Here is a 52,483-nt window from a genome sequence, read left to right on the forward strand (position 1 = left end):
ATTTATTTATGAGTTTTAATTCGTCATCTTCAGAAATTCTGGAATTACCCCATACAGCGGTGTTTTTCCGTCCCATTTATCAATAAACTGTTTATATAGAATTTCTTTAGTTAACCCTTTCGATGTGATAAGAGCCTGTTCGGTTTTTAATCTTTCCAGTTCGTTTTGCTTTTTCTGCTCTTCGATTTTCTGATCAATAACGGAAATATTAGTGTTAACCTCGTTTCTATTATCAATCTTTTCCCGGACTCGATCACTAAATTCTAATTGGGCTGAAAATGACTTCAGGTCCAATCCTCTATCTTTAAATTCCGCCCTAACAATATCCTCCAGCTTCTTCTCAAAAGCTAAAGAACCCCCATCAGCCATAAGTGTATCTGTTTTATATTTCCGGCTTTCTTCTTTAATAAGGTCGTAAATACGTGGTTCCAGAATATTATCTTCCAAAGATCTCATAAATCCATCTCCGTTTCCGATATGTTTATTATCAAAAACAACGTCAATTGCCTTGTCTTTGATAACTCTATATGAGTATAACGGAGTAGCATTGAACTCTGTATTGTCAGCAGCTTTTAGGGTAACTGATTTCTGAAATCCTCCACGCTGTTCAAACAATGGCACCTGAAACAACTCTGTTCCCCATTCCCATGTGGAAACTTTTCCGGATACAATCTTAAAATCTTCTTTACCTTCCTTACCATAATTCTCCATAAGGACACCGGCATAGTTAGGAGCAACACGCTCACAAGATGAAAAAATCACTGTTGCCATAAGAGCAACCAACATAAACTTAATCTTCGTTTTCATGTTTTTTGATAATTAATTTAATGATGTTAATAACTGGATAGCAAACCCCAAAACATATAGCAATTCCCAACCAAGCGTCAACATGATTGAATACTCTATTGCCTATGAATAAGACCGCTATCATAAAAAAGAATTGTTCTATATACTTTTTCATCGCATATTAAGTTTGGTATATTTCAAAGAACTCTTGTTGACTTATGTCATTGTGCCGCAAACAGGAGTCGAACCTGCACCGTCCTTTCGGACGAATGGATTTTAAGTCCATCGTGTCTACCAATTCCACCATTGCGGCATCATCTTATCAAGACTTAAAGAACAAAGAAAAAATCCGGATAAAGAATGAGTTTCGGGTTTTCATCTTCTCCAACTCTTTATTGTCTTTTCTCAATTTCTTAATGTCTGCCTTATTGGAAGACACGTGTGTTTTAGCTCTCATATTCAACTCCACTAAGGACTGAACCAATTGTCTCAAATTGGCAATAATATTTGCCCTTTCAGATATGATTTGCTCTTTCATATTATAATTAATTTAATTAGGAGATTCTACTGTTTGTAAGTTCAAAATACATAACTTTGTATTTGCAATGGTAACTAAAAGCAAGGAGCACTGCCTTGTGAATATTGAAGCAAAGAGAACTAAGACAAACATTAAATCCAATCAAGTTGAGGTAAAACACACCGAAACTTACTTTAATGTCAGATTGCTCAATTTATCCTGCATCCTAAAAGGAATAGAGCGTTTAATGTCTTTGTTTAACTTGTAATCAACAGCAGTGTCCTATACTTTCAATTGATTATTTTGCATCTAACTCTGTGTCGTGGTTGGCGGCACAGTTTTTCTTTGTCGTAAAATAACGCACCCAACAAGCTAAGATTGATAAGAAATCAGCCATGCTTGATAAGATAGTGCAAAAACTCAATAACAGCCCCATTAATATTAGTACACAAGTTATCTCACTTCCACTAACATATATACTCAAAGTTGTCCAAGTATAATCAATACCACAGCTTTGATATACTTCCGTAATGGCCATTACGAAGAAATATATACAAAAGAGAAATTGGAATAAGAGCCATAAAGTTTTAACTTTCTTATTACCAATGCGAAATTTAATCTTCATATTGTATTTATTTTCATTTGTTTCCAAAATCAGCAGGGGTCTCACCCCATTCTTTGTTGTTCCAGTGTCGGACTTCAATCGTATCAACATCCCATGCAAGAGTTTTAAGAAATATCTCGGCTTTCTGAAGTTCTTTGCATTTCTTCTTGGATGCTGTTTTTTTGTTTTGAAACCAAGCTATAGCTGTTATACTATCTGTATAGATAATTCTGGGAGAATAATCATTTTCTATGATATATTTTGCTGCTTCAACAACACCTAAGAACTCACCAATATTCACCGTTTTATTACCCAGGTTTTGATAAAAGATCCGCTTACCGGTCCGTAAATCTATCCCCTGAAACTCTGTTATTTTATTTTTCGTGGAATGAGCTGCGTCTGTAGCTATTCCCTCTACTGGAATTTCTATCATATTCTACCAATATTGAGCGGGTGTGGGAATAAGAGCCACAGCACCATTTATCATTACCGGTTTTATTTCTACTGTCGAATTAACCCAAAATTTACAAGGCCACTCTCCTTCTACTTTAGCAAGATTAACAGTGCTATAATACGAAGCACGTCCTTGTGCTTTTATACAAGCCTTTTTTCTTTTTCTCGGAAGCTTAGGTTTTCTACTTTTTGAGAACTTTTTTTGCTGCGACATAATGACCATCGTTCTGGAATGCGGTTAATACAATGTTTGCTGACTTACAGAAATCATCAATTACCAGCAATAGATTTTTGATGTCTTTACGTTTTGACAGTTCCTCTACAACCCCATCAATAGTACGAACAGAATCTTTGACCCCATCCAGCGGATCGTATTTGATTGTCTTGTTTCCGAACTTTACTTCCACTAAATACACAGCGTTCTTTACAACTGTAGAAGTAATCTTTGCATCAAAAGCATGTGGTTCCGCTGCTACAACGATGTATCCAGCCTTTTCATTTTTCATAGGAACCATTTGTACATCATAAAGCACATTCGGCTCAATAATTGGCTCTAGCTCATGTGTTACAATACATACTTTTTTAGGACCCTTTGCGTCTTCTCTAACGCCCTTAATGTAACCGGTTTTAGTATTGATAGAAACAAATCCTACCCATGACTCTGTACGGTCTGACTTAATAAATTTCAATTTTGTTTTTATCTTATCCATATTCCTATGATTTTTGTTTACATATAAAAGCCTCACCAACTATTTTGTTAAGATGGTGAGGCAAAGGTACGACTTTGTTTTAAATTATGACATCAATTTATTAATTATTTTATATTTAATCAGCTGTCACACAATAAATTAGCTATATATAAAACCAAATATAATACTTAATATAATTGACTATATTACAGATATTTACAAAAATCACTATTAGTATATCGAAAATGTCAATAATCAGCTTCAATATCATCCAAAATTTGTTTCACTTTTGGTATTGCGAATACCCCATTTTCATCTCGATATTCTATAGTCTTAACCGAGATACCAATCTGTACAAGGAACAACAAGGTGTTTTCAAGTTCATAATCCGGGAAACTACAGAATTTCACGCCCTCTTGCAGATGTACTGGGAGATTCAGCACTGCCCCCAGTTGAATAGCATCATCTTCATAAGCCTCAAAACGAGATTGAATATGAAATAATACTAAACCATGTGCGTACTCACTCTTATAGAACTTATACGCTTCAATGTACAGATTGTCCATAATTTATAATTTTATTTGTTTAGAAATACACTTATCACATATACCATCGTTACGCATGTATTTGACTTTCGATAACTGGAGCCCACATTGCCTACAATAATATACGCGCTTGGGTTTAACTTTTATCGCATATAAAATTTTACGTTTATTGACATCATATATACCAGAAAGTTTTTCAAGTATCTGGTTATGTGTGAATTTGTTTGTTTTCATCAATTTCCAATAATCATGTCGGATTAACTTATCTCTTGCTTCTTTCTGATTCAACAAACCATTGTCTCTCAATGCAATAATATAAGGATATGGAATATTGGTTATATCCGAAATCTTTTGAGCATACAAGTCATAAATCTGTGCATCACTCATTTCTTTATCACTATTTTAGTTTGAAGGATTATAGATTTGGAGTCTTCAATATCACGTATAAGATTAAATGAATCTTCCAATAAGGCCAACATAACACGATTACTTTCTTCATGTGTCATATTTTCCCAGTCAATTTCTAATTGTTTAGCTATTTCTTTCGCTAACTCATAAAACTTATTTGTCTTTGGAATATCCGTGACATCATATATTTCGTTTTGCTTTTGACCGAACAATAAACGGCTTAACTCATAATAACGAAAAAACGCCTCCAAAGTCTTCTTCTTATCTGGAGGCGCAATAGATAATTTGTTTTTTGTCATATTTATAAATGATTATATACGATTATCAACGATTTGTGTAATTTTGTAACCAACATGGTAAGATTAGTCATGTTGGTTGCCCTTTTAGTAGCAAACCTCACCGATGCGCCTGGAATATCATGGATCAATTATGCTATTCTGGTTTATGATATTATTTCAGCCGCCATCGCAAGGTTTGCAGGACTAACCAAAAGGAGTCAGAAAGACTCTGCAAATTGATGAATTTTATCTGTATGGCTGGAGAATATATCTCCGGCCTTTTTTAAGTAATAGTTGAAACTGGATAGGATTAGTTTAGAAAACCAAGTACATTATTGGAAAATTAATTGGCTACAATTGTATTCAATTATCAATAAATAGCAGTATCTTTGCTGAAACGATTAATAAATATTTATCATTATGAATATAGAAATTGGAGACAGCGTAAAAATTGTCAATGCCATTGATCCCATAAAGATGGTTGTTATAGATAAAATAGACAATGATCATTTAACCGCAGTGTACTGGAGTCATACCCAAGGAGCATATCTTACAATAACAGGAAATATAAATGCTTTCGTAAAAATTGACTAACAAGCCCATTGCTTTTTATAATAAAATATAGGAACACAAAAAAAACGTATCTCAACAACAATATACGAAGAATCGGTGTCCCTATATTTTTTTGCTTCAATAATAGCTTTCATATAACAAAATTTTAGTTTATAACAATATCATATTAAATAGAGACGATACCAGATACCAAAGTGCTGATATTGACAACTACAGGTTTATACATGTCTGAATGAAAAAATTCTATGAGAATATCGTCAATAGTTTCTCTTATTGTAGATTTGAGAGATTCTCTTACTTTGTCATCTTCTATTCCATTCCCTTTAATAACAATCGTTTCTGCTAATTTCTCTATATTGAGAATAAGCATTTGAGACGAATCGTTTTCATCTTTTATTATTGCTACACTTTGATATTCCATATTCTTAAAATCATTTTCTATAGAATAGGAAAGATGAAAAAAGAATGGTTGTTATTTTTAGTTATACACCAGAATGACAAAATGAAAATCTTTCTTAGTATATTACACAAAGGACTTTGGAAGAATTGCCCATTTTAGAGGTATAACTTGGCAACCATGCCATTTATAATGTTTTACTATGAATTTCGTTCAAGTAACTCCTGAAAGGGAAAAGTAAAATAATTTTCTAATCAACGATATTTATTATCGAAGTTGTTGACAGTTCGTTGAGAAACATGCAAGATTCTTGAATTTATGGTAGATAATTAAGAGTATAAGCCTCATATCTAACATAAGTTATATGAGGCTTTACATACACCATTCCTTATTGTATTTAAATATCGTCTAAATCATTTTGGATTTTGGCTTCTACATTTTGAGAATCACGATAGCGAATCACTACCATACCTTCATAAACACCGGAAGACTTTTCAATTGAAAGTTGTATATCTCCACCTGTTACTTCCCATGTGCTACCATAGACAACCGTTCCCTGGTGCACTTCCGCCATTAGAGCTGTGTTGGAATCTGAAAGAGCTGGATTGTTTTCTTTTGAAAATGTCGGTTCCCCATATTTGCGAGTATATAAATCCTTATAATAGTCATAGGTATTAACAAGAGTATTCCATTCACTACTTGCATCAAATAAAACGATTACAGCAAAAACATTTTTTCCATCGTCTGTCGCAGTTACACCTACCGTTGCTTTGCGCCCCGTAAAGTCTCCAGAGAATAGAGTTAAATTCTTTTCACGACCAACTGAAGTAAATCCTTTAGCTTTTAGTTTCTGACAGAACTCTGTCATGCTTCCTTCTATTGGGATACCTTTGAATGAAAGATGATCCTGTGCCATAACGTTAATGGTAGCAAATAACACTGTTAAAGTCAAAATAATCTTTTTCATACTTGTTATATTTTAATTGGTTATATCGTGGTCAACAACTCAAAATCTTCAATAGATATTTTGTCTATTGAGACAAGCCATTCAAGATAAGAAATATCATCTTTAATGTCACGAAACTTTTGTCCTTTATATTTTCCAAAATCAATTACCTTGTCTGCAATAGATACATCTTCCTGTTTTTCGACATCTGGATATAATTGTTTAAGCTCCTCAAAATCAACTTTGAAAAACCTGTCTATTTTTTCTAGCCAATGAAGATATTGATAATCTATCTTATAAATGTCGCCATAAGTTTTACCCTTATATTTACCAAACATAAGTATCTCATCCGCTTTATGAATGGGAAATATTTCATCAAGCGATACACCAGGAACATCAATCAAAACCCATTCTCCACATCCAGCGCAAGGGATTTCTTCGTCTTTGATATTTGGATAACATTCTTGCCTATATGTATCATCAGGCTTACCATTTACAAAACACTTGCCATAAGCCTTACCATATTTGCCACGCGGCTTTACAGTTTCGACTAAGAAGGTTCTATCTTGATTTGGGTCAATACGTCTTTCCTCGCTGGATGAACGTGCTAATCCTAACTCACATCGTTTAACCAAGAATGGAGTTCGTTTCCCTATATTGTAATAAATACTAAAAATATTATCGTGTGGATACATAGCTTATTTTATTATGAATACTAAAATGACAAGTTACAATTCAGAGTAATTTTTTATTTGTTATGGCTCGCACAAATTCTGCGACATCTTCTTTTATTAATTTATTTATATACTCATGCCCTAAATCTGTGAACTCATAATATTTTTCTCTTCCATAAAAGCCATCTCCAATATATCCTCCATCTCTATATGCTTCTTTTACATATTGGGGATGACTATTTTTATAATAGTCTGCATTATAAATTTCCTTACTATCCAATGTATATTCATAGTCTTTAACAGCAATATTTTTCCATTCAGTAAAATTCTGACTTTCACCTATCGTATGGTAAAGAAAAGCAATTAACGCTGCGATTTCTGCTAATGACTTACGTATTGCCAAACGTTTATCCGGATCAAACACAACCCACTGACTATCATCTATTGTAAACATCAGAAATTTTACTTTCCGCGTTTGATAGAATATATTCTTAGATATATTGTACGATAATCTTAAATGAGAAATCGCATCTAATATTTTTGCATTATAATTTAATCCACCTTGAAGTGACCTAATACATTGTTTGGCAGATTCAAAAGACGATTTCGATATATTGTCATATATCCCATACATTGTAAGATATATTGCTTCTATTTGATTTTGCAGTTCTATTTTATTAATCAATGAGCTGCAATACTTCATAAAAACACTAGTAAATACACTGACTGACATAATTAACTGGATTGTTCGATATACAAAATCATTTTCAATTTGTCTGGTAAAGGTAATAATTTATTTTTTAGTTACAAATTTGTTGCAGCATTTATCTTAAACATTCCAATAAAATTAGTTTATAATGGTATGAAATAGATATATTTTAATTATTATCTACTATACTCATTTCTTGTTTTCATAAATAATGATTATTTTTGTATTAAATAATCGTTATTATGAGAAACTCAAAATCAAAAAATAAAAAAGGGCAAAATAGTAAACAGAAACACTATTCAAATTATACTACTATACAACGCGAAATGTTGGAATTAGCTGATTGTTTTGAAAGATCTCGTATTGCAAGGGAAAAGGCTGCTCTTAAACAACCCAAAGATCCAAAAATAATTTTACGTCATAAAAATATAAAAGAAATCCGTTTATTAATCCATGCAAAAAGAGGATTTCGCACAAATGACCAATTTATATGCTCTATATGTGACAAGGTACATAAAAATGGATGGATATATAACTTAGATGAGCGTTATATATACCTCTGCAACTCCTGCAAAGAACAAGCAAAACCTCGCAAAATTATTAATAAATTAGTTCTTTACAGTGCGTTTGAAAGTGGGAAAAAACGGTAATATCATAACCATGTCAGAAAAAGAAACTATTTTGTTCTACGTTTTGCGAAAGCTATACCAAAAGCATAAATAACGACACCAATTACCCCAATAGCTAAGAAAAACTTATATAGCAATTCATAATGTTCGTCATACATATACAAAAGAAAAAAAGTAAATACAGACACTAATAACATACATGTACTATATCTTTTCCACGAAATACGTTGACTTTTTTCTTTTTTTAAAGGCAACCCACATATAACAGCAATGCAAGGCGTTACTATAATCCAAATAATAACACAAATAAACGCAACCATAGCAATTATTGTTTTTCGATATTAATTGTATATCCCAAGACATCTACTGTTTTAAGTAATGTGTCTATACTAATAGTAGTTGTTTTTCTTTCAATATTCGCAATTGTAAGGTGAGAATACCCTGCTTTTTCGGCCAAAGCTCTCTGTGAAATCGCTTTTTCTTTACGAATTAATGCTAATATACTTCCTAATTCTTGTGCATCATTTGTACGATATGAATGTTGGCCGTTCTCAATTACAAGAATATGCTGTAGTGCTTTAATATACGACATCATATTCCCCATTTCAAAATTGCTACTTCCTTTTTCTAAACGATATATAGCAGTAGGCATAACCCCCATTTGAAAACAAATATCTTTCATTTTAATGGTAGATTGCTTTCGTATATCTACAATTATTTGGCAAAATTCTTGTCTATTCATATTCTTATAATTAATACCACAACAAAAATAAGCAATGCATTTGATATACACAAATAATACTTATTTTTTTCTTATTATTTTCTCTTCCACAAACCCAACGACCTCATCTATCTTGTTTATACAGTCCTCCATCAAGCCGATATAGTCCTGCATCTTTTCTCCTCTGGAAGACATTTGTAAGCCATCTGGGAGAGAATCGTAAGAGTCTTGTTCTTCATTTAAGATGTCCTCCAGTTCTCCCTTCGCTTCTTCCAGGGAACTAATAACATCGTTGAATCTACCTTTCCTTTCTTTGTTCATTTATTTAAATACGATTATATTCGATTATACACATTATTATTAAATTTGTAGCCAACTATGATAATGAATATCATGTTGGCTACTATTATTTGAAATAAATATTTTTATCATGTACAAAACACCTAATAAATATTACGAAGACAACCACAAAGAAAACAGTAAACTGTCTTTTAAAGCTTTTCAGAAAAGATCAGAATTTTGGCAGGGTGTACTCGTAACCAGCGCAAGCCTATACGGGATATTAGTTTCCCTCCATGATAATTTTCAAGAACCGCTATGTACCCGCGTGGTATTTCTTTGTCTGATAGTCGTGTTGACCATTGGTGTGAGTACAGCTGGCGTAACTCTATACAACTACGCAATTCTTCTTGAACGTCATAGGCAAGAGGTCGAGAAGGAATTATTATCTGCATTGAATAAAGATGCTCTGGTGTCGGAGGTACATACCGGTTTATCAAAGAAGGAGGAGTTCGTAGAATGGTTGGCTCTGTTTGCATTGCTAAGTACACCTTTTCTATTACTCGCATACACCATCCTAAAAATGTACGTGAATTAACCTTGTCCCTGTCTTTCCATAAAGGCATCCTCCAGTAATATTCTTCCGGGAACTTGCAGAATGGATGATAGCATGGATCATCCATAAGAGTAAACGGCATTCTTCTCATAGCAAATATTCTTTGCTAAAATACCCCTTTGAGATAAGCCACTTAATCATAGACACACAACTATCAAAAGGGCTGTTCTCGATAGGAGTACCAGCAAAACAATCTACGGTATATCTACATACGGAGAAGTTATATCCAGCCTCATACTTAATCAGTTCTGGATGGTGAAGAACATTTGGTCGGTCGCAAGGAATCTCATAAGGAAGCAGTTCAAGTAACCGGACCAAGCTCCATGCTGGAATGTCATTGTTGTCTATGTCTTCCAGTGATGGCGGACATAATTGTAGTTTCCATTCCAACGAATCAGTTTTTGATTTTGTACGGCGATATACCAAATCTGCTGTTTCAGGTTTTACACCTAACTCTATTAATTGTTGCGACTGCTCTATGCTTGTTGCAACTTGTGTTATAAACTGTGCCATATCGTTATTATTTTTTCATTAGTTCTTCTTCAAATTCGGCAATGATACAGTCTGCATCACCACCATGTACCCAATTCTCTAAAACAGAAGCCAGAATTTCTATAGCTCTTTTCTTGGCATCTTCTTCACCTTGTTTGTAGGCATCCATACCTATTCGATCTATGTCTCCTAAAAAATCATAACTCATACTTTCTCCTTCTTTACTAATTCAACTTCTGTCGACTCTTCATCTTCCCATTTTACTTCGGGAAATCGGGAAGGATCAAGCTTTATCCAATTACGGAAATAATCTTCCGATAGCCAAGTATTCAATCCATCATCCTTTACGGGTCGTGTTAGAAAAAGGTACAAATCACCGTCTTTGTCTCTTGCTACATACATAATCAGTAGATTTTAGTTGTTCTTTCAATTCTTCAATCATCCGTTCAAGGCGATTGTATTCATCTCTCCCAGCTTTATAAGACTGGTCAATACAATCACGACAGAATTCCAGACGTTTAATTTGTTGTTCCAATGTTTCGTTCATATCTCTTATTATTATATTTTATACTAGAGGACAATCACTGGGAATATCAACTTCATCACTTTCGTAGGGTCGAAGCGCAGCGGCTACTGTCCTTTTTAATTTTTCACAAAAGAGTTTTACGTCATCGTCACAAAACCAATCATACGGATCTGGGTCCGGAAGAATTATACAATGCGGACATTGTACACACTTCTTTATTTCATTAATTTTTGTTTTACCCATATTGTATATCAACTTTAATTAAACCAATGTTTTCAATATTCCAATCGCTTTTGCTATACTCAAAACTTCCTTCTTTGTTTTTACAGAAGCTGGAATAATTGTCCCATTTGCAGATTTAGAATAGGTCTTGCCACGACATAATTCATAATCGTAACCCATTACTTGCTTCTTACGAGAGAAACCTATACATCCATATTGCAGCGTCCATTCAGAACCACCTCCAAACGGCATATAGTTACCTTTATCATCATACCACGAATTTTGATGACGTCTTGCATGAAAATAACGAGTACCAGGTTGATTATACAACAACACCTCGTATGCACTATTGATTGAACGATTATGTAAATTCAATCGTTCGCAATTCAATCGTTGTTGGGTTTCAATCGGTAAATCACAGAACTTCATAATCATGTGTATTACGCATAGCTTTCGCTTTGCCAGTTCATGTTTTTGTTATTCGTCAATAGCCTCTCTCAGCCTTCTCGTCAATGAGCTTTCAGTAGTTACTTTTACCCCATCCAATCCAGTAGAATTACTAAGGGTATTATAACACTCTCTAAGCAATCCTTTGGAATACAGTTTCCCACACGTATAGCCCTCTGCTCTTGCAAGCTCCAGCAATTTATCCAAGTCTTCCATTTCCCAATCCTCGTTATCAAGGATTTTTTCATATAGCTTTTCTATCTCGTCCATAATTTAGTTTATATTTATCATATATTAATTGTTAAGAATTTATCAATTCACTATTCTCATACACATTTCCTAGAACTTTGATCTCTTTTTTAAGTCCTATAAATGGAACTGTTGCAGAATTATCTTTAACTTCAAGTGGTTTCAATCCAAACATTGCTTCTGTTTCGTCATAAACAACAACACATTTGATAATTTTTCCGGAAGCACCCCCTGTAAACATAGGGAAATCTAAAGCGATTAAATCCCCTTCCCAAATCTCTTTATCATCACAGTCCGTTTTTCCTGTAAAAACCATTGGTATATACCGTTCAGGACGAGGTGTAGTATCTATATCTGAAAACCCAGGCATTTGAGGGACATTTAAATAATGTCCAAATGCAGAAACACAAGACACTTTTGTATATAACATAAGTTGTTGTTCGGTACTCCAAAAACGAATTTTTCTTAAGTTCATATATATTTTTTTTATTAGTTAATTTTCACCCAAATATGAGAACCGGGTAAATCTGACTTAGCTGACATAACATGAAATGCTAATACTTTTTTCACATCTACGCGGTTCCCTTTGATTGTTCTTTTAACTTTTTCAGCACTCACAAAATAAGTGTATTCACGTTCACCATTTAGATGTTTTTTAAGAGCTTCTTTTGCGTCAGATTCTTCTTTAAAAACATCATAAGAATATGCGTTATAGGTCCGTTCTCCATCCAATTTAAATTGTAGCTGATAAAAGACTTCATTTGTCTCTTCATCAAAAGATTTTCCTATTCTTATCTTCATTTCTATCTTGTTATACGCCAAATCACTTTGATATTAACTTGTTGTATTCAACATTGGTTATCTCCTCGCAATCTTTAGGTAATTTACATTTCCAATCACTTTCCACAATGAAAACATAAATATCAGGAATAGTAAAATCAAATCCAGCATGATTAAAAACACCTTCGTTCCCTATAATTGAGTCCAATTCGTCACGTCTTATTGTATTCTTATTTATGTCGGTGAAGTCCTGCAATATCTCCTTATTTTTGCAACGAGCACGCGGATAATAGCCATTATGCACATCTTTCATCCTTTTCCAATTAGCCATGTCCGGTTCTTCTGTAAATTCAACGATATCCAAACTTCTGTAATAAAATGAAGAAGTCCATGTCTTACCAAATCCGTATTTTTCACGGAGAACTGCTACCTGCTTGTCAAACTCATCAGCCTTATCTAATAAAGCCTTAATCTTTAATCCTGTTTTAGAGTCTCTAATTGTTTTATAATATCTTTCCATAATGTTTCTTTCTTTGTTATTAGTCAATCAATTCATTAAATACCTTCACATAGTGCTCTAAATCTCTTGAAACACCAATGTCTTCATATTTCGACTTTTGTATAATTACTAAAGTCACAATAAAGATACTTCCACCAATCGCCATAACGATATTTATCATTCAAATACCTACAACGAGTATTCCAAGTGTTTTTCTGCCAGACTTCATACAACACACCCTTATGGATGAAAGCATCACCTTCTTTCAGAGTTGAAATCTTGACCGTTTTCTTCATTCCTGTTCTTATTTGAGTGTTGGTTTTTCGATTGTAATATTAGGCGGAAGAGAGTTGACCTTATTAGCAATTCTACAATTCCATTCTTGTTCTACATTTGATATAGCTTCCATTATCTTACCGAAAAGGCGAACTGGAATATCATCGCAACAAGGGTCTATAAAAGACACACACCCTTTTTCGTCTATTTTATACCGTATTAAAAGCTGCTTACGGTCATCTACTTTTTTCTTCTTACTCATAACTATATGTTTATAAGTTATTTAAAAATTCCGAACAACCACTTTTTTAGATCTTTTCCTTTTTCTCTTTTCTCTGTAAATGGAGCTTGACCTTTTCTGGATCAAACTCATAGTTTTCGCATTGACGGCAATTTCTCATAACGAGAAGTAGCGGGAATAATAACCCGTGCTTACAACCCCTTCCGTATTCGTCTGATGCAGATTTACAAGTATCACATCTGTAGATGTCTTGTACGCAAGTTACCTTCATATTAAGATAAGAACATATAACCCTTTTTGATAGCAAAAGCTTCTTCTTTACTATCAAACATTAAAGTTGTTTCACACTCACTTCCATAGCATAAAGCTCTCACTTTCAGCCACCAATGATAATTTCCACTACCATAATCATCATAATATGGCTCACCGATAATCTCGGTTACATAATGTTCAAGTACATTCATTTATCCTCCTTGTTTTTTGTTTTGACTTCCTCTAATTTGCAACAATTATGTTTATCATCTTGCTTCCAACATGGAAGCCCTGAACCTGAATATAAGTCGCAATAGTCACAACCGTCCCAATTTGGGCGTGCTCTACATACATTGATAATATTTTCCCTTTGTTTGTGAGAAAGAAAATAGCTTCTTAATCTTTCCACATTATTAACATTAGTTGCCATGTTCTCAAAATTTATCATTTATAGACTCTCTTATCTTCTTGTCGGTGCCGGTTTAGTTTTAAACATATACAAATCTTTACCATCATTATCAAGAAGATAATAATCCGGTTTTACTAATATAATCCAGTAATCTATAGGCAGCAAACGTTCGTCTCCAAAAGAAGGAGATGCGTATTGACAAGTTGGAACATAATGAGCTTGAAACAAAACCTTATCATTGTTATATGTTGACACGATTCTTGTTATATCTGTGTCTGAAAAGTGTTCCAAGACCCCATGTGTTACCACTACTGTAGATGATTCAAAAAACTTAGGTTCACAAATATTCTCTTTAACATAAAACAATGGGACTTTTCCTAAGTAATTATCCGTAGATATTGAGAGTGTGTTCTTGTAACATAGCTCCAACATAGGAATATTGATGTCCGAGAAGATAACTTTTGAAATTTTCTTTGTATCAGAAACACCTGTCAATCCAAAAGAATTAAACAACCTCTCTCCTATTTGCGAAATAGCAAGGCTTACAGTACCTATTCCACATCCTTCCTCTTTTAAGATAAGGGGAGCTTTCAGGTCGTAGGATATTTGTTGTATATTGATAATTATTTCTTCTATAAAACGGTTGTATTTTTTACAAAACACATTCACATAACTGTCGTTACAGACACGACTTTGATAGAAATTATCCCAGGTATTCACAGATTCTGTAATATTATCTTTGCTCATATCTCCTTTTGATTTTCAAATTACTTCTCATCAACATACACCTCTTTCTTGTTGTCAGGCCAAGATTTACGAATCAGGGAAGTGATCTTCTTTCTTTGAAGTCTCTCGATAGCTTTTCTTTTGGCTTCGGCTTTATTATTAGCCGAAACCACTATTTCAAAAGCATCCAGGTCAATCGTCACTCGGTATTTTTTCATATCATTTTTTCTATACTTTTTCCAGATCACTGCTTGCTGCAATTCCCTTTAAAACAGCTCCTCCAACTTCAACGCGATAAAAGTAAGAAGGCTGAATATTGTTATCTGAATCTTCAGAAAATGACGGATACACTTTCTTTATTCGACCAATTTTACCAACCATTGCCGGTTGCAAATCATTAGAGACAATTTTCACATTATCCCCAACATTAAATTTTAAATTTTCCATATTATTGTTGTTAAATTACGCAACCTTACGTTGCGTTGTTACTAATATTTTACATAATGCCTCACAAAGAACTCGTGCCATATTAACTTCTACGGCGTTTCCTATATACTTTTTCTGTTCTGCTTTTGTTCCTATTAGCATATAATCTTCTGGGAATCCCATAATACGTTTCAACTCTGGAATCGTTAGCATTCTCATTTTTATGTCGGAAATTCCATACATGGCCATGAATTCCTTTATTTTCTTCATTACATCACTATCTGTGTCATATATCTCATATACCAATCCTTCTGGAAACATCTTAATAAAGCCAGGTAGCTCTCCCTCTCCAGATGCTTCAATCAAATATGGCGGCATCTTATCCATTCTAGCGATTAACGTAAAACAAGGTTTATCTACAGATCCGCCAGCAGAATTAAATTGAGGATTCATCAAGTAATGCCATTTACGGTTTGCGGTAATTACTGGTGCCGGTTGATTTATACTTGTGCCAACATTCTTAAAATTTGTATCTAAAATCCAAGGTTTACAGCTTACAAGGCTATATTTGGGATTAACAGTAATACAGCCTAGTGGTTTATCCAGTGAAGAAGGCTTACTGTTTCCGTATTGTTGGTCAATAAACACAGAAGAAATTAATGAAAATCGGTCTTTTGTTGTTACGGTTGGTGCTGGTTCATCTACAGATTTACAAAATCCATTTCCATAATGAACAGAAATAAATGCTTTTCCGGTTAGAATATTTAAACGGTTTATGCAAGCAACACCAAGTCGATTTTGAGTAGATATTACTGGACATGGATCCTCAACTCCCGGAGCATTGTACTTTCCAGCTTTACTCATTGAGTTATACTTAACCATGAAGGCATCTTTTCCACCTGCTACAAACTTAATAAGTCCTGCATAAATTCTTAATAAAGAAGAATCTACTAAAGGTGTTTTCCGACCAAAAATACTTTTTCCTTCATCATCAAAGTCTAACACTTCTCGTACTGCCTTCCAGTTCTTTAATTTTGGGTCTGGCTTTTTAGAATGGGTTTGCTCCGGAAAAACAATAGGTAAACTCCCTTTCGCAAATATTCCGAAAAATCTCTTTCTAGAAGTGTAAGCTCCATAGTCTGCTGAATTTAATATTTTATGTTCAAATTTGTAGCCATAAGACCTTACGTTATCCAGCCATCTCAAATAAGATTTACCTTTATCACGACTAATGGGTTTACCGTACTCATCCAAATCTCCCCATGACATAAACTCTTCTACATTCTCAATTTGAATATAGTCTGGGTTAATAGCCTCAATATACCGAAACAAGTGCTCTGCAAGTGTTCTACTATCTGCATCTCGTGGTTGACCACCTTTAGCTTTCGAGAAATTAGTACATTCCAACGAAGCCCATAAAACTATCAATGCTTCAGGGTATTCAGCTCTGCATTTTTGTAGATGGGAAACTAAAGGAGATAAATTTAGTGTACGAATATCTTCTGTAAAATGAAGAGCGTCCGGATGATTAGCAGCATGACTTGCAATCGCATTTTTATCATGATTTACACATGCTATTACCTTAGCACATTGTTCATTCTCTAAACGGGCTTTTTCTACCCCTGTGCTGGTTCCACCGGCACCACAAAATAAATCTATATAAAGTAATTTCATTGTTTTTCCAAGTATTCTACAATATCTTCATCAGGCATATTAAAGGTATCTTCATCCAGATAGAAATAAATCTGTTCATCTACAAATTCTGCTTCTCGTGTACTCCAATTACCCATATCATCTAATAATTGTCGCGCTAACCGTTCTACAGATACAGTCACCTTTTCTTCATCAGGAGTATTTTCAAAGATTACTACCGTTTTTATTGGATAATCAGCACCATTCCAATCAATATAATCTGGATTTTGGCAAAACATCCCACGAATAATCGACCATATTTTTTCTGACTGAAAATCAGAATTTTGTATATGCCAGTAACATTCCCAGTATGTAAATCCGGCACTGCGTAGCATTTCCTGAATAACCATATCAGAGGCACCATTACTTATTGCATCTTGAAGTGCGCACCAGTACCCTTGATTGAAGTCAGTCAATTTTGGAGTTAATTCGTCGGCCTTTACTTTTACACTCCCTTTTTTATCAGAAAAAATTAGAGAAACTAATGTGTCATTTTCAACAGGATAAGAAACCGAGGTGCATATTTGCATAACTTTCTGCTCGTCACTATTTTCAGGGTGCCATATTACTTCAGCACCAATATTTATAAAATAGTATTTATTCATGTTCAATTTTATATATTAGGACATATTTAGCGAATCTAACAATTGTTTTAAAGGTTGTTTGTCATCTTCACTCTTAGCTGTTAATAGTTTCACTTCTCCGTCAGCTAATTGATAAAATTCATCTTTTTCAGCATAGTTCATAGCTTTTATATACAATTCAAAAGCATCTTCAATAGACATGCCATCTGCCGAAATATTAGCTAACAATTCTCCCATACACACTTCGCTTTGTGCATATTGTCTTATAATCTTTTTAAATGTTTCCATGTGTCAAAAATATTCTGCCACCCATACCATATCAAATATGGGTGGCGATAATATTAAATAGTCAAGGTCTTAGTCAATTCGCCTTTATAACCACGTTCACGTAACATGTTTATAAGAGCTTCGTCACTATGCAGACAATCGTTACTTTTTGCCTCGCCTGTCAACAGGCTCGGCGAAGGCTGAAATGCTGCAACCGCTCTCACCATGTTACTGCTGTACTTGTTGTAGGTGCCGAAGCCGCCATTACTAAAGACCACGTACCAGCTGTTGCCCTGACTGTTCTCACTGCTACTCCAAACCCAGGTTTCATCAGAATCTTCTGTAGGAAGTAAACATTCATCGGGACATCCAATTTCTTTCATTGCTTTGTTTATCTCATCATGATATGCGCAAAGCACTCCTAGCTCCATCAAACAAGGCAAATACCACTGGAGGCCACCTTTTTGATAGTTCCAGCAGCGTTTGGCGGCAGTCATTCCATCAATATCAGTTTGTGCTTCTACAATACGTTTGGTTAGATCAAATCCGGAGAAAGTTTGCATAGCAACGGATTCATTCTGCTCTTCCGTTAAGATCCTATCAGTATTTCCCCATTGTTCTTGCCAAGTGTCAAACGCCAAAATACGGCTCATAAATTCTGTTGTTACGATAATGCCAATAGCATTAGTATAATTCATACCTCTTGCTCTGAAATCTGCGATTTCATACTGTTTCTTGTCGGCTCCTAAAACCGAAATAGAATACTTTTCCATACTTGTAAATTATTATTAATATTGATTTTAGAACCACACCAATAGCCTTGGAGTCTTCCAATAAAAATTGAATACTGGGAATATCTCTTTAAGTGTGGTGGTTATTTTTCCTGTAATATTTTTCACATGTCTAATTCGCAAATGATTAGCTGTTACGATATAGTCTATTCCTGGGTGTAAACCTATTTGCGAAAGAAGCGATTTCAAGAATATTTTTATATGTTGCTTTGCATCAGTAATTGAACGATAGCCAAAATCAATGTTAGCTACATACTTGATACGCTTGCGTTTCATTTATTTTTCAACTTGTTATTAAACTTGATCTTTCCATTTTTATATAAATCAATTTTCTTTTTTCGATACTTCCGTTTTAACTCTGTCCAATATTCTGTTGGATATTGTTTAGAGTGCTTGCGAACAGGAGGAGATAGTATAGATTGTATAAGCCGCTTACTAACATTGAACATAGCGGCCAGTCTTCTTTGGCTATATCCTTCACGGGCCAAAATCTGAATAGCCTGGCGTTGTTCTGGTGACAACTTAGCGCGACCATCAAATTTGGTTCCTGCCAACTTGATATTCTCAATTCTCAATGGCATATTTGTTACTGTTTTAATGTGAATAGATTTTATAGTTTTATATGGTGTGAATAGTTGTCCACTTTAACCATTGTTTAACACAAAAGGCTGCTCTATTTTGTTAGAACAGCCTTTGCTTTACAGACATCACTTTAACTATGGTCGATTGTACCTTAGTCCGTCTGTATGAATAAACCATTTCTTCAAACTTCCGTCCGACTTCTGAACTTTCTCAATATCCACTGTTAACCAATGAATAGCTCCCTCACCGAACTTGATTTCCCTTTTGGTTGGGTGTCTCCAATAATCAATCGTCTTTTTATGTCCCATATTAATCATCGTTTATTGCCACTGATTTCACCTTGTCCGTAACAGGCATGTATTCCATGACAATTTATGACCTACAAACACAAATATATTCCTCAGCAATCTTATATTCTTCATACCGTCCATCCCAAGAATTAAGTACCGAGCACCAACCATCCTCACTTATGATTGAATCCAACCAATCACTCAACGAATCAGTAGTTCTTTGAGCCGCCACAGCTTCACGCCATAAATACGCGTATTCATCATCATTATGTACTCTATCACTAGCTATATTGGTCAGTTCATCTTCCGTGCCAATATAATAATCAATACCATTTGCACAGTATAGTTGTTCACCATAGGAACATTCTTCAAATGTATCATTCAAATCACCGAATGTACATCCCAAATGTACTCCCAAAGCTACGAAGCGTTTTGCTTCATCTTCGTCACATTCACGTAAATCCATTACTTGCTGGATAATTTCTTCTGTGGCAACAAACCCTTTTTCACCCATGTCAAAAACTGCTTCCAGTTCTTCTGTTAACGCAGTTTCTTCTTCTTCAACAAGGTCACAAATATTATTTATGATCTCTTCAATATTATCTGGAAGCGGACTGTATAACCAACCATTACCATATTTATATCCATTATCTACATATAAGCCTTTTATAGCAAGAAAGAAACATTTCACGTTGTAGTCTGAAGATGTATGGAAGTATTGGTTTGACAATCCAAGGATATATTGAATGGGATTATTCCTCATTTTCTCATAAAGCACATTTCTCACCTGTATTATAGCCGCGTCACTAATGTTAAAATTCTTAACAAGAATCTGAAAAGAAATATCATCAAACTGTTCACGGTAATGCTCATTATATGTTTTAAACAACTCCACAAAGTAATTGTAGTCGTTAACATATTGCTCGCCGTTTAAATATTCATCTTGACGAATCGTACCGCCAGACATACCACCTAGATGATATTTGTTCCAAAATTCCAGAAGTTTCTTTTGTCCTTCTGTACGGGGAATTATATGATCGTAGCATTGCCCGACACCCATACCTCCAGCCCCACATACCGAAACACTGAAACTTTGTTTAAATTTTTGCAATGTTTCACGGTTTATACGAGTAGATTCTTCCTTATAAACCTCAAAATCTACAGTCCAACTGTTTTTATTTTCGTCCCGAAATTGGACGGAACGTTTGAATATTATATCGTTTCTCATAATCAATCTTTCTAATTTTATTTTCATAAACCAGAGGAAATGCACCTAAACTGGTTTATGAAAACTGCCCTGATTAAGTTATTTACGCCATTCCTTCATTTTAGCAACCACATCAATGTTGTTGTCATCCAGCATTTTCTTCAACATACCAATCAAACGCCAACCTTCTCTATTCTCGTACAACTTTGCCTTCTTATTCAAAAAGGCAAGGGATGCGTTTTTACTTAATGTTTTTCCATTGTCGTCAATGATAACACAATTATGAAAACGAATCATGTTCTGCATCGTAAAGAACGCTCCAGATCCTTTGTAAGCATCTAGCCATGCTGCATTTTGAGGAATATCCCAATGCATTTTGATACGCCTTTTATTGAACTCCTGCACCGAATGCCAAAGTTCATAAGTGTTTTCGGCATGTTGTATTTTATGTACTGCAAATAACAATGGCTTAATTATTTTTCTATCAAAATCATCTACGAATATGTTTTGACCATTGATACGTTTATATGGTAGCCCTTTACACTTTCTTAATTTCAACTCTTCAAATCTCTTTTTGAGTTTCTCGATATAGTCTTTTGCCATATCTAATACCACTCTTTTATTAAACCATCGATTTCGATCTCTGAAATTATCAACATCAGCATTCTGCATCATTTTGTGCTGGGCGTACAACTCGTTATTTAGCATCTTCCACTGATATTCATATCCCATACTACGAATCACCTCTGAAACTCCAATCGGTTTATAAGCACCGTGGGTATGGGTGGCTATATAAATTATGCGGAACATCTGTGCCATTACCCAACGTCTGAATAATTGGCGATTAGGAATTGTGCCTTGAATCACAATAGCTTGGAAAATTGGATCATCTTCTTTCAAGATATTAATGACACCATCTCTTTTTGAAGCTATAAACTCCAAACCATCTGCACTTTGCATTGCAAAAAGCTCACTAACATCAACACCAGCTTTCTTTAAAGCTTCAATACGCTCCTTAGCTTTGGTTTGATTAGCTGTAAGCGTAAACTCGGTACCACACTCAGGACATTCAAATTTTAATTGTTTCATAACTTATTAATAATTTAATTTTTAGTCTGATTATTTATTTCTCTACTGTAATCCAGTTTTTGAGAATTACTAAATCTCTGTCTTTGTTGCTTTGCCAAAACCATTTACCCATTTTATTAGCGTCCCAACCTATACCCAATATTATTTGACAGAGAATGTATAATTCCAATTCGACTTGTGCTATATCTCGACCAACTCCAAACAACATGTCTTCATCCTCTAAATCTTTATCAGACAAAGCCTTAAAGTATTTTCGGCTTTTACATTCACTCATTGTTGATGGGATAGAATGTTTATATCGAGTATATAAATGCTCTACATTAGACAGAAACTCATCAAGAGAAGCGCATAATTCCACACCTAAGTCTCCCTCATACTGCGAATTCTGTATAATATATTGGCCATTAAGTTTGAAACTTCGTGTTTTAAAATCTACTTTAAACTTGGTTCCGTTCTCTACAGCCTGTATTGATTCTTGATAAATATTTTTCATAATGTTTACTTTTGATTTTATACTCAAACCTTTGACACATTTCTTTAAAAGTCTGATACTAACATCCAGAATACGCCGGAATATAGGTTTATAAAACCGTAGATGCCGGCGTAATTGTCGGATAGTTGTTAAACGCAAGGTTCTTGTATAAATGAAAGTTGTGTTACTTATAAAACAGCCCCCATTTAGCGTGACACATGTCTATATGCTTATGATATATACTGTATCAAGTAAGATACCCGCGTAATCCTAGGTCATACATAGGATGACTGTCATCACGCGGACATCATATCTTGTCCAGTATGTTAAATTACTAAATCCCAGACTGTAAACTTTGTGTTAAGTAATAAGTTGTAATTCTCAAAATATTGGCACATTTCTATACTTATTCGATTTAGAGCTGGTGTGATCAGGAACGGACCAGGACAATTAGTACTCGGTCCTTCCTGATATAACCAGCTATATAAATGATATTTCTTGAATTACATATCTGTGCTAAATAGTTATCCTCATAATACTGATACATTACTTTACCCAATAGATGTATTCCGGTTGGATATTCCTGGAGCAGATGAGTTATCGACTCATAGATCCAGGAAGCTGCTCACCGGAACAGTAAACAAATGTATTCCTTGGATAACTTCGAATGTATTTCGCTTATTTTACAAGTCCTCAAATGAATGGCACATCACTTTACTCTCATGATAATTATAAATATGACCTGATCGAGAACCTGAGGTGAGAGGCTATGCAGCCTTGTAACCTCCGGTGAACGATCAATAGTTCATACTTTAGAATATGAAATTTTCTTCTTGAACTCGCCTGCTGTGCTGCTTTATAAACCCTCATAACAATCGACACATTTATTTATCTTCATTGATATAATCCAGATGATTATATGGTACCCGGAGTAGATACTGAAGGATGTAATCCTTCAAGGATAGAATCGGGGTACCTAATATATAATCTGGATATTAAACACTTGTTCCTTGGATTTATTTACTGTGTGTTCAGATTGTAGTTACAATATTGCCACTAAAGTATTGTACGCTGTTCTTCTGGTCAAAATAGCATTCTGCATACAACCTATTGTCAAATAACCTTCAATTTCTTTACTTTTAGATTTATTTCGATTAGCCTTTACGTTCCGACCAATGCCTCTAACAACACAACCATCCGGCTTATCCTTAACATAGCCAAGACCACCAACTTTATGTTTCCCAGTTTCAACGGCTCTAAGGCAATCCATTACGAATTTATTCAATTCATTAATATCAACCCGAACATTACATACTGGAAGGGTCTGAGTCGCCCAACTATATTCTCCATTGCCTTTATATAAATATCGGTTAACCGAATCCACAGCCTTCTTCAACGTAATACCACGTTTTCTGATGGTTCTTGATTCTATTTCTTTCTGGAAGGTTTTAAGACGATTGGGAGAGAAAGAAATCATACTTCCCTTAATGCTGAAACCTAGAAATTTGAACCACTTGTCCATAGTCAGGTACTCTACTTTCTTGGGATTCAAATTCATTGATTTTTCGGCCAATCTCTTTTGTAAAATGGTCATAGCCTTTTCATAGTCCGGACCAACGAACAGCATATCATCCGAATACCTTACGTAAAACCCATTCAATTGGGACAGTTCATCATCCAGGCTATATAGCAACACGTTGGCTAACCAGCTTGCTACTGCGCATCCTTGTTTAAGTGATTGATATTTCTCATGCAGTTCGTTGTTCTCATCGAAATACAATCCGCAATGATAGTATTTTCTTAATACATCAATTAACACAGAATGACCATACTTAGCTTCCACCTTATCAAAGGCTGCGTCAATAAACTGAATGGGAACACTGTCAAAATATTTACTTAAATCAGACTTCCAGCCCACAAAGCCATCGCTTTTCATGTCAACTATTGTGTGACTTACTTCCAGAACCACTTTACCACAACCAATACCAACCTGATAAGATTTACAAGCAGGATGAATCATCTCTGGCATTAAATCAAATAGCAAATCATTCGCGATGCTTAGGATTATACGGTCAATAGGTTCGTTGACATATACAGTACGAAACTCTCCGTTATCTTTCGGGATTTGTGCAATATGTGGTGGTGTTATTTGATATTTACCATTCAACATAGCTTCTGCCATGCGAATTCTGGTTGGTTCTTCTGTCAGTTTGATAAGTTCGCTCTTCCGAATATCCTTCAGAACGCCTTTCTCAATTGCTTTTGTCCATCTATTAATGTCGAAGAACATTGTAAGAATCTTATCTTTCATTTTATATCTCCTTTCTTTTTGAGTTGTTCCTTATATCTCCTGTGCTCACGAATTGTTGCTGCCCATTCTGCTTTTGTAGGTTTGTATCGCCCTTCTGCTTTACGTTGTTTTAAACTCTCTTTATTTTTCAAATATTTGTCTGGGCAACAAATAAATTGAATAAGACGCTTGCTCACTCCAAATATTTTAGCAAGTTTAGAGTAACTGATTAATTGCTTTTCTCTCAACCATTTTATATATTCTTTTTGGTCTGGAGTGAGCTTTATTCGTCTATCATATTGGGTTCCAGCGATACGAATCTTTTCTGATTTATACGGCATCGTTTTTAGGATACATTAAATCATCGTGTAAATTGTTAGGACATCGTTCATCAAACCAATGCCAAACATCAATCTTTGAGGTTCCGGTCGGGAAGTTGAGAAAGTCTTCTTCAATCTCATCATCGTTATTGATCGGGATGTCTCCAAACATTTCCCATAATTCTGAAAGGGTGCATAATTCTACATGCTCTTCACAAATATTACACCAGCAATCTTCTTCCTCAACTGAATCATTATAGCTGATTTCATCTGTATTTGGATTTACCCATGCTCTTTCTTCAACATTATTACTTCCACATTTGGAGCAATACAATGTGTCTAATGACCTTATCCCCTTCTTTTTAAACACTATGTCAAACTGTTTGAGATTTGAAAGTTCGATGAGAACCATTTCTGTAATAAAGGCTCTCATCTTATTAATCTGTTCATCTGATGATATTCCCCATATATTAGCCGCAGCTTGTACTGCATTTTGCATGGAAAAACAGATTTGAGTCCAATCATCATACTCTTTTTTATCTTCGAGAATTTCATGAATTAGCTTTTGGGCTTTCTCAATGTACTCTTGGTTGAATGATTTTGATGTTTTCATATAACTTCACAATTAGTTTAATTTATTATACCATTCTGTTTCAGCAGCATTTGCTTCACGATACAGCATATATACACCACCAATAGTTGAGTTGTAAATAAGAGTGTATCCATCCTTTTGATGTACTGAATCAGTGCCATTATTCACCCACCTTGGTTCTTCGCTGCAAATATCATCGTCAGTCCATTCATCGCTATCCCATTGCTTCAGATAATCAATAACAGCTTTTCCATTCGCATCGGTAAAAACAGTCCCATACCCTTTACCATCGTACAGTTTATCACATTCGTCCAGCATGTCTCCGTACTGGACATCAATGACAATTCTATAAAGCTTTTGATTTCCCATTGAACTTAAATGCGGCATAACTATCTTTTCTTATTACGTTTACGATCTCTTCTTATTTGTTTCTTATTGCGTCCATTTTTAGTGGACGAACCTTTATATGTAGGAGGAACCCGTCTCCACGGAGTCGATTTCTCTTCATAGTCTTCTATTCTTTCAAAATAGACCGTAGGTGGATTTTCAAATAATATCATATTCATTTTTATTCTTTATTGAAGTAAAATCGTTCTATCAAATCTCTGTTCATCAATCAATTTAGGAACACCCGAAGTTAAATCCCAAAGCCGGTATTCCTCAAACATTCGAGTTTCCGGATTTATCTTTAGTGTCAATTTCCCAATACTTATAGTTGTTTCCTTTTTAGGGAAAAATACATCAGCGCCTCGGATAGTAAGCCCCCAACAGGTTATAGCTTTTGTTTTCGGTTCAAACATTTTATCTCCTTTCTTATTTATATTATCTTTATTATTACTTTTGCAGAAAAAATATCATGAAAAACATTAATTTTATATCAACTATTCTCGGGCTTGTATTTCCTGTCATTGGAATCTTATTAACTGTTTTATATAAAAGTGATAATAGGATAACGGTACTTTTTTTTATTTTATTTTTACTTTACGAAATACCTATACTGATTAAAAGATTTCTATTCTATAAGAAAGAGAGAGTAAACCCCAATTTGAAAAATCTTATTAGAACTGAGTATTCAATGAGTATTTTTTCTTTTTGGGTTTATTCGATTTTAGGATTACTAATTGTCGCCTTTGCAATTATCTATCTATTGCATGTTTCTCTTGAAATACACTACCCTGGCTTTATACAAAGGATGGTTAATTCGTTAGAAAATTATTAATAATATTCAACTTGTACGGATTTGAGGGTTAATACTTCTTTCCGTGCATCTTTTCACGGAGTTCGTTATACTTCATTTTCTGCTCGATGTGCCAAAGCAGGTCTATATCTAAGTGCTTGGCAAGCCCGAAGATTGATAGTATCATATCATTCACGGCTGTAGGAAAATCAAATATTCCGTCATATCTAACAGGAAGTGTAGAGATGGAATAGATTGATTCGGTGAAAGTTTCGTCTTTACAGGCTTCTGCCATATCTTCAATACAGTCATCAATATCTCCGTTGGCAAGTTCAAGGTTTATTCCTCGAAGTCCTGCAAGATCAAGCAAGCGGATAACAGCATCAGCTAATTCTTCTTCGATTGAACCTTTAATGGTTTCGTTATATGCAACTTCGTAACCGCGCTCTTTGGGAATATCTGGGTCTAACCCTTGACAAATGCGACTGTTAGCAATCTTCTTATTATACCAATCAACATTGGCTCGTTTACCTTTTCTATCAGCTTCCACAGCTTCCATGAGTTCGGATATTATAAAGCAAAGAAGATGTTCATTACTCAACTCCTGATTGTGAAACCCATGTTCGCAAGCGATTTTATATGCTTTATCCCGTAATTCGTTTAAATTCATTTTATTCATATCTATTCTGTTTTATACTATTAATATTATCCTTTTTTCTATACGAAGTAAGTTGTGATTTGTGTCAGGGGCAAGCCATACAAGATACCATTCCCCTTTTATAAATCCTTTCCACATTTTACCTTCGTATCTTCCTGTAGGTATTGAAGTCGAATATTCTTTCAACCCCTTAAACGTTTGTTCGCTCATAAGTGCATGGGTATCGTCCAATTCAATAAATCTTCTGTGAGGTTGTTGCCAATGTTTCCCTAATGGATCAGTAATTGGCGGTATTATCTGTTCTCCGTTCATTTCTTGACCACTTAAAATTACCAAACCCTGATGTCATAGTCTCTAAAATAATATTCCAGTTCTTTTATCCCTTCCAAACTGTGCAGTCCACCCTCGCCAACTACTTCAATATCAACAGATATTTCATAGTCTGTTTTAATATTTACCTTAGAACTATTGAAAGTTTTTTTCACGCATTCTAAAATGCTTGAAGAATCTGTACCATTTTTTACTATATTGAGTACCATTGTTTTTTGAATTTTAATTATGCAACATCATCTAACGGTCCACTATAAACTCTTCCATCCATATAATACAACCTGTCATCATACTGGTTGTTATGTAATTCCTCCCGGATTGCATTTTCATCATTGGCCCAATACTCATATTCTTCATGCCAGCATTTGAAAAAACTGTCGTAGCATTGTTCTATTAAGTCTGTGAGCGAAAAGTTGTCCGGATAACTGCACCAAGTTTTATAATATTTAATGATAGGTTCAAGCAAGTAATAATCGTAACACATACCAGTTAGTGGACAATCCTCTAAAGATTTAATAACCCTACTTCGTCTATGCTTATAAGTGTGTTTCCCGTCTATACACTCACCTGAAGTTGAATAATATTGGCCATGCGTAATGTATGGCATAATATTATTATTGATATATCGGAACAGTAACTTCCCACACAAATCCTCTGCGTAAATGTCATTATCACAATTAACTGGACATTCAAAAATTGGGTTATAACTACATTTAAAATTAAAATCGTATCCGCTATAGTTAACACTCCAACTATATGATTGGGTGTTTGTCAATTTCTCGAAAGCTCTTAGAGACGTTACATAATCCGAACCATAACCCTCCATGCACTGCTCCATTATATTCCAGCGTTCACGCTCAATAATTTCCTTTTGTACCTCATCCGACAATTCATCAAAAGTGTACAGTTGCAATGTTATTGTTTTCATTGATTTAAGATTGTTGGTTTTCAAACTCCATATAAAGGAACTCTGATATATTTGACTGGAAATTATAGGATATTCCCCATGTTCCAAAAGTTTCAAAGAACCAGTCAACAAGAAAGTCCCGGTCCTCGTTAGCTTGTTCGCTGTCTTCACCGGCATCTAATCTAGCGATCATAGCATTTACAAGAGGCGTATCGTATGTAACCTCTCCATAAATATGATAAGGGTAGTCATAATCAATGTTATTGAAATTACCACAAATCCTGTGGTCTGGATTATGCAAGTATTTCTTCATATCAGAATTAAATTGCCAAGCCATTACATTGCTGTAATCTTCCAGATATTCATCCGAAAAGTTCTCCATGATAAAATCTTTATTTTCATCATCAACCATGCTTTCACGTGCATCTTTGAGAATTTGACAAAGGCGTGTCGCCATATTATCAATATTTATATACTTCTTTTCTTCCATTTTACTACTTTATTTGAAGTTGAAGATTATCATTACCATAAGAATACATCATTACAGAAGCTCCACAAGGAGCATTTTTACCAGCATGGAAACATCTCACACCTATTTCACGAAGTTTCTGAAAAGCATCAAATGATTGATTTTCGTTTGGAAAATGCAAATCAATAGAACTACCAATATCTACATGCTGTACCTGCAAGGATACTTTGTTTTTGTGATTTAAGACTATTACATCCATATTATTCATCGTTTTCTTGTTCACGTCTATATTGTCTGTATCTATCGTATGCTTTAAATGTCTCTGCTATAGTTTCAGAGAGATCATCAAATTTTAGAGGAGTAATTTTTGCAAAATATGCAATCCCTTTAGTTGTATAACAACAATTTGTTACAAGTCTATCTGGAGTGCCAAACAAACCACGAACTTTAAATCGGTCATCTGATCTTACTTGGAAATGTTCTGACAACACCTTCAATGTTTCATTACCAGCTTTGACTGCTTCTTCCAAAGTATCAAATATACCTATGGCAATTGTTTTACTACAAGAAGTAGCTGGGCAGCTACCTATCGGTCTGTCATGATAACGAAATTCTATTTCTAACAATTCCTTTTGCATATTTCCTTTTGTTTTTATTATCGAATAGTTTTTTGATGGTGTCCATAGTTGTCCACTTTTTGAATATTAACTCGCTTTAACTTTAAAGGAAAAGGCGCAACCAGAACAATAACATTCTGATCGCGCCACCCTTCAAACAAAAACATGTCGAACAACACACATGGAAACAACAAATATATGTAGTGTTCCGGGAATCGAACCCGGATTTCTACCATAACACTTTACTCGTGCTTACGATACTCTTTCACTTGTTCAATATCATCCATATTGTTCCACCAATTTGAAAAGTCATAGTAAACAAGATCTTCATCGAATTCTTCTTCCCTATCTTCATCTGTAGAAATATAGTCTTCTCTGTCAAGGCTGGCTATATTAATCATATCTTCGGTGTCTGTGATACCATCAAACCAATCTTGCGCTTCTTTCACATCATCTTCGTTAACGCCTGCATCAAAATGTTCTCCATCCTTGTATCCAAGCCAGTCTGCAATTGTATCAAAGTCAAACCAAAAGAAATTATTTATGTCATCATCGGTCCAACCACTTTCAGGAGCAGCACTCTCCATTATGGATTCAATTTTATCCAGTTGTTCATCGGTACAGTTCTTTGCCCGATCCTCACCCCACTCCAAAATTTGAAATCTCGAAGTGAAATTTCTGATATAACTTTCATAGTTCGTTTGCTTTTAAAAGTTCCTTAGCAACTCTTCCTACCCGCAGCAAGTATTCATTCCAGACTCTCCCATCAGAGATTCTGTTCTGAACAACAGCACTATAACCGCATTTAATATTCAATTCTCTCACATCATAAGGGGAAACAAGCATACCTCCATGTTGTGCCAAGTTATAATCCGGTTCTTTAGGAAATGATTTTATATACCTCTTAATAATTTGAATACTCTCTTGCTTATCCTTTCCTTTGGATAACAATAGTTTCTCAATACTATTCATAACAGCATTGAGATTAGGATTTACTGAATACTTCATATTACAACAGTTTTATGTATGAATACTCCAACGTCTTTCAGTCGCATTTGGGGACATAATTATCCCGCCGCAAATTTTGCGTTTGCCATTTACCACCTCAGAGAATCCAAAGCTATTTTTCGCAAAATCACCATATATTTCAATATGTTGGTTAACGGCAAATCTCACCCATTTTTGTAGACTTTTCAAGCAATCTTCAAAACTTGAATCTTGCAATTCCGAAGCAATATTCTTGACCTCTTTTACACGCTCTGATATTTCTGGGGACATTTTAAATTCCAATGGTTTGTTTATGGCTGCATACTCTTCAGGGTATTGAATGGAAAGTTGATGTATCCGGCTTCCCCAAATATTATTGAATATTGAAATAACCTTATCCTTGGATACTTTCTGAAGTTGTGCTCCATCCCAATAAAAATACTTATTATAGTCCAAATCGTCCCAATAAACAATACTTGCGATAATAGCATGAGAATTTTTCATAATTGCAAACCGGTTACTTTCTGACGAAAAAAGACTTTCTACACTGGGGCCAATAAAACACAGATGTGTTCCGTGTGTGCGCACTAACCAAAAAAATGGCTCATTAGTCTTTTCAAGAGTTTTCAAATCATACTTCTCGAAATCAGAGATGCACAATTTAGTATCGTATAACTCTTTGCGCATTTGTTCGATAATTTCTGGTATCATACTTCTTTATTTTAATTTTCACTTTTTATCAATCTTCCAGTATAACCACGGTATTCAAGCAATGTCACAATAAGATGATCTGGCACATCTCTCAAACGTCTGTAATTTTCTGTTAACACTTCAAGCAGATATTCTTCATCTTGTCCCTGCAAAAGATTAGTCAACTCCCAGCCATAACTTGTGTACATACCTATATATTTACTACTTTGGAATAACGTAATTCTCCAGTGTATCCACGTCTACGCAATTCAGCAAACAACATGTTGTCATCAAAGTCAGACATTTTCAGAGTAGCTTTTACTCCTTGTTGAGTTATGCCGCCACTAGATTTGCGTCTTCTTTCCTTGTCACACTTCTTACAATAGTTTGCCAACCCATCTTTGGTTGCTTTATTCTTAGAAAAATTTGATCTGGGCAAACTCTGACCACATTCTTTACACACTTTTGTTTCCCTTATTATCTTGATATTAATTGTTCTCTTCGGGATGGAGTTTCAAATACTCGGTAAGTTCACAGTCATATATTTGTTCCTGAACAATTTCAGAAACAAGGGAATCTCCTTTAGTCTCCCAGAATTTCACCAACAAATCAATATTGGCGCATTCTGGGTGCTCTGTAATTATGCGCTCTCGGATTTCTTTTGGGATGCTATCAACTACATCGCACACATAATTCAAGCGGCAGGCTTTTAATGTTAGTATAACAATAACACATCCCACGATTACTTTGAATATCTTTTTCATTTGATACGTTTTTTACCGCTGTACATTTCCAGTGCACGCTCTACGAGTAAGTTCTGATTCCTGTCATCCAAATTGGCAAAAAATTCTTCTACCGCTCCATAATGACCATTTTGACTATTATATTCACGCCACTTGTTCCATAAATGTCTCCATCCACATTCGGCTTTTTCAAAAGCAACAGCACATTCGTGCTCATCCCAGCAATTCCACATATAGTAGAAGAAACTGGCTATATCATTCTTTTTTGCCATTATCTTTCACATCAATCATTATAAACTTGAAATATTTCCAACTCTCCAATACAATACTATATTGCTTCTCATCCTCCAGTTGGTACATGGTACCATCTTTCAATGTTAGGAAGTAAGTGTTTCCATCTATCCTCACAGTCTTCTCCACGCGCTGTATGTTTCCTGTAAATACCCGTATAGTTTTGGCATTTATCGCAATACAGGAAAACAACAGGCATATAACTACCAAGATTTTATAAAATTTACTACCAATTGCAGTAGCTACTTTGATATACTTTTTCCGCTTATATACCACAACATACTTCTTCATAGATTTACGCTTTAAATAAATCATACACAGTTTTCCGCTTCACGGTAACATTTTGAGATTTAGGCAAATAGAATGTCATACTTGCACAAGAGGTAGAAATAACTTTTACGCTCGTTCTTTGGATTCTTGCTCGTTTCATGCTTTATATTTTAAAGGTTTACAATCAGACACAAAAATGGCACGCACTCAAAAGTACATGCCACAATTAAAGTGGGTAACAAAGACTCGCACTTCTTGCACGCTACGCTTCCACGTTCGTTTTACCCATAGAAATAGCACGCCTGTATTCACCTCCAGACGTGCTATATATGTTATGACTTACCAGTTTTTATTTATGCAGCCATTCGCGCATCATATTCCGCACGCTTTTGAGCATTTCCCAGAACTTCCCATGCTGCATTTACCTCTTGCATCTTTTCATTGGAACCACCGGCATCAGGATGAGCAGATTTAGCAGCTTGTTTGTATGCAGCTTTAATTTCCGCTTCCGTAGCATCATGCTTCACACCCAAGATTTCATAATAGTCAGCAGCTTTTGCAGCTACTTCTTCAAAGTTCAAACGGAATTTCAGAGCATCGAAAGACGCTTTTGTAGCAGCATGGATTTTCTTCTTAAAATCACGCGCTGCACAATCCAGGTCTTTCTTTGTAGGCACCAAACCAATACGGCTCCATACACTTCCCTCAACATCCCACTTCTTTGACACTTTGCAATCACTTGTACGCACTATGATTTCAGCCGGTGTACCGCTACGCAATTTGGATGCAATACCACCATTATCTTCACGCAGCCCAGCTTCCACCGCTTTCACAGTCCAGAACGTAGCTACCACATTCTTCCACACGCGGAAAATCTCGTCCTGTGTCTTATCCTTTGGCGTGTATTCATCACCGGCAAAATTCAGTCCTGAATAATGCGTTTCTCCGTCACGGTTTACACTCTTATACACCAAAGTTACGCCTACCAACTCATTTGCGTTTAAGTTCTCAAATTGTACACTGTTATACCTACTAATTGTTCCCATGATTACTGTTTTTTAGGAATTTTCTGCAATAGCGCATTGTAGGCAATCGGGGAATCGAACCCCGACCTACCAAAATAGGAACGCACCACCGAAAACGTTTACACGCTTTCGATTGCGTTAAAGCCCAATCAGAGCATACTGGACATTCACCTATCCAGCACACTCTATGTACAACTTTTTGCCCGTCACTAACAGCGCAACGGAGCCGTGCGCCCTGTGTATGAGTGCTCACCAACTGCAACCAAACCGATTGAATTGCAGCTTTTTACATACGCTTTCGCCTATGTGGTAGGTAATTTCCATCGTTACTGTTAAAGCACACTTTTGGCATACACTTCTTCACTGTTAGGGCTGCGTTGCGTTGGTGATTACGGTGGTGCAACTTGGGCACACTTTCGACAGAGTCAGTTTTACGTTTTCACGCACTTTTGGCTCACCTTTTCTCAGTTCGCATTAGGGGCAGATTTTCACACCTTTGCGCAGACATCCGTTTTTCGGTATGCAAGTGTGACAGGCACACTTATGGCACTAAGCCCACGCTTTTCCCTTTTTCCTCACGTCCACACTAGCGAGGGTATAATTTATGCACATTCTAGGCATACTACGCGCTTGTTACGTACAACTTGCTAAACTCATAACGCTATCACAGCGGTTGCGTAGTTTTAACGTATGGACACACCTGGGGCTAACGACGGTTTGCATAACCCTCTTTAATAACTGAGCATTACAGTCAGGTGCATTCTTTCCCCGTTCACAAAACATCCCGTTTTATGTCTGGGCGTGCGCTTTTGCTTTCGCTTTCGCACTCCTTTTGCTTTTCTGTATTACTTTCTTTTGTCCGTTTCTTACTTCTTGTTTTTACGGTTATTAATTACGTTTATCATCTCGTATCTGTTTGCGGTTTTCGCTTTTTGTAGGTTTACAGATAAAACCAAAACGGAAAGTAAACACTTTATCAAGTAGCCGTTATCTTAACTTGACGTTGCAAAGATATGGCAATATTTTGATATACACAAATAAATAATCAATTAATTTCATTTTAAGACTAAAATAATTTATAAACAATTGATTTTCAGCAATATATAAATATACAATAAAGAATTCCGTCTATAAACAATTGATAATCAATGAAATAAGCACAACAACACACGCGCGTGTACGCGGGGTTACTTATTAGGGCAAATCGTGACACACATACACACATACGCACACATATACGCGCGGGATGTTGTTACCTGGATGCAAAAAAGGAACGGGAACAAATCACATACACAAAAGGGTAAATTTGTAATAATTTCAAAAGAGTATCAAAAACAAAAGAATAGGCAAAACAAAGGGCAAAAGTACATTTGTTTCACTTTTGTATATTAGTGAAACAATATAAACAATTGATTTACAAGAATATACCAACTAAAAACATAAAAAAAAGAAGGCAGAGCCGGTTAACTTTGGAGCGAATACCGTATATATAATCCGACCTGATTTTTCAATCTCGTTTTTTCAAAAGTCGATCATAGTATGAAAAGCCAATTCTCTTCCAGACCATATTATTCAATACAATAAAATTATCTCCAATTTCTAACATTAATTTTATAATATATCGAATCTGGAAGTAGAGATTTTGTAATTATCCCAGCATCAATTTATTAACTTTATTTTTCTAGTACAGAGAAATAATTATTCTCCAATATATTCAAATTGACAATGATATAAAAATTCAATATATAAGTTTTCTAATTTTTTCTAGCCACCTATTTTTTCAGTCTCGTTTTATGGTAATTAAGCTAAATTTTTATATCCAAATTGACGTTTATCAAAAAATCATATTACATTTGCCTAACAATTGATTATTTTATCCAAATATGAAAACTAAAAAACAAGTAGAGCATTTTCTAAGAAAAAGAAAATATAAGTCTGAAATTGATTTTAAAGGAATCAGTTCTTATTGCAAAACAGAATATAATATTAAGCTGCATGTACCTTCCAGTTATTCAGACGATCCTGAATCTCTCGATTACGCTACATTTGCTAACTGGTTTGACAAAGGATTTGGAGCTGGAGATGCAGTAAAATGGAATGATTCTATAGGCTTGGTACAAGAAGGGAATGTGAATACAGTTTTAATATGCCTTAGAATTGACGGAAATACGCCTAATTTCGACAAAATAACAATCCCTGTAGACATTATAACCCCAGCCGGAGAAAATGCTTTAAATCGCCTCTATTTAGTTTTAGATGAAAATGGTCAAGAATTTGGCAACCCATTTTTCGTAATTTCTACTAAGTATATTCCCAAATCATGTGATTTAGTATGTTTCCATAACCATAAAACTGGTCAAGAAGGATATGGAGTCGTAAGACTTACAGATAAATCCTCTGGAGACATTGTTATGTATTGCTATGTTATCAAAGGGGAACCGGTTAAATACAGCATGAACGAGTATCTAGGAAAAATAGATGATTTCTCATTCACAACTTTCAAGCCAGCGGACTATCAAAGAAAGGCTCTGGATATAGAATTAGCTAAGGTCGGTAAGACATGGAATCATTTTCTAAAACGAATTGAGCCTTTGAACATGAAAGTAGCTACAGGAGAACGCTACTGGTATATTACAGATAAAATGCAAGTTACTTCTGATGTGGAAAAGGGAAATGTAACAAGTAATAAACGTTATCTGGCAGGTAATTATTTCCGGAAAGAGAAAGATGCGATTAGAATACTGTCTGAAGAAATAGAAATTAGAAGAAACTTCTTAGCCGAACCCGAAATAAGATAATCAAGCCCGGCTAAGGAAAAGGATTCTGGAAGGTGGCAAAAGACTTCATGGTTGTTCTGCCATCTTTTTGTTATAAAGATCTTCCACATCACTTGCCTGATTTACCTGCACGTTATAGTTTATAATCTTATCGACTGATAACTGTTGAGGATGAAGTTTAACTGTATTTTTTTGAGGAAGTTCTTTCCACAGGATTCTTAAATCTTCCACAGGTACCTTCGATTCGTTCGAGAAACGTTTAAGCAAATCTTCATAAGCTGCTTTTGTCACTTCCGATGGACGAGGTTGCTGATTACTCTCCCGTTCTTTCACGAACTCAATCATAAGCCATATTGCATATTCGGCATCTGTTAACATGTTCGTATCTTTTTCAGCGATTTGCCGAATAGATTCAAGAAATATTAATCTGGAGGTTCGGTCCCCTACTCCTTTCCGTTTAATTTTTCTGGAAGATGAAGGAGATTGATTGATGTTTTTAATTTTACTGGGAGTCACATAACATACAGGCTCTCCATTCTGCATCTCAACATCGAATCCAAAAATATTCTTCATGTCTTGTTCCGAAAGAGAGAAATCCGGATTGATAGTTTTTAAATCATTCCAAGCACGGTAAAGAATATCTTTGAAATATTCAGCTGGGATGTAATTACCTGGAGAGTCTTCATCATATTGCAAATATCCCCAAACTTCTCTTATTGCCATATCAAAATCATTATCGGCAAAATCTGGAAGGTTAATGATAGTTTCAAAATCAGAAGAAGAAAGATCTGGAAAGGATAAGTCACGAGAATTGAACCATTCCAAAATCTTCATATCAGTTTCTTTATTAAACTCACTTCGTTCGTTATGATTCTCTTTATTCTCTATATTATCTATATATATCTTATTCTGTTGTTCAATATGAGCGGACCCTCGTTCAATATGAACACACCCCTGCTCATATTGAGCGCACCCTCGTTCATATTGAGCGGACCCCTGTTCATATTGAACGAGGTTAGATTGCTCTTTGACTATATTTTCTGATAGTTTTTCTATGTCTTCACCTTTTTCTTCGTCTATTTGCGAGGGTGTGTTCATATTGAGCGAGGGTGTGTTCATATTGAGCGAGGGTGTGTTCATATTGAGCGAGGGTGTGTTCATATTGAGCGAGGGTGTGTTCATATTGAGCGAGGGTGTGTTCATATTGAGCGAGGGTGTGTTCATATTGAGCGAAGTGTGTGGATATTGACGAACTACATCGTTCAATATGGTCAATGGAATCGCTGAAATTGGACGTACCTCGCTATTTAAGCACAAGCCTCGCAAATATACCCATCCTTTATCTGATATTTGAGAACTTACTTTATGTATTGCTCGTATCTCGCTCCAATTTACATAGAATGTGCAAAGTGCCCCTTTATTTTGAGAACAGCTGATAAGATTAAGTTGCTTCAAGGTATCTATTGCCCGGCGTACTGAACTAATAGAAGTTCCCATGACGTCAGCTAGTTCTTTGTTGGATATGGCGCATGTTGTCTTATCCCCATCTGTATAGCCTCTTCGTAACAGATGAAATAAAATCATAAAGCCATCACTGGATGTTAACGTTGCCATTGCGTATGGAATGCACTTCCAGTGGTTATCGAATTTGTCGGAAAACGTACTCATTTGCTTATATCATCTTTTATATAAAAACTAACAATCTGCCCTTTAACCATCTGTTTGGTAAGACGGAAACCTATTTGTTTTGCAAATCGTCCTATGCGTTGATTATTGGGTGCATACGGAAATCTTTCAGCATAACATGCTCTCATATCTTCTACAGAAACTCTGTTTTTATTTTCTATATCCATACTTTTATTAAATTAGTTCGTTATACATCAATTTATTATTTCTCTTCGTTTTGACTTGGCATATTATTTTGTTGGCACAAGTTAAGTTGATTTTGGCCCATCAATTCATCGCATGTCCGTTTAAAAGGACAATCTTTACAGGCTGTATTCTGTGCAACCACAATGGTTATAGCCGCGATTGAGACAAGCGACAATACAATTAAAAGAATAACAATCATTTTATTTCAAGTTTTTTGTCATTAATATAAAGTCATATTTTAATGGATCCTCTGCATCCCATTGGCGGTAAACATGAGTGAGTTCCATAACAGCCTTCCAGCTTTCTTTAGGATAAGATATAAGCCCCATACGTTGTGCTTGCTGTGCAACATGGGTATCCATAATAGCGTATAGTTTTTTAGGTTTGATTAAGTCAGTCTGCCATACTCCTAAATCTATTTCATCTTTACGAACCATCCAACGCAACAGCATATTAATACGTTTACAAGCAGAGTTACGATATGGACTTCCAAGACGGGCTGGTTCACACCAATTACATAACGTGAGTAATAAATCATCAAGTGAAATGGGATGTTTTTTTAAATATTCCTGAATAGAATCGTGTTTACTGTAGAAGTATCTTAATTGATGACACACCTCTTTAAATATTTTTCCTGTAAGAGTACGGTAAATATTACATTCGTCCGGAATATCATAAAAATCACCAAATTTAATATACTTACCTGGCTCCCATCCACATACGTCCATCAACTTCTCTGCACAATATATTATATGACTATATTGTCCCCATGAAACCATAGCCGTCCATATTGCACAAACCTCAATATCCGCTGTAGTTCTCCCAGAAAGATTCCGTAGCCGGTGTACTATTTGAATAGGATCATTTGAGATAAACGCTTTATGGTCAAACTGATTCCACATTCGTTCCATCTCATTTTTTAATGTATATATCATTATTATCTGCTTTTAAATTGTTACGATAAAAAGTTATCATATCAGCTATAATATTAGTTGCTACTTTGGCTTGTTGTGCCATTTCATAATTTTCCGCTTTTACTAAGTTTTCATTCCAGCACCATATATCATATCTGATTTTCCATAAAACCATTTCATTGGCATCATTCGTAAATTGAGAGTGAGATAACATTAGCTTCTGAAGATAATATATCTCTTGAAGAGTTTTGTATTGCTTAGATAGTTTACGAAGTGCATAAATGGCAATGGCAAACAATATTAAGCATAGTATAAAAATTGCATATATCATATTTTTAATTCGTTTATATTTATAAATGAAGGACAGTTTTCATCGCCAATAGTATGATTGGCCGGAATCTTATTGAAAGGTCCATCTCGTTCGCAAGATAAATTATATCTAAGACAATTATAGCGATCCCAACATCCTTTAGCCTGACACTTATGAGGGTCGTTAGATAATTTGGTATAAGTTATCAATGATAGGAAATTGGCAGTATCTGGTAATTGCTTTCTAAAATGTTCAGGGATTTCACCTTGATGCCATATATTATTGGATTTGATTAGTGTTCCATCAAATCGCCGAATATAAAATTCTTTACCTTCAGAACCTTTAATAACGTTATTGGGTCGTTTTACAAATGGATATACAATATAATAATGAGAACCAATAACTTCATTACCTATATCCGGATGAGCTATTTTATCCATCCAGAAAGCACATTTAGAACAGACATTTCGTTTACTCATAATACGCAAAATATCTCCCGGAGGATTACATTCATCCAGGTTCTCCAGCGTATTACATAATTCACAAGTAATGATGATAGGTGGGGATACAGACAGTCCCCTCTTTTGTTGTATAAACATGGTCAATTTTATTTATCCAATTATGGAGTAAAGATAGGGGCACATGTCGTGCAAATCAAAATGTAAAATGTAGCGAAGAAGTTAGAGACGGATAGAATCGAATATAGAATTTATTTCATCTTCTCTAATGCAGATGTATATTTTAGTTATTTCAATGTTAGAGTGATTGAATATCCTGTTCAATAGTAACAGTGCTTCTGACTTGTTTTCGCTTGTATCATAAACATATCGTCCAAATGTTTTTCTAAAAGTGTGTGTAGAAAAATTTTCTATATCCAATTTATATTTAGCTTTCCATTCTTTCATTATCCGATTAAGATATTGGGAAGAGACAGATACTCCTGTAAATTTGCTTTTAAATATTAATTCATTCGGATTAGGGCGTTTAAGCAATATATAAAGTTCCTCTATTCTCGTTTGAATACTTAAATTAAATGGGATTTTTCGTACTTTTCCAGTTTTCTTCTCAATTTTGGTCAATGAACCTTTATGGAGAATATCAGCCCATGCTAAAGACAATACATCTGATACTCGTAGTGCAGTGCAGAATGCCAGTCGAGCATATAGTTCCCATAAATATTGCCGATCCTTATGAAGAAGGCGTAATAACTTCTTATATTCTTCCATAGGAAGATAATCACTTTTAGTTAACTGATTTTTCTTTGCCATAATTATATCAATTCATTTACTTAATGCAAAAGTATGATATTACATCCAATTATACAAATTTAGAAGCGATTAATATCAATTTAAATCAATATTAATCGCTAATACATTGTAATGCAATAATTTAATTATTAAAAAAATCACAGAATTCTTCAATTGATAAAATTGGTATCCCCAATAATTTGGCCTTGGATATTTTTGATGAGTTGGCAGACTTGTCTTTCACCACCAAATGTGTTGTTTTTTTAGACACCCCACTAACAATTTTTCCTCCTTCGTTGGTGATTACTTCTTCAAGATTACTATCTCGAAATCCTGATACACAGATGGACAAACCTTTACATTTACCTTCCAGCACAACGGTCTTTGGGGACAATTTGTAAGGTATTTTAGTTTCCTCTAAAAAGGCCATAAATGGAAAATACCCTAACAATAAGTTTTGTACAGTTATAGGACAATTCTTAAAGTCTTCGCTTTGAACATCCGGTTCGTGATTGATATACCACCCTTGACAGAACGAGCATAAATCCTCATCATCCATTTCATCCAATATTTTTTGGGCCTTTATTTTTCCTATTCCTTTAAAGCAATCGCTGGCTTGCATTAAAGTCGCCAAATCAACTCCTTGCATGATTTTTCTGTTATTCTCCAATATTATCTTTGAAATACTGTCTCCGAATCCTTCGATTTTTATCAGATCGTTAAAAGTAATGTTAAGAATCGCCGGTATAGAGGTAAAGCCTGCATTGAATATTTTGGATAATGTTTCTTCTCCCATATTTTCAGCCCCACATGTCAAATAGAAAAATATAATTTTAGCTAATTGAACACCTGGACAACTAAGATTAGTGCAACACAGTTCTATGTGATTCTCATTCCACATAGTCGGTGAACCACAATGAGGACACTCTGACATTTCATCCCATAATTTTTCTTGTTCTTCTTGTGTTGCTGGGGTAAGAGTTGACAGAATCTTAGGAATTACCCCTCCAGAACGGGTAACTAATATTTCAGCCCCCTTTGCTATTTCGTGATCATTAATCCAGCCAGCATTATATCCAGTAGGATTTTCCATGTTGCAATCTCCAGTATCAACCATTTCAATATTAACCACAGGTTTAAGGGCACCCGACTTACTGACTTTCCATACAATATCCTTAACTGTTGTCTCAAAAGATTCTGTAAAATCTGGATGTTTGTAGGCAATAGCATATAATGGATTTCCAGATGTTTGATGTCTGCCAATAACTTCCCATAAGCGCAAATCATCAATATAAATCACAATACCGTCAATTGGATATACCTTACTCCACTCTTTGAATAAATTCATCAGTAGCTCTTCGTTCAGTTCATCTATAAAAGCAAAATGGTAAAGATGCTCTTGTTGATAGATATTACAAATAGTTTCTATCAGACTATGGAAGTTGTTATAATCATGTAGGGAACTCTCATCCACCCCATATCTGAAGAAAGAAGCGTGTTCAAGATAATCACATGGTTCATCTCTATTTAAAAGACCGGCAGCTGTGTTACGCGGTGATTTAAAAATATCTCCTGTGAATTTAGAACGTTTCCCATGAAAATGCTGCTCCCAATCACTTCTATTGATAACAAATTCTCCAAAAGTATAATGAAAACAGCTGGCAGGGTTATAACATTGAATGGATGCTCGATAATGGCTAGTACAATCTTGCCCTTCATTTTCTATCCCTCCACGAGAATATGTCTCACCAGTTAATTCATTATATAGTAGAGAAAGACCATCCAGCTTAGGCATACATATTACACCTGCATTTCCTTTCAAGCCTAAAGACATATACCATTTTTTAAGTTCTGATATATCCTTTACTTTATTTAAAGATTTCATTGGGATTGGCAAAGCCCGTTTTCGGGTTTCAGGTACAAAAGCGGGTTCGGTATGTTTGAACCATTCATTGTCTGGATCAAGTGTTTTTAATAGTTCTATTTCTGCATCATACTCCGCATCTGAAATTTCTGGCGTACCCATACGATACATATTATTGTGTCGCTTAATCATATCAAGCAACACATCTTTTGTTTCAACTGTAAAATTAAGCTCCATATCCTATAATATTTATAAATTAAATAATGGGGCACATAAAACGTACCCCATATTTCTTATTTTATTCCTGAATGCCCAAATCCTTGTTCACCGCGTTCTGTGACCTCTAAATCTTCGATTGAAGAAACAGGCTCCCATTCTGCTTGTTCATATTTAGAGATAATCATTTGAGCAATCCGTTCCCCGTCATTAACAGTAAACGGCTCTGTTCCATGATTAATAAGAATTACACCTACATCACCTCGATAGTCGGCATCCACGCATCCTGGAGAATTAAGACAAGTGATTCCTTTTTTAAGGGCCAGTCCACTTCTAGGCTGAATTCTTGCTTCAAAACCTTCTGGAAGTTGTATATGTAATCCTGTTGGAACCAATACACGTTCTCTAGGATTAATAGTAATTGGAGCATCAATATTTGCTCTTAGGTCCAGTCCTGCTGATTGCTTAGTTGCGTATTGAGGCAACGGATGTTTTGATGTACTATAAACTTTTACTTTCATACGTTCTATTGTTTTTATTATATTTCCATTTTTTACGGTTCATCGCCATCGTGGGATATGTCTGACGTTCGATACCACATAATTTGTCATATTCCTCTAACTTCAATGAACCTATATCTGATAATTCTATTTCAACATCACTGCCTATATATCTAAAATAATACATACCATTGGAAATCAATGTACCGACACAAGCCTTAGAAATATTTCCAGGCTTTAAACCGCTGATTTTAGCTGCCTCATTTACTGAAGCAGCCATAAGAGCCAATGTTTTTCTGCGATTAAATATTAAGACAGCTTTGGGTTTACGAAAAATCTTCTCTGCCATCCCAAATTTGTTTGAGCAATTCTGGAGGAAGCCTTTTCTTTACCAACGAAATTAAATGTGTATCTGACACAACAACTCCAGTAACAAACATTTCGTCTATTATTTCATTGATATATGCGCAGAATTGCGGATCAACATAAGATAAAAACGGATAGCATAAACATCCGTCAATCAATTGATGCCCCTCCGTGTTGATTGATACCAGTTTCTCTAAAGGCAACTTGTAAGTTTCTGCAATAGCCTTGATTTGGAAATCAAACTTATGAAAGAAGTCTTCTATGCTTAATTTATTGTCGGGGTCTTTAGATTGGAGATAATATGTAGCATCAAAAATTCTGCTACCATCAAAATGAGTTCCAAAAAGGAGATTAGGAAATTCCGGGAGTGAGACTTCTGTACATTTGATATTGATAATTTTCCCGGTTCCCTTAGGAGAAGTCATTATACCCTAATGTTGTTTTGATGAGTTTCAGGTGTAACCATGACCGATTGTGCTTTGTCATATTTGACATTGCGAATAGTATATTCACGTGTTTCCCCAGCCCGTTTTAAGTAAGTGCGAATATTTTCTATCGCTTCAGATGAAGAATAAGCCGGTACATAAATTGTACTGTTGGAACTTTTGGTTTTACCAGTCTTTTCGTCCACATCATAATAAACAAGAGATACTTGATACAACCCAACTTCTGTATCTTCACTTTCTTCAAAAAAATAGGATATTAATCCACAAATTAGTTCAGTATCAGTAGCAAATGTATCGTTATAAGCAACTTCTGAAATTTTGGTGCGGACAATTTCTACATCCACATCACCAAACTCATCTTTTCCTTCAGCCAACTTATATGCGATTTGTTCTGCTTCGGTATAGCATGTAGCCATTACCAGATCTTCTGATTTGATGGGAACAATAGCACCTAGATCATTTGTGCCCTTGTATGCCATCTTAATGCGAAAATAATTAAAATCTTTACTCATTTTAATGACGTATTATTTGTTAAACATTAAATTATCGACGCAAAGATATTTTATTTTATCATATTGACAATATAAAATCATATATTTAACACATATTTTATAGCTATATATCTATAATACTGATATTTATAAATTTCAAATTATAATACATACACTCCTACCCTATCATATATATAGAAACCAACTTTAGACTCGCTATCTATTCTTTCAAAAACTCTTAATATGAATGTAATTAGTGCAGAAACAACATTTCACGGCACTCCTTTAGAAAGCATATTTAAAACTAGCAAAAAAACTATTCAAGAATATGTTAGGGAGATTGACCGTCATTGTAGATACAAATCCATTCAATCCCAAGTAACACGCGGGGTTGTTTTAGATGATCGTGGTCCACTGATAGATTTATACGAAGCATGTGTAGAGCAGGATGCTCATTTACGTGCAGTATTAGAAACTGTAGAATCACAGATTATAGGCGAACGATACATGTTGGCAAGACAAAATGAACGAGGAAAATATATTAAGGATGTAGAAGAAACCAAAAAGATACAAGGTTCTCAATTCACTAAAATCATAAAAGGTATTGTTGAAGCCAAATGGTACGGTTACACCTTATTAGAAATAATGCCTGATATTAATCCTTTAACAGGAAAGCTAGCTGAAGTAAATATTATTGAGCGAAGAAATGTGTTGGCAAGTCAATTACGAGTTGTGCAAAGACAAGGGCAGTGGAATCCTGGATGGGATATTGCTTCATCGCAATACTCCAAGAATTATATACTTATTGATAATGGTGATTTGGGGCTATTCTCTGCAACTACTCCAACTATCCTTGCAAAAAAATTCACTCTTGCTAATTATGTTAATTTTAGTCATACTTATGGCCAGCCTATCATACATGGTAAGACTGAATCAGAAAGCATTCAAGATCGACAACGATTAGCACAAAACATTGCAAATGCGGCTCAGAATAAAATAATAGTTACAGGATTGAACGATGATATTGACATTAAGACATTTACAATGTCAAATTCCGAACACATATATACTAGTTTAATAAATTTTGCCAATACAGAAGTTTCTAATCTGATAGTTGGCTCTGAATCTATGGCTGGAGCAACCCAATCTTATGTTGGATCAACAAATGCTCACCAAGACATTTTTCGGGAGCGCATAGAGATGTATCGCGGTTTCATTGAAAATGTAATGAATGAAGAGATCGTTCCTAGATTAGTATCTATGGGATATATCAAGCCGGGATTAGAATTCAAATATGCCAACCGTGTAGAAATGAGTAATAAAGACAAGATTAGCTTATATTCTTTTATTACAGATAAGTATGAAGTATCAGCAGATGAAATCGAAAAAGAATTTGGTATTGTCGTAGGGAAACAATTTAACGCTATATCGGAAATGGCAAGTAATAGCGGGAGTATAAATGGAAGTTCCAATGATAGACGCATTATGTCCGATGAAGAATATTACAAAAGATATGGGCATAGGCGTGGTGAACGAAAGAATTCAAGCAACGTTGAAAATTTTCTAATGGAAGGAGAATAAAAGATAGCACTTCTCCTTCCGTCCTTGCAGAATCTAAATCAAACAAAGATGAAGAGAATGCTGAATACCTTGCTATCTATGCTGTTTTCCAGAAGTTTTTACAGGACTATGGCAATATAGAGGATCGTTGGGATTTATTAGAAGAAATGATGACGTTACGTGCGGAATTTGCATTTAATCATGCAATCAAAGGTTTTGGTATGGACTTTGAAAAAGCACTGGAATTACTTCGTAATCACAATGATGGATTAACCAAATTAGAAAAAGAGCAACGTAATATATTAGTAGCTGCATTAGATAATCTTGTTGATTTTGCAGTAGCTGAAGAATTTCAGATGTTGGAGAACCTTCCAGACAATTTTAATATTGACAATGAAGCAGATCTGACAGAAACTGAAAATGTTTTTCACAGATACAATAGCATATACGCGAATATTGAAAACGAAGATATTGAATATGCGATGGGAATTGCTGCTGGTTGGATTTTGTATAGTAATAATACAGTGTTAACATATATGACACAGGGAGATAATAGGGTTCGCCCTTGGCATCTTGCATTAGAAGGGACTAGCTACCGCAAAGCATCTTTCCCAGCATGGTTAATCCCCCCAATTGAACATGGATGCCGTTGCTTTCTAGTGGAAGAAAGTGCTGACGTTCTCAACCAATCCAAATTATCACAGGTGATGGGACAAATTGTTGAGATGCCCGATTTTGTTAATCCAGTATTTAAAGAAAGTGTAGCAAAAGGTGGGCGAATATTTAGTGATGCACATTCATACTTTATTATTCCTAAAAAGCATAAAAAGAGGCTGCGCACCATTGCTAATAAAATTAAGGACAAATGGCTGGAAAAGTAATAACTCCAAGACAATTAGCTCAACAATGGTTGAGGTTGCCTAATAAATTTGAAGTTAATGTATTCAATTTTGAAACATTGGTAGGTAATGCCGCAAAAAAAATATTTAGAGACTCTTTTTATCTCCGGCGGTTCAATTCAGCCGGAACTTTTTCTTGGCAATCCAGACGTGATCATAAGCCACACCCTATATTGGAAGAAACAGGAGCATTAAAACATTCAATAGTATGGGAACGCTTTCATTCTAATAAGAATCGTGGTGTTAAATTATTCACAGATCCAGACATGTTCAAATTTAGTAATAGGCAATATGGAAGAAACTTTTGTTATGCAGCAATACATAATGAAGGAGGGAAAATTGCCAAACCCGGTTCTCCAGCATCCTATATTAGACAAAGGCAATTTATAGGATATTCTACAACCGTAGTTGATAAAATTTCATCTTACAGTATTCGTATTTTTGATGGCTTTCCAAAATGATAGTAGATAAGTATAAAACAGATTTACCAGACAGTTTAAAAGACACACTTGCAAAAGACACCTCTCCCCTTCCCGATGATGACGATACTACTTTGGAGGAAGTAGACAACAACCCTTTAGAGGATGTGTATTTAGCTGTAAAACGTGTATTAGAGTCCTTACATACAGACCCTAACGATAATAATTCGCCTAAACTATTCCAAACTGTAAAAATAGATAACGGACAGTTTGAACGTATTGTTCGTACTCGTGGTAATACAGAATATGCTATACCTTTTCCTGCGGCATTTATTCGGTTTGTAAATGTACGTTATTTAGTTGCCCAACAAAGAATTGGAGAAGGGCGTGCCACTATGCGTATCAGATTTGTGCTTAATGATTTAAACAATAGTGACGATATTGTTGAGACACATGGATTTCGCGTTTTTCAACAGATCAATGATGCAATTCAAGATGCGAAAGATTACGAAGAAGCATTAAATGAACGTTGCAATCTTACCTATTTTGATATGCCGGAATCTTTAGATCATGGGCTACAGCCATACTGGATTGACTACGAGATATGGTTTAGAACATCATCCTCTTTCCAGTATCGCAAATGGGTAGACAGGTATTTAGTTATGCCACCATTCACGAACCATTCTGATGCACCAGAACATGATTCAGAAGCACATGGTAATCACAAGGAACCTAAAATCGAAGATGTGGCTAAGTATGAACCTTCTGTAGAAATGCCTTCAACTGATCCTCCAACCGGTCAAGTCGAATAACAAACTTACAACCATTAAAGAAGCTGATACCTATTCTTGTGAAAAAGCTCAAATGAAAGTAGATGAATTAAAATATGTAGTTGGAGAAGCGCAAGAAGCAAAACCGGTATATATGCGCTTCTATGGCAAAATTGATGAAGAGAGCACACGTAATTTTAATGATGAATTTTTATGGATACAAGATTACGTTAAACCCTCGAAAATTGTAATCAGCATTAATAGTGAAGGTGGAAGCGTTCTGTACGGAATGGGAACATTCTCCATTATACAGCAATGTCCCATTGAAGTTGAAACAATTGTGGAAGGATTGGCAGCATCAATGGCTTCAGTACTGTGGGCGGCAGGAACTCGTTCTTACATGCGTGACTATTCTATTTTAATGATCCACAACCCCTTCATACGTGACGAAAAGTCATGCAACCCAGACAATGAACAAATTGTAAATGCTTTTCAGAAACAGATTGAAACCATATATCATAAAAGATTTGGTCTGACGAAAGCTAAGGTTCGAGAAATCATGGATGGAAAAGAAGGTTGTGATGGAACTTACTTTGATGCAAAATCTGCCGTAAACGCCGGTATATTATCAGCAGAATGTGTTTTAAAAACCTCTAAACAGGTTTGTAATAAAGTAAAAGATCAAATTGAAGGAGTAGTGGAAGCGAACGCCCTTCAAAAAATCATGGCTTCTATCAATACAGAACTGGGCAATTTTAAACCACTTGATGATTCCAGTTCTATTCCTAATCAAAATCAAATAGAAAATTCAAATTCACAAAAAACAATGGACAAAGAACAAGAATTTGCATTTGGTTCTGTATGCGCCCAGCTTGGTTTGGAGAAAACCTCTGAAGTTTCAGCTGTTATTACCCGAATTGACGCATTGAAAAATGCGGAAAACAAGGCAGCAGAAATTCAGGCTTCATACAATGCTTTGAAAATTCAGAAAGAAGGATTGGATGCGCAACTTACCAATGTTCAAAACGAATTGACAACTGTCAAGAACGAATTGAAAAGTTACAAAGATGCTGAAGAAGCAAAACGTAAAGAAACTATCGAACAGTTCGTTGACAATGCAATTGCTGAAGGTAAAATCAATTCTGATGCAAAAACTAAATGGGTGGAAATGGCTCAAAACGATTTTGAGATGGTACAGGCAACGCTGAATTCCATTCCAAAACGTGATAAAATTTCTGCTAAAATTGCAAATGACCCTGCCAACATTGAAAATGCAGAAAATCAGATGACCGAGGCAGAAAAGAAAATGGCTAAGGCTGTTGAAGCTGTCGTAGGAACAGATTTCCAATTTAAAACACTTGACTAAAAACAAAATAACATAAACAACATGGCAAGTTCAGTAAATTTTGCGCAAAACACATATTCTGGTGAGGTCCTTAATGACCTCCTGACATATACCGCGCAAGGGAATGATACATACAAAGAAGGTTTGATTCATATCAAATCTGGAATCCAGTTCAAATACACCATCCCCACTATCCAATTGGGAAAAGTAATTCAAGATAACGTCCCCACTCCAAACTCAACTCATGGCGCAGGAGCAGGAACTACTGGTGGATTGAACCAATACACATTAACAGAACGTTACCTGGAACCGCAAGAATTCATGGTGTACCTTGAATTTAACCCCCGTGACTATGAAAAGTATTACAAATTTGCCCAGCCGGAAGGTAATTTGGTATTCCGTGACTTAGACCCAAAAGTACAAGCTAAAATGCTACGCCTCTTGATGGATCGAAAGAATGAGTATATCGGTGAGTCTATTTGGTGCTCCGCAAAAGGTGGTTCAGCTGCCGCAAAAATTACCACTCCTGAAGGTTGCACAACGATTGGAGGTGAAAATGCCGGTGGCCCAATGAAATACTTTGACGGTGCAATCAAACGTATTCTGGCAAATACTGCAACAAATGCAACAGAGGTAGAGAAAGCTGGTGGACAAGTCATTATTGCCGGTACTACAGAATTGAGCACAGGTGCCAATGTAGAAGCCGCTCTCAATGCTATGTGGAAGAAATGCCCGAAACAAATCCGTAAAAAAGCAGGATTGGTATTTGTATGTGGCTGGGATATTTGGGATTTATATGATCAATATCTAAGCGACAAAACAGTGAAATACTCCGACAATACTAAGGTTAACGAGTATCGTTTTAAAGGTAAGCGTATTGTACCTATTGTCGGCATTCCAGAACATACTATCGTACTCGGAGAATTTACTACCGGCATGGAATCTAACCTGTGGATGGGGGTTGACTATGCAAATGACGCTGAAGTAGTAAAGGTTGAACGGCTACAAGCTAACAGCGAATTGTATTTCTTCCAGATGCGAATGAAAATGGATGTAAACATCGTTCGTCCGGCAGAAATCGTAGCATGGACCGCTTACAAAAATGCAGAATAACAAATTGAATTAAATATCTCATCATAGTTTATCACAAGGGAGTGGAGTCGGTACTCCATTCCCTTTTTTAATTTAAGTTATGGCTAGAAAAAAGAATACAGAAGCTCCGGTTACAGAAGAGGTTAAAACACAAGATCCTACAGTTACTTCAGAAACACCGGTTATTTCAAATGAAGAATCTGAAAAACAAGAGCAAGACACTGTTGAAACTCCAGATACCTCCTCTATCAAAGAGTCTTCTCAAAAACCTGAAAAAAAAGACAAAACAAAAGAAAAAGATGAAATACCAGAATTCGTAAAAGAACTGTTACAAAAATATCCTGGCTATCCGGCATTGTATATTGATTCCAAAGGTGGTGTATTCACCGCAGATGCACAACCTAATTGGGTGAAGGATGCTATTCTTTATCAAAATCCGTATTACAAACAATAAAATTTACAAATATGGCATTAGGTGGCGTTTTTATGAGTGATACCGATGGAAACATTGGAACAAGCTCTACAACCTCAACTGAAAAAGTCACAGGTTTGCTGTTTGATATTTCCAAACAAGCTAAATTCTTCGAAGAAGGTGCTGGTTTGGCCGTAAAAGACAAATTACAAGGTAATGTTATTGAAATCAATTCTATGGATGATTTGAAAGAACTTGGCATTACCGCATACTCCGGTGACACTGAAAAGGATTTACTGTTTGGAATTCCTTATTATCATATCAATCATTTCTTTGGAATACAAGGAAGCACAGGACGTTTGTTTATCATGTTTGCAGACTGTGGTGTAGATTGGAATGCTATAGAACAAATGCAACGCGCAGCACATGGTATGATTAACCAACTCGGTGTTTGGACTGAACAATCGTTGTGGAAACAAACAGATCCGGAAGCAGAAACATATAGCATTGACCTAGTTACAGATCTGCAATCCAAAGCAGCGTCTTTAGCTGATGAAAATGCTCCTTTATCAATTTTGTTATGTGCAAATTCCGCAGTAATCGCAACAGATGAAGAATCTGTGAAGAAAGTAGAACTTGGCAAAATACCAACATGTGTTATTAATGCTCGGTTTGTCAGTGTATTACTTGGTCAGGGACTAGACGCTGATGTATCAGCGATGCAGCTTGCTAATCAAAATCTCACTCCTATAGGAAATATTGGAGCTGCACTCGGATGTATCGCTTCGGCAAGCGTACAAGAATCATTCGCATGGGTAAATAAGTTCAATTTGATTGGTTATTTCCCAGATATTGAAATGGGATTCGGAGATGTCACTTTGAATAGCGAAAGTAAGTTGACAAGTACATTAAAGTACTCATCTTTGAATAAAATCCAATTGGATGATCTGGACGATAAGGGATATATCTTCTTGTGCAAATATTCTGGTTTGGAAAGTGGAGTTTTTTTCTCTAAAGACCAAACATGTTCAAACGGAGATTACCGAACAGTTGCTAGAAACCGTACAATTCATAAGTCAAGACGTGCTGTACGCAACGCATTATTGCCTTATGTCAATTCTCCGTTGAAAGTAGATCCCAGCACTGGATATCTATCTTCTGCCAAGATTACGATGTTTCAAAACATTGTCTCTGACATCCTCACAACTATGCAGAATAATGAAGAAATTTCAGGTTTTTCTGTAACAATTGATAAGAATCAAAATGTATTAAAG

General features: G+C 35.3%; 82 protein-coding genes and 1 tRNA gene (1 of these 83 running past the window's edge). 13 read left to right on the forward strand and 70 right to left on the reverse strand.

The window, feature by feature from the left end:
* Window positions 1-15: 15 nt before the first annotated feature.
* The 7 genes from HMPREF9010_RS18255 to HMPREF9010_RS18220 all read right to left on the reverse strand — a co-directional run bounded on the left by HMPREF9010_RS18255 (window position 16) and on the right by HMPREF9010_RS18220 (window position 4,301).
* Window positions 16-807, reverse strand: coding sequence for a hypothetical protein (locus tag HMPREF9010_RS18255; protein ID WP_008647686.1), 792 nt, complete (start codon window positions 805-807; stop codon window positions 16-18).
* A 206-nt stretch (window positions 808-1,013) separates the two neighbouring features.
* A tRNA-Leu gene (locus tag HMPREF9010_RS18250) sits at window positions 1,014-1,099 on the reverse strand.
* Window positions 1,100-1,941: 842 nt separating this feature from the next.
* Window positions 1,942-2,340, reverse strand: a complete 399-nt coding sequence (locus HMPREF9010_RS18245; protein WP_008647689.1) for a ribonuclease H — start codon at window positions 2,338-2,340, stop codon at window positions 1,942-1,944.
* A 202-nt stretch (window positions 2,341-2,542) separates the two neighbouring features.
* The gene (locus HMPREF9010_RS18235; RefSeq protein ID WP_008647695.1) at window positions 2,543-3,070 is read right to left on the reverse strand and encodes a hypothetical protein; all 528 of its coding nucleotides are present in this window, start codon (window positions 3,068-3,070) and stop codon (window positions 2,543-2,545) included.
* 227 nt (window positions 3,071-3,297) lie between these two features.
* Window positions 3,298-3,615 (reverse strand): DNA mismatch repair protein MutS, encoded by a 318-nt coding sequence (locus HMPREF9010_RS18230; protein ID WP_008647697.1) that lies wholly within the window; start codon window positions 3,613-3,615, stop codon window positions 3,298-3,300.
* 3 nt (window positions 3,616-3,618) lie between these two features.
* Window positions 3,619-3,981 carry a hypothetical protein gene (locus HMPREF9010_RS18225; RefSeq protein WP_008647698.1) on the reverse strand — a complete coding sequence of 121 codons (363 nt, stop codon included), beginning with the start codon at window positions 3,979-3,981 and terminating at the stop codon, window positions 3,619-3,621.
* Window positions 3,978-4,301 carry a hypothetical protein gene (locus HMPREF9010_RS18220; RefSeq protein WP_008647700.1) on the reverse strand — a complete coding sequence of 108 codons (324 nt, stop codon included), beginning with the start codon at window positions 4,299-4,301 and terminating at the stop codon, window positions 3,978-3,980. The genes HMPREF9010_RS18225 and HMPREF9010_RS18220 overlap by 4 nt, the downstream gene beginning before the upstream one ends.
* 54 nt (window positions 4,302-4,355) lie before the next feature.
* Between HMPREF9010_RS18220 and HMPREF9010_RS26295 the strand changes: the two genes are divergently transcribed.
* Together HMPREF9010_RS26295 and HMPREF9010_RS26085 are read left to right on the forward strand one after the other, a co-directional pair.
* Window positions 4,356-4,520 carry a hypothetical protein gene (locus HMPREF9010_RS26295; protein WP_008647701.1) on the forward strand — a complete coding sequence of 55 codons (165 nt, stop codon included), beginning with the start codon at window positions 4,356-4,358 and terminating at the stop codon, window positions 4,518-4,520.
* 180 nt (window positions 4,521-4,700) lie between these two features.
* Window positions 4,701-4,874 carry a hypothetical protein gene (locus HMPREF9010_RS26085; protein ID WP_008647703.1) on the forward strand — a complete coding sequence of 58 codons (174 nt, stop codon included), beginning with the start codon at window positions 4,701-4,703 and terminating at the stop codon, window positions 4,872-4,874.
* 145 nt (window positions 4,875-5,019) lie between these two features.
* On the opposite strand, the gene HMPREF9010_RS18215 is transcribed toward HMPREF9010_RS26085, so the two are convergent.
* From HMPREF9010_RS18215 to HMPREF9010_RS18200, 4 genes are all read right to left on the reverse strand, one after another.
* Entirely contained in the window at window positions 5,020-5,274 is a 255-nt protein-coding gene (locus HMPREF9010_RS18215) for a hypothetical protein (RefSeq protein ID WP_008647704.1), read from the reverse strand.
* A gap of 373 nt (window positions 5,275-5,647) precedes the next feature.
* Window positions 5,648-6,217, reverse strand: a complete 570-nt coding sequence (locus HMPREF9010_RS18210; protein WP_008647706.1) for a hypothetical protein — start codon at window positions 6,215-6,217, stop codon at window positions 5,648-5,650.
* Window positions 6,218-6,237: 20 nt separating this feature from the next.
* On the reverse strand, window positions 6,238-6,891 hold the full coding sequence (locus HMPREF9010_RS18205; protein ID WP_008647708.1) for a hypothetical protein: 654 nt from the start codon (window positions 6,889-6,891) through the stop codon (window positions 6,238-6,240).
* A gap of 40 nt (window positions 6,892-6,931) precedes the next feature.
* Window positions 6,932-7,603, reverse strand: a complete 672-nt coding sequence (locus tag HMPREF9010_RS18200; RefSeq protein WP_008647709.1) for a hypothetical protein — start codon at window positions 7,601-7,603, stop codon at window positions 6,932-6,934.
* A gap of 218 nt (window positions 7,604-7,821) precedes the next feature.
* Between HMPREF9010_RS18200 and HMPREF9010_RS18195 the strand changes: the two genes are divergently transcribed.
* On the forward strand, window positions 7,822-8,229 hold the full coding sequence (locus tag HMPREF9010_RS18195) for a hypothetical protein (protein ID WP_008647710.1): 408 nt from the start codon (window positions 7,822-7,824) through the stop codon (window positions 8,227-8,229).
* A gap of 304 nt (window positions 8,230-8,533) precedes the next feature.
* Here the strand turns inward: HMPREF9010_RS18195 and HMPREF9010_RS18185 are convergent, their stop codons facing one another.
* Both HMPREF9010_RS18185 and HMPREF9010_RS18180 read right to left on the reverse strand, forming a co-directional pair.
* Window positions 8,534-8,950, reverse strand: a complete 417-nt coding sequence (locus HMPREF9010_RS18185; protein WP_008647712.1) for a helix-turn-helix domain-containing protein — start codon at window positions 8,948-8,950, stop codon at window positions 8,534-8,536.
* A gap of 60 nt (window positions 8,951-9,010) precedes the next feature.
* Window positions 9,011-9,250, reverse strand: a complete 240-nt coding sequence (locus HMPREF9010_RS18180) for a hypothetical protein (RefSeq protein ID WP_008647713.1) — start codon at window positions 9,248-9,250, stop codon at window positions 9,011-9,013.
* 109 nt (window positions 9,251-9,359) lie between these two features.
* Between HMPREF9010_RS18180 and HMPREF9010_RS18175 the strand changes: the two genes are divergently transcribed.
* Window positions 9,360-9,806 carry a hypothetical protein gene (locus HMPREF9010_RS18175; RefSeq protein WP_008647714.1) on the forward strand — a complete coding sequence of 149 codons (447 nt, stop codon included), beginning with the start codon at window positions 9,360-9,362 and terminating at the stop codon, window positions 9,804-9,806.
* A gap of 105 nt (window positions 9,807-9,911) precedes the next feature.
* On the opposite strand, the gene HMPREF9010_RS18170 is transcribed toward HMPREF9010_RS18175, so the two are convergent.
* From HMPREF9010_RS18170 to HMPREF9010_RS17970, 46 genes are all read right to left on the reverse strand, one after another.
* A complete protein-coding gene (locus tag HMPREF9010_RS18170; RefSeq protein WP_008647716.1) occupies window positions 9,912-10,337 on the reverse strand; it encodes a hypothetical protein in 426 nt (141 codons plus the stop codon).
* A 7-nt stretch (window positions 10,338-10,344) separates the two neighbouring features.
* Window positions 10,345-10,524 (reverse strand): hypothetical protein, encoded by a 180-nt coding sequence (locus HMPREF9010_RS18165; protein ID WP_008647718.1) that lies wholly within the window; start codon window positions 10,522-10,524, stop codon window positions 10,345-10,347.
* A complete protein-coding gene (locus tag HMPREF9010_RS18160) occupies window positions 10,521-10,718 on the reverse strand; it encodes a hypothetical protein (protein ID WP_008647719.1) in 198 nt (65 codons plus the stop codon). The genes HMPREF9010_RS18165 and HMPREF9010_RS18160 overlap by 4 nt, the downstream gene beginning before the upstream one ends.
* Window positions 10,690-10,863 carry a hypothetical protein gene (locus HMPREF9010_RS26300; protein WP_008647721.1) on the reverse strand — a complete coding sequence of 58 codons (174 nt, stop codon included), beginning with the start codon at window positions 10,861-10,863 and terminating at the stop codon, window positions 10,690-10,692. The genes HMPREF9010_RS18160 and HMPREF9010_RS26300 overlap by 29 nt, the downstream gene beginning before the upstream one ends.
* A 240-nt stretch (window positions 10,864-11,103) precedes the next feature.
* Window positions 11,104-11,493 carry a hypothetical protein gene (locus tag HMPREF9010_RS18155; protein ID WP_032852610.1) on the reverse strand — a complete coding sequence of 130 codons (390 nt, stop codon included), beginning with the start codon at window positions 11,491-11,493 and terminating at the stop codon, window positions 11,104-11,106.
* 48 nt (window positions 11,494-11,541) lie between these two features.
* Entirely contained in the window at window positions 11,542-11,781 is a 240-nt protein-coding gene (locus tag HMPREF9010_RS18150; RefSeq protein ID WP_008647724.1) for a hypothetical protein, read from the reverse strand.
* Window positions 11,782-11,812: 31 nt separating this feature from the next.
* Window positions 11,813-12,235, reverse strand: a complete 423-nt coding sequence (locus HMPREF9010_RS18145; protein WP_008647727.1) for a YopX family protein — start codon at window positions 12,233-12,235, stop codon at window positions 11,813-11,815.
* 14 nt (window positions 12,236-12,249) lie between these two features.
* Window positions 12,250-12,561 (reverse strand): hypothetical protein, encoded by a 312-nt coding sequence (locus HMPREF9010_RS18140; RefSeq protein ID WP_157453721.1) that lies wholly within the window; start codon window positions 12,559-12,561, stop codon window positions 12,250-12,252.
* 22 nt (window positions 12,562-12,583) lie between these two features.
* Window positions 12,584-13,060 carry a hypothetical protein gene (locus HMPREF9010_RS18135; protein WP_008647730.1) on the reverse strand — a complete coding sequence of 159 codons (477 nt, stop codon included), beginning with the start codon at window positions 13,058-13,060 and terminating at the stop codon, window positions 12,584-12,586.
* Between the two features lie 83 nt (window positions 13,061-13,143).
* A complete protein-coding gene (locus HMPREF9010_RS18130) occupies window positions 13,144-13,335 on the reverse strand; it encodes a hypothetical protein (RefSeq protein ID WP_008647732.1) in 192 nt (63 codons plus the stop codon).
* 8 nt (window positions 13,336-13,343) lie between these two features.
* Window positions 13,344-13,577 carry a hypothetical protein gene (locus HMPREF9010_RS18125; protein ID WP_008647733.1) on the reverse strand — a complete coding sequence of 78 codons (234 nt, stop codon included), beginning with the start codon at window positions 13,575-13,577 and terminating at the stop codon, window positions 13,344-13,346.
* Window positions 13,578-13,828: 251 nt separating this feature from the next.
* Window positions 13,829-14,020 (reverse strand): hypothetical protein, encoded by a 192-nt coding sequence (locus tag HMPREF9010_RS26090; protein WP_008647738.1) that lies wholly within the window; start codon window positions 14,018-14,020, stop codon window positions 13,829-13,831.
* A 248-nt stretch (window positions 14,021-14,268) separates the two neighbouring features.
* The gene (locus tag HMPREF9010_RS18115; RefSeq protein ID WP_008647739.1) at window positions 14,269-14,964 is read right to left on the reverse strand and encodes a class I SAM-dependent methyltransferase; all 696 of its coding nucleotides are present in this window, start codon (window positions 14,962-14,964) and stop codon (window positions 14,269-14,271) included.
* A 20-nt stretch (window positions 14,965-14,984) separates the two neighbouring features.
* Window positions 14,985-15,161, reverse strand: a complete 177-nt coding sequence (locus HMPREF9010_RS26305; RefSeq protein ID WP_168166729.1) for a hypothetical protein — start codon at window positions 15,159-15,161, stop codon at window positions 14,985-14,987.
* Between the two features lie 10 nt (window positions 15,162-15,171).
* Window positions 15,172-15,390, reverse strand: a complete 219-nt coding sequence (locus HMPREF9010_RS18110) for a hypothetical protein (protein WP_008647741.1) — start codon at window positions 15,388-15,390, stop codon at window positions 15,172-15,174.
* A 15-nt stretch (window positions 15,391-15,405) separates the two neighbouring features.
* Window positions 15,406-17,043, reverse strand: coding sequence for a DNA cytosine methyltransferase (locus tag HMPREF9010_RS18105; protein WP_008647743.1), 1,638 nt, complete (start codon window positions 17,041-17,043; stop codon window positions 15,406-15,408).
* The gene (locus HMPREF9010_RS18100) at window positions 17,040-17,666 is read right to left on the reverse strand and encodes a hypothetical protein (protein ID WP_008647745.1); all 627 of its coding nucleotides are present in this window, start codon (window positions 17,664-17,666) and stop codon (window positions 17,040-17,042) included. Before HMPREF9010_RS18100 ends, HMPREF9010_RS18105 begins: the two co-directional genes overlap by 4 nt.
* A gap of 15 nt (window positions 17,667-17,681) precedes the next feature.
* The gene (locus HMPREF9010_RS18095; RefSeq protein WP_008647747.1) at window positions 17,682-17,933 is read right to left on the reverse strand and encodes a hypothetical protein; all 252 of its coding nucleotides are present in this window, start codon (window positions 17,931-17,933) and stop codon (window positions 17,682-17,684) included.
* 53 nt (window positions 17,934-17,986) lie between these two features.
* Window positions 17,987-18,685, reverse strand: a complete 699-nt coding sequence (locus HMPREF9010_RS18090) for a DUF1566 domain-containing protein (protein ID WP_008647748.1) — start codon at window positions 18,683-18,685, stop codon at window positions 17,987-17,989.
* Between the two features lie 27 nt (window positions 18,686-18,712).
* On the reverse strand, window positions 18,713-18,979 hold the full coding sequence (locus HMPREF9010_RS0124155; RefSeq protein WP_032852485.1) for a hypothetical protein: 267 nt from the start codon (window positions 18,977-18,979) through the stop codon (window positions 18,713-18,715).
* Window positions 18,976-19,284 (reverse strand): helix-turn-helix domain-containing protein, encoded by a 309-nt coding sequence (locus HMPREF9010_RS18085; protein WP_008647750.1) that lies wholly within the window; start codon window positions 19,282-19,284, stop codon window positions 18,976-18,978. Before HMPREF9010_RS18085 ends, HMPREF9010_RS0124155 begins: the two co-directional genes overlap by 4 nt.
* Window positions 19,285-19,419: 135 nt before the next feature.
* Entirely contained in the window at window positions 19,420-19,593 is a 174-nt protein-coding gene (locus tag HMPREF9010_RS18080) for a hypothetical protein (protein ID WP_008647752.1), read from the reverse strand.
* 64 nt (window positions 19,594-19,657) lie between these two features.
* A complete protein-coding gene (locus tag HMPREF9010_RS18075) occupies window positions 19,658-20,803 on the reverse strand; it encodes a hypothetical protein (protein ID WP_225684264.1) in 1,146 nt (381 codons plus the stop codon).
* Window positions 20,804-20,881: 78 nt separating this feature from the next.
* Window positions 20,882-21,871, reverse strand: coding sequence for a hypothetical protein (locus tag HMPREF9010_RS18070; RefSeq protein WP_008647756.1), 990 nt, complete (start codon window positions 21,869-21,871; stop codon window positions 20,882-20,884).
* Between the two features lie 34 nt (window positions 21,872-21,905).
* The gene (locus HMPREF9010_RS18065) at window positions 21,906-22,364 is read right to left on the reverse strand and encodes a hypothetical protein (protein ID WP_008647758.1); all 459 of its coding nucleotides are present in this window, start codon (window positions 22,362-22,364) and stop codon (window positions 21,906-21,908) included.
* 1,021 nt (window positions 22,365-23,385) lie between these two features.
* A complete protein-coding gene (locus HMPREF9010_RS18060) occupies window positions 23,386-24,654 on the reverse strand; it encodes an RNA-directed DNA polymerase (RefSeq protein WP_008647760.1) in 1,269 nt (422 codons plus the stop codon).
* Window positions 24,651-24,974, reverse strand: a complete 324-nt coding sequence (locus HMPREF9010_RS18055) for a hypothetical protein (RefSeq protein ID WP_008647761.1) — start codon at window positions 24,972-24,974, stop codon at window positions 24,651-24,653. The genes HMPREF9010_RS18060 and HMPREF9010_RS18055 overlap by 4 nt, the downstream gene beginning before the upstream one ends.
* Window positions 24,964-25,566 (reverse strand): hypothetical protein, encoded by a 603-nt coding sequence (locus HMPREF9010_RS18050; RefSeq protein WP_008647763.1) that lies wholly within the window; start codon window positions 25,564-25,566, stop codon window positions 24,964-24,966. The genes HMPREF9010_RS18055 and HMPREF9010_RS18050 overlap by 11 nt, the downstream gene beginning before the upstream one ends.
* Before the next feature lie 12 nt (window positions 25,567-25,578).
* The gene (locus HMPREF9010_RS18045) at window positions 25,579-25,932 is read right to left on the reverse strand and encodes a hypothetical protein (RefSeq protein ID WP_008647765.1); all 354 of its coding nucleotides are present in this window, start codon (window positions 25,930-25,932) and stop codon (window positions 25,579-25,581) included.
* A 2-nt stretch (window positions 25,933-25,934) separates the two neighbouring features.
* Window positions 25,935-26,111 (reverse strand): hypothetical protein, encoded by a 177-nt coding sequence (locus HMPREF9010_RS26095; RefSeq protein WP_008647767.1) that lies wholly within the window; start codon window positions 26,109-26,111, stop codon window positions 25,935-25,937.
* Between the two features lie 9 nt (window positions 26,112-26,120).
* Window positions 26,121-26,345: a hypothetical protein gene (locus tag HMPREF9010_RS18040; RefSeq protein ID WP_008647769.1), complete on the reverse strand. Its 225-nt coding sequence runs from the start codon at window positions 26,343-26,345 to the stop codon at window positions 26,121-26,123.
* Between the two features lie 447 nt (window positions 26,346-26,792).
* Window positions 26,793-27,401: a hypothetical protein gene (locus tag HMPREF9010_RS18035; RefSeq protein ID WP_008647771.1), complete on the reverse strand. Its 609-nt coding sequence runs from the start codon at window positions 27,399-27,401 to the stop codon at window positions 26,793-26,795.
* A gap of 12 nt (window positions 27,402-27,413) precedes the next feature.
* On the reverse strand, window positions 27,414-27,692 hold the full coding sequence (locus HMPREF9010_RS18030; protein ID WP_138340100.1) for a hypothetical protein: 279 nt from the start codon (window positions 27,690-27,692) through the stop codon (window positions 27,414-27,416).
* Window positions 27,693-27,709: 17 nt separating this feature from the next.
* The gene (locus tag HMPREF9010_RS18025; RefSeq protein ID WP_008647773.1) at window positions 27,710-27,919 is read right to left on the reverse strand and encodes a hypothetical protein; all 210 of its coding nucleotides are present in this window, start codon (window positions 27,917-27,919) and stop codon (window positions 27,710-27,712) included.
* Between the two features lie 17 nt (window positions 27,920-27,936).
* A complete protein-coding gene (locus tag HMPREF9010_RS18020) occupies window positions 27,937-28,638 on the reverse strand; it encodes a hypothetical protein (RefSeq protein ID WP_008647774.1) in 702 nt (233 codons plus the stop codon).
* A 4-nt stretch (window positions 28,639-28,642) separates the two neighbouring features.
* Window positions 28,643-29,107: a hypothetical protein gene (locus HMPREF9010_RS18015; protein ID WP_008647775.1), complete on the reverse strand. Its 465-nt coding sequence runs from the start codon at window positions 29,105-29,107 to the stop codon at window positions 28,643-28,645.
* A gap of 4 nt (window positions 29,108-29,111) precedes the next feature.
* The gene (locus tag HMPREF9010_RS18010; protein WP_128131928.1) at window positions 29,112-29,345 is read right to left on the reverse strand and encodes a hypothetical protein; all 234 of its coding nucleotides are present in this window, start codon (window positions 29,343-29,345) and stop codon (window positions 29,112-29,114) included.
* A gap of 1 nt (window position 29,346) precedes the next feature.
* Entirely contained in the window at window positions 29,347-29,724 is a 378-nt protein-coding gene (locus HMPREF9010_RS18005; protein ID WP_008647778.1) for a hypothetical protein, read from the reverse strand.
* A 221-nt stretch (window positions 29,725-29,945) separates the two neighbouring features.
* On the reverse strand, window positions 29,946-30,356 hold the full coding sequence (locus HMPREF9010_RS18000; protein WP_008647779.1) for a hypothetical protein: 411 nt from the start codon (window positions 30,354-30,356) through the stop codon (window positions 29,946-29,948).
* A 37-nt stretch (window positions 30,357-30,393) separates the two neighbouring features.
* Window positions 30,394-30,711 carry a hypothetical protein gene (locus tag HMPREF9010_RS17995; protein ID WP_008647782.1) on the reverse strand — a complete coding sequence of 106 codons (318 nt, stop codon included), beginning with the start codon at window positions 30,709-30,711 and terminating at the stop codon, window positions 30,394-30,396.
* 12 nt (window positions 30,712-30,723) lie between these two features.
* Entirely contained in the window at window positions 30,724-31,401 is a 678-nt protein-coding gene (locus HMPREF9010_RS17990) for a DUF4120 family protein (RefSeq protein ID WP_008647784.1), read from the reverse strand.
* 11 nt (window positions 31,402-31,412) lie between these two features.
* Entirely contained in the window at window positions 31,413-31,589 is a 177-nt protein-coding gene (locus HMPREF9010_RS26100; RefSeq protein ID WP_008647785.1) for a hypothetical protein, read from the reverse strand.
* Window positions 31,590-31,868: 279 nt separating this feature from the next.
* Window positions 31,869-32,144 (reverse strand): hypothetical protein, encoded by a 276-nt coding sequence (locus HMPREF9010_RS17985; RefSeq protein WP_008647786.1) that lies wholly within the window; start codon window positions 32,142-32,144, stop codon window positions 31,869-31,871.
* Complete coding sequence (locus HMPREF9010_RS17980) at window positions 32,141-32,395, reverse strand: hypothetical protein (RefSeq protein WP_008647787.1); 255 nt, start codon at window positions 32,393-32,395, stop codon at window positions 32,141-32,143. The genes HMPREF9010_RS17985 and HMPREF9010_RS17980 overlap by 4 nt, the downstream gene beginning before the upstream one ends.
* The gene (locus HMPREF9010_RS17975) at window positions 32,379-32,705 is read right to left on the reverse strand and encodes a hypothetical protein (protein ID WP_229086126.1); all 327 of its coding nucleotides are present in this window, start codon (window positions 32,703-32,705) and stop codon (window positions 32,379-32,381) included. Before HMPREF9010_RS17975 ends, HMPREF9010_RS17980 begins: the two co-directional genes overlap by 17 nt.
* Window positions 32,706-33,037: 332 nt before the next feature.
* On the reverse strand, window positions 33,038-33,730 hold the full coding sequence (locus tag HMPREF9010_RS17970; RefSeq protein WP_008768591.1) for a J domain-containing protein: 693 nt from the start codon (window positions 33,728-33,730) through the stop codon (window positions 33,038-33,040).
* Window positions 33,731-35,592: 1,862 nt separating this feature from the next.
* Between HMPREF9010_RS17970 and HMPREF9010_RS17965 the strand changes: the two genes are divergently transcribed.
* Entirely contained in the window at window positions 35,593-36,507 is a 915-nt protein-coding gene (locus HMPREF9010_RS17965; protein ID WP_008647790.1) for a hypothetical protein, read from the forward strand.
* Between the two features lie 45 nt (window positions 36,508-36,552).
* Here the strand turns inward: HMPREF9010_RS17965 and HMPREF9010_RS17960 are convergent, their stop codons facing one another.
* From HMPREF9010_RS17960 to HMPREF9010_RS17905, 11 genes are all read right to left on the reverse strand, one after another.
* Entirely contained in the window at window positions 36,553-38,154 is a 1,602-nt protein-coding gene (locus HMPREF9010_RS17960) for a hypothetical protein (protein ID WP_008647792.1), read from the reverse strand.
* Complete coding sequence (locus tag HMPREF9010_RS17955; protein ID WP_008647794.1) at window positions 38,151-38,339, reverse strand: hypothetical protein; 189 nt, start codon at window positions 38,337-38,339, stop codon at window positions 38,151-38,153. The genes HMPREF9010_RS17960 and HMPREF9010_RS17955 overlap by 4 nt, the downstream gene beginning before the upstream one ends.
* 219 nt (window positions 38,340-38,558) lie before the next feature.
* Window positions 38,559-39,293 carry a TIGR02757 family protein gene (locus HMPREF9010_RS17945; protein WP_008647797.1) on the reverse strand — a complete coding sequence of 245 codons (735 nt, stop codon included), beginning with the start codon at window positions 39,291-39,293 and terminating at the stop codon, window positions 38,559-38,561.
* Window positions 39,271-39,603 carry a hypothetical protein gene (locus HMPREF9010_RS17940; protein ID WP_008647798.1) on the reverse strand — a complete coding sequence of 111 codons (333 nt, stop codon included), beginning with the start codon at window positions 39,601-39,603 and terminating at the stop codon, window positions 39,271-39,273. Before HMPREF9010_RS17940 ends, HMPREF9010_RS17945 begins: the two co-directional genes overlap by 23 nt.
* The gene (locus HMPREF9010_RS17935) at window positions 39,600-40,022 is read right to left on the reverse strand and encodes a hypothetical protein (RefSeq protein ID WP_225720544.1); all 423 of its coding nucleotides are present in this window, start codon (window positions 40,020-40,022) and stop codon (window positions 39,600-39,602) included. Before HMPREF9010_RS17935 ends, HMPREF9010_RS17940 begins: the two co-directional genes overlap by 4 nt.
* A 240-nt stretch (window positions 40,023-40,262) precedes the next feature.
* The gene (locus HMPREF9010_RS17930; protein ID WP_008647802.1) at window positions 40,263-40,850 is read right to left on the reverse strand and encodes a tyrosine-type recombinase/integrase; all 588 of its coding nucleotides are present in this window, start codon (window positions 40,848-40,850) and stop codon (window positions 40,263-40,265) included.
* 121 nt (window positions 40,851-40,971) lie between these two features.
* Window positions 40,972-42,930 (reverse strand): BRCT domain-containing protein, encoded by a 1,959-nt coding sequence (locus HMPREF9010_RS17925; protein ID WP_008647804.1) that lies wholly within the window; start codon window positions 42,928-42,930, stop codon window positions 40,972-40,974.
* A 56-nt stretch (window positions 42,931-42,986) separates the two neighbouring features.
* Window positions 42,987-43,430: a dUTP diphosphatase gene (gene dut, locus HMPREF9010_RS17920; protein WP_008647805.1), complete on the reverse strand. Its 444-nt coding sequence runs from the start codon at window positions 43,428-43,430 to the stop codon at window positions 42,987-42,989.
* Window positions 43,411-43,758, reverse strand: coding sequence for a hypothetical protein (locus tag HMPREF9010_RS17915; RefSeq protein ID WP_008647806.1), 348 nt, complete (start codon window positions 43,756-43,758; stop codon window positions 43,411-43,413). The genes dut and HMPREF9010_RS17915 overlap by 20 nt, the downstream gene beginning before the upstream one ends.
* A complete protein-coding gene (locus HMPREF9010_RS17910; RefSeq protein ID WP_008647809.1) occupies window positions 43,736-44,200 on the reverse strand; it encodes a hypothetical protein in 465 nt (154 codons plus the stop codon). Before HMPREF9010_RS17910 ends, HMPREF9010_RS17915 begins: the two co-directional genes overlap by 23 nt.
* A complete protein-coding gene (locus tag HMPREF9010_RS17905; protein ID WP_008647811.1) occupies window positions 44,200-44,733 on the reverse strand; it encodes a DUF4494 family protein in 534 nt (177 codons plus the stop codon). Before HMPREF9010_RS17905 ends, HMPREF9010_RS17910 begins: the two co-directional genes overlap by 1 nt.
* Before the next feature lie 222 nt (window positions 44,734-44,955).
* Between HMPREF9010_RS17905 and HMPREF9010_RS17900 the strand changes: the two genes are divergently transcribed.
* The 8 genes from HMPREF9010_RS17900 to HMPREF9010_RS17870 form a co-directional block, all read left to right on the forward strand.
* Window positions 44,956-46,293, forward strand: coding sequence for a DUF935 family protein (locus HMPREF9010_RS17900; protein ID WP_008647813.1), 1,338 nt, complete (start codon window positions 44,956-44,958; stop codon window positions 46,291-46,293).
* A 146-nt stretch (window positions 46,294-46,439) separates the two neighbouring features.
* Entirely contained in the window at window positions 46,440-47,153 is a 714-nt protein-coding gene (locus tag HMPREF9010_RS0124175; protein WP_050428253.1) for a hypothetical protein, read from the forward strand.
* Entirely contained in the window at window positions 47,138-47,632 is a 495-nt protein-coding gene (locus HMPREF9010_RS17895) for a hypothetical protein (RefSeq protein WP_008647815.1), read from the forward strand. The genes HMPREF9010_RS0124175 and HMPREF9010_RS17895 overlap by 16 nt, the downstream gene beginning before the upstream one ends.
* Window positions 47,629-48,402, forward strand: a complete 774-nt coding sequence (locus tag HMPREF9010_RS17890) for a hypothetical protein (RefSeq protein WP_008647816.1) — start codon at window positions 47,629-47,631, stop codon at window positions 48,400-48,402. Before HMPREF9010_RS17895 ends, HMPREF9010_RS17890 begins: the two co-directional genes overlap by 4 nt.
* Window positions 48,403-48,454: 52 nt before the next feature.
* Complete coding sequence (locus tag HMPREF9010_RS17885) at window positions 48,455-49,726, forward strand: Clp protease ClpP (protein WP_008647817.1); 1,272 nt, start codon at window positions 48,455-48,457, stop codon at window positions 49,724-49,726.
* Between the two features lie 21 nt (window positions 49,727-49,747).
* Complete coding sequence (locus HMPREF9010_RS17880; protein WP_008647818.1) at window positions 49,748-50,818, forward strand: hypothetical protein; 1,071 nt, start codon at window positions 49,748-49,750, stop codon at window positions 50,816-50,818.
* Window positions 50,819-50,897: 79 nt separating this feature from the next.
* On the forward strand, window positions 50,898-51,251 hold the full coding sequence (locus HMPREF9010_RS17875) for a hypothetical protein (RefSeq protein WP_008647821.1): 354 nt from the start codon (window positions 50,898-50,900) through the stop codon (window positions 51,249-51,251).
* Window positions 51,252-51,262: 11 nt separating this feature from the next.
* Window positions 51,263-52,483: the 5' portion of a DUF2586 family protein gene (locus HMPREF9010_RS17870; RefSeq protein WP_008647822.1), read on the forward strand. Its footprint extends 93 nt past the window's final position; 1,221 of the gene's 1,314 nt are visible here — the first part of the coding sequence; it begins with the start codon at window positions 51,263-51,265; its stop codon lies off the right edge, out of view.

Source organism: Bacteroides sp. 3_1_23, assembly GCF_000162555.1.
Classification (GTDB): Bacteria; Bacteroidota; Bacteroidia; order Bacteroidales; family Bacteroidaceae; genus Bacteroides; species Bacteroides ovatus.

Excerpts from the sequence above, each read along its gene's own strand:
- HMPREF9010_RS18255 (WP_008647686.1), bottom strand. The coding sequence starts at position 807 with ATGAAAACGAAGATTAAGTTTATGTTGGTTGCTCTTATGGCAACAGTG.
- HMPREF9010_RS18245 (WP_008647689.1), bottom strand. The coding sequence starts at position 2,340 with ATGATAGAAATTCCAGTAGAGGGAATAGCTACAGACGCAGCTCATTCC.
- HMPREF9010_RS18235 (WP_008647695.1), bottom strand. The coding sequence starts at position 3,070 with ATGGATAAGATAAAAACAAAATTGAAATTTATTAAGTCAGACCGTACA.
- HMPREF9010_RS18230 (WP_008647697.1), bottom strand. The coding sequence starts at position 3,615 with ATGGACAATCTGTACATTGAAGCGTATAAGTTCTATAAGAGTGAGTAC.
- HMPREF9010_RS18225 (WP_008647698.1), bottom strand. The coding sequence starts at position 3,981 with ATGAGTGATGCACAGATTTATGACTTGTATGCTCAAAAGATTTCGGAT.
- HMPREF9010_RS18220 (WP_008647700.1), bottom strand. The coding sequence starts at position 4,301 with ATGACAAAAAACAAATTATCTATTGCGCCTCCAGATAAGAAGAAGACT.
- HMPREF9010_RS26295 (WP_008647701.1), top strand. The coding sequence starts at position 4,356 with ATGGTAAGATTAGTCATGTTGGTTGCCCTTTTAGTAGCAAACCTCACC.
- HMPREF9010_RS26085 (WP_008647703.1), top strand. The coding sequence starts at position 4,701 with ATGAATATAGAAATTGGAGACAGCGTAAAAATTGTCAATGCCATTGAT.
- HMPREF9010_RS18215 (WP_008647704.1), bottom strand. The coding sequence starts at position 5,274 with ATGGAATATCAAAGTGTAGCAATAATAAAAGATGAAAACGATTCGTCT.
- HMPREF9010_RS18210 (WP_008647706.1), bottom strand. The coding sequence starts at position 6,217 with ATGAAAAAGATTATTTTGACTTTAACAGTGTTATTTGCTACCATTAAC.
- HMPREF9010_RS18205 (WP_008647708.1), bottom strand. The coding sequence starts at position 6,891 with ATGTATCCACACGATAATATTTTTAGTATTTATTACAATATAGGGAAA.
- HMPREF9010_RS18200 (WP_008647709.1), bottom strand. The coding sequence starts at position 7,603 with ATGTCAGTCAGTGTATTTACTAGTGTTTTTATGAAGTATTGCAGCTCA.
- HMPREF9010_RS18195 (WP_008647710.1), top strand. The coding sequence starts at position 7,822 with ATGAGAAACTCAAAATCAAAAAATAAAAAAGGGCAAAATAGTAAACAG.
- HMPREF9010_RS18185 (WP_008647712.1), bottom strand. The coding sequence starts at position 8,950 with ATGAATAGACAAGAATTTTGCCAAATAATTGTAGATATACGAAAGCAA.
- HMPREF9010_RS18180 (WP_008647713.1), bottom strand. The coding sequence starts at position 9,250 with ATGAACAAAGAAAGGAAAGGTAGATTCAACGATGTTATTAGTTCCCTG.
- HMPREF9010_RS18175 (WP_008647714.1), top strand. The coding sequence starts at position 9,360 with ATGTACAAAACACCTAATAAATATTACGAAGACAACCACAAAGAAAAC.
- HMPREF9010_RS18170 (WP_008647716.1), bottom strand. The coding sequence starts at position 10,337 with ATGGCACAGTTTATAACACAAGTTGCAACAAGCATAGAGCAGTCGCAA.
- HMPREF9010_RS18165 (WP_008647718.1), bottom strand. The coding sequence starts at position 10,524 with ATGAGTTATGATTTTTTAGGAGACATAGATCGAATAGGTATGGATGCC.
- HMPREF9010_RS18160 (WP_008647719.1), bottom strand. The coding sequence starts at position 10,718 with ATGTATGTAGCAAGAGACAAAGACGGTGATTTGTACCTTTTTCTAACA.
- HMPREF9010_RS26300 (WP_008647721.1), bottom strand. The coding sequence starts at position 10,863 with ATGAACGAAACATTGGAACAACAAATTAAACGTCTGGAATTCTGTCGT.
- HMPREF9010_RS18155 (WP_032852610.1), bottom strand. The coding sequence starts at position 11,493 with ATGAAGTTCTGTGATTTACCGATTGAAACCCAACAACGATTGAATTGC.
- HMPREF9010_RS18150 (WP_008647724.1), bottom strand. The coding sequence starts at position 11,781 with ATGGACGAGATAGAAAAGCTATATGAAAAAATCCTTGATAACGAGGAT.
- HMPREF9010_RS18145 (WP_008647727.1), bottom strand. The coding sequence starts at position 12,235 with ATGAACTTAAGAAAAATTCGTTTTTGGAGTACCGAACAACAACTTATG.
- HMPREF9010_RS18140 (WP_157453721.1), bottom strand. The coding sequence starts at position 12,561 with ATGAAGATAAGAATAGGAAAATCTTTTGATGAAGAGACAAATGAAGTC.
- HMPREF9010_RS18135 (WP_008647730.1), bottom strand. The coding sequence starts at position 13,060 with ATGGAAAGATATTATAAAACAATTAGAGACTCTAAAACAGGATTAAAG.
- HMPREF9010_RS18130 (WP_008647732.1), bottom strand. The coding sequence starts at position 13,335 with ATGAAGAAAACGGTCAAGATTTCAACTCTGAAAGAAGGTGATGCTTTC.
- HMPREF9010_RS18125 (WP_008647733.1), bottom strand. The coding sequence starts at position 13,577 with ATGAGTAAGAAGAAAAAAGTAGATGACCGTAAGCAGCTTTTAATACGG.
- HMPREF9010_RS26090 (WP_008647738.1), bottom strand. The coding sequence starts at position 14,020 with ATGAATGTACTTGAACATTATGTAACCGAGATTATCGGTGAGCCATAT.
- HMPREF9010_RS18115 (WP_008647739.1), bottom strand. The coding sequence starts at position 14,964 with ATGAGCAAAGATAATATTACAGAATCTGTGAATACCTGGGATAATTTC.
- HMPREF9010_RS26305 (WP_168166729.1), bottom strand. The coding sequence starts at position 15,161 with ATGAAAAAATACCGAGTGACGATTGACCTGGATGCTTTTGAAATAGTG.
- HMPREF9010_RS18110 (WP_008647741.1), bottom strand. The coding sequence starts at position 15,390 with ATGGAAAATTTAAAATTTAATGTTGGGGATAATGTGAAAATTGTCTCT.
- HMPREF9010_RS18105 (WP_008647743.1), bottom strand. The coding sequence starts at position 17,043 with ATGAAATTACTTTATATAGATTTATTTTGTGGTGCCGGTGGAACCAGC.
- HMPREF9010_RS18100 (WP_008647745.1), bottom strand. The coding sequence starts at position 17,666 with ATGAATAAATACTATTTTATAAATATTGGTGCTGAAGTAATATGGCAC.
- HMPREF9010_RS18095 (WP_008647747.1), bottom strand. The coding sequence starts at position 17,933 with ATGGAAACATTTAAAAAGATTATAAGACAATATGCACAAAGCGAAGTG.
- HMPREF9010_RS18090 (WP_008647748.1), bottom strand. The coding sequence starts at position 18,685 with ATGGAAAAGTATTCTATTTCGGTTTTAGGAGCCGACAAGAAACAGTAT.
- HMPREF9010_RS0124155 (WP_032852485.1), bottom strand. The coding sequence starts at position 18,979 with ATGAAACGCAAGCGTATCAAGTATGTAGCTAACATTGATTTTGGCTAT.
- HMPREF9010_RS18085 (WP_008647750.1), bottom strand. The coding sequence starts at position 19,284 with ATGCCATTGAGAATTGAGAATATCAAGTTGGCAGGAACCAAATTTGAT.
- HMPREF9010_RS18080 (WP_008647752.1), bottom strand. The coding sequence starts at position 19,593 with ATGGGACATAAAAAGACGATTGATTATTGGAGACACCCAACCAAAAGG.
- HMPREF9010_RS18075 (WP_225684264.1), bottom strand. The coding sequence starts at position 20,803 with ATGAGAAACGATATAATATTCAAACGTTCCGTCCAATTTCGGGACGAA.
- HMPREF9010_RS18070 (WP_008647756.1), bottom strand. The coding sequence starts at position 21,871 with ATGAAACAATTAAAATTTGAATGTCCTGAGTGTGGTACCGAGTTTACG.
- HMPREF9010_RS18065 (WP_008647758.1), bottom strand. The coding sequence starts at position 22,364 with ATGAAAAATATTTATCAAGAATCAATACAGGCTGTAGAGAACGGAACC.
- HMPREF9010_RS18060 (WP_008647760.1), bottom strand. The coding sequence starts at position 24,654 with ATGAAAGATAAGATTCTTACAATGTTCTTCGACATTAATAGATGGACA.
- HMPREF9010_RS18055 (WP_008647761.1), bottom strand. The coding sequence starts at position 24,974 with ATGCCGTATAAATCAGAAAAGATTCGTATCGCTGGAACCCAATATGAT.
- HMPREF9010_RS18050 (WP_008647763.1), bottom strand. The coding sequence starts at position 25,566 with ATGAAAACATCAAAATCATTCAACCAAGAGTACATTGAGAAAGCCCAA.
- HMPREF9010_RS18045 (WP_008647765.1), bottom strand. The coding sequence starts at position 25,932 with ATGCCGCATTTAAGTTCAATGGGAAATCAAAAGCTTTATAGAATTGTC.
- HMPREF9010_RS26095 (WP_008647767.1), bottom strand. The coding sequence starts at position 26,111 with ATGAATATGATATTATTTGAAAATCCACCTACGGTCTATTTTGAAAGA.
- HMPREF9010_RS18040 (WP_008647769.1), bottom strand. The coding sequence starts at position 26,345 with ATGTTTGAACCGAAAACAAAAGCTATAACCTGTTGGGGGCTTACTATC.
- HMPREF9010_RS18035 (WP_008647771.1), bottom strand. The coding sequence starts at position 27,401 with ATGAATAAAATGAATTTAAACGAATTACGGGATAAAGCATATAAAATC.
- HMPREF9010_RS18030 (WP_138340100.1), bottom strand. The coding sequence starts at position 27,692 with ATGAACGGAGAACAGATAATACCGCCAATTACTGATCCATTAGGGAAA.
- HMPREF9010_RS18025 (WP_008647773.1), bottom strand. The coding sequence starts at position 27,919 with ATGGTACTCAATATAGTAAAAAATGGTACAGATTCTTCAAGCATTTTA.
- HMPREF9010_RS18020 (WP_008647774.1), bottom strand. The coding sequence starts at position 28,638 with ATGAAAACAATAACATTGCAACTGTACACTTTTGATGAATTGTCGGAT.
- HMPREF9010_RS18015 (WP_008647775.1), bottom strand. The coding sequence starts at position 29,107 with ATGGAAGAAAAGAAGTATATAAATATTGATAATATGGCGACACGCCTT.
- HMPREF9010_RS18010 (WP_128131928.1), bottom strand. The coding sequence starts at position 29,345 with ATGGATGTAATAGTCTTAAATCACAAAAACAAAGTATCCTTGCAGGTA.
- HMPREF9010_RS18005 (WP_008647778.1), bottom strand. The coding sequence starts at position 29,724 with ATGCAAAAGGAATTGTTAGAAATAGAATTTCGTTATCATGACAGACCG.
- HMPREF9010_RS17995 (WP_008647782.1), bottom strand. The coding sequence starts at position 30,711 with ATGAAGTATTCAGTAAATCCTAATCTCAATGCTGTTATGAATAGTATT.
- HMPREF9010_RS17990 (WP_008647784.1), bottom strand. The coding sequence starts at position 31,401 with ATGATACCAGAAATTATCGAACAAATGCGCAAAGAGTTATACGATACT.
- HMPREF9010_RS26100 (WP_008647785.1), bottom strand. The coding sequence starts at position 31,589 with ATGTACACAAGTTATGGCTGGGAGTTGACTAATCTTTTGCAGGGACAA.
- HMPREF9010_RS17985 (WP_008647786.1), bottom strand. The coding sequence starts at position 32,144 with ATGAAAAAGATATTCAAAGTAATCGTGGGATGTGTTATTGTTATACTA.
- HMPREF9010_RS17980 (WP_008647787.1), bottom strand. The coding sequence starts at position 32,395 with ATGGCAAAAAAGAATGATATAGCCAGTTTCTTCTACTATATGTGGAAT.
- HMPREF9010_RS17975 (WP_229086126.1), bottom strand. The coding sequence starts at position 32,705 with ATGAAGAAGTATGTTGTGGTATATAAGCGGAAAAAGTATATCAAAGTA.
- HMPREF9010_RS17970 (WP_008768591.1), bottom strand. The coding sequence starts at position 33,730 with ATGGGAACAATTAGTAGGTATAACAGTGTACAATTTGAGAACTTAAAC.
- HMPREF9010_RS17965 (WP_008647790.1), top strand. The coding sequence starts at position 35,593 with ATGAAAACTAAAAAACAAGTAGAGCATTTTCTAAGAAAAAGAAAATAT.
- HMPREF9010_RS17960 (WP_008647792.1), bottom strand. The coding sequence starts at position 38,154 with ATGAGTACGTTTTCCGACAAATTCGATAACCACTGGAAGTGCATTCCA.
- HMPREF9010_RS17955 (WP_008647794.1), bottom strand. The coding sequence starts at position 38,339 with ATGGATATAGAAAATAAAAACAGAGTTTCTGTAGAAGATATGAGAGCA.
- HMPREF9010_RS17945 (WP_008647797.1), bottom strand. The coding sequence starts at position 39,293 with ATGATATATACATTAAAAAATGAGATGGAACGAATGTGGAATCAGTTT.
- HMPREF9010_RS17940 (WP_008647798.1), bottom strand. The coding sequence starts at position 39,603 with ATGATATATGCAATTTTTATACTATGCTTAATATTGTTTGCCATTGCC.
- HMPREF9010_RS17935 (WP_225720544.1), bottom strand. The coding sequence starts at position 40,022 with ATGGATAAAATAGCTCATCCGGATATAGGTAATGAAGTTATTGGTTCT.
- HMPREF9010_RS17930 (WP_008647802.1), bottom strand. The coding sequence starts at position 40,850 with ATGGCAAAGAAAAATCAGTTAACTAAAAGTGATTATCTTCCTATGGAA.
- HMPREF9010_RS17925 (WP_008647804.1), bottom strand. The coding sequence starts at position 42,930 with ATGGAGCTTAATTTTACAGTTGAAACAAAAGATGTGTTGCTTGATATG.
- dut (WP_008647805.1), bottom strand. The coding sequence starts at position 43,430 with ATGAAAGTAAAAGTTTATAGTACATCAAAACATCCGTTGCCTCAATAC.
- HMPREF9010_RS17915 (WP_008647806.1), bottom strand. The coding sequence starts at position 43,758 with ATGGCAGAGAAGATTTTTCGTAAACCCAAAGCTGTCTTAATATTTAAT.
- HMPREF9010_RS17910 (WP_008647809.1), bottom strand. The coding sequence starts at position 44,200 with ATGACTTCTCCTAAGGGAACCGGGAAAATTATCAATATCAAATGTACA.
- HMPREF9010_RS17905 (WP_008647811.1), bottom strand. The coding sequence starts at position 44,733 with ATGAGTAAAGATTTTAATTATTTTCGCATTAAGATGGCATACAAGGGC.
- HMPREF9010_RS17900 (WP_008647813.1), top strand. The coding sequence starts at position 44,956 with ATGAATGTAATTAGTGCAGAAACAACATTTCACGGCACTCCTTTAGAA.
- HMPREF9010_RS0124175 (WP_050428253.1), top strand. The coding sequence starts at position 46,440 with ATGATGACGTTACGTGCGGAATTTGCATTTAATCATGCAATCAAAGGT.
- HMPREF9010_RS17895 (WP_008647815.1), top strand. The coding sequence starts at position 47,138 with ATGGCTGGAAAAGTAATAACTCCAAGACAATTAGCTCAACAATGGTTG.
- HMPREF9010_RS17890 (WP_008647816.1), top strand. The coding sequence starts at position 47,629 with ATGATAGTAGATAAGTATAAAACAGATTTACCAGACAGTTTAAAAGAC.
- HMPREF9010_RS17885 (WP_008647817.1), top strand. The coding sequence starts at position 48,455 with ATGAAAGTAGATGAATTAAAATATGTAGTTGGAGAAGCGCAAGAAGCA.
- HMPREF9010_RS17880 (WP_008647818.1), top strand. The coding sequence starts at position 49,748 with ATGGCAAGTTCAGTAAATTTTGCGCAAAACACATATTCTGGTGAGGTC.
- HMPREF9010_RS17875 (WP_008647821.1), top strand. The coding sequence starts at position 50,898 with ATGGCTAGAAAAAAGAATACAGAAGCTCCGGTTACAGAAGAGGTTAAA.